Below are 51,028 nucleotides of genomic sequence, written 5' to 3'. Positions count from 1 at the left end.
GCGGCCCCCCGCCCATGGGGCGCCCCCCCCCCCCCCCGCGGCCCCCGCGGTGATCCGCGGGGCCGGCTGCTGGTGTCGTGCGCGCTCAGGCGTCCTTGTCGCTCTGCCAGGAGTAGAACTGCGTGGCCATCGCGTCCTTCGGACTCCGCCAGGTCTGCGGATCGTAGGGACTGACGAAGGCCGCAAGGCGTTCGCTGACGTCCCGGAACGCGGCGTGCTCGGTCACCTTGGCGATCGCCGGCCCGGGCGGCCGGTCGGCCTCGATGAGGTGGAGGTACACGTCGCCGAACTGGAACAGGCTGCGCCGGCGGACGCCGACGAGGTGCGGCAGCTCACCGCTGTCGGAGGCCGCGAACACCTCGGCGATGTCCGGTGCGGACCCGGGTGCCATACGGGCGACGATCAGTGCTTGGTGCATCGGGGGCGTCCCTTCGGAAGCCGTCGGGGGGAGAAGGCCGTCAGTTCGGCGTGACCGGAGCGGTCTCGCGGACGCGGGCACGCTGCTCGATGCGGTCCCGGATCAGGGCCATCTGGGTGCGGGAGTTGCGGTTGATGTTGTCGGTCATCCACGCGTCGTCCACGGGGGCGTCCGGCTTCATCGCGAAGTCCTGCGTCCAGTGCATCCGGACGCCCTGCGGCGTCTCGGCGTACGTCCACAGGATGTTCATGTACTCGAACGGACCGGTCTCCACGCGCCTGGCGCGCACCGTGAGGGCCGCCCGGTCCGCCTCGCGCTCCGAGACCCAGGACCAGACCTTGCCGTTCTCGTCCGGGTACATGGTCAGCCGGAACACCGTCCGGTTGCCCTCCCGTTCGATCACCTCCACGGAGGCGTACTCGGTGAACAGCTGTGGCCAGTGGTCCACGTCGTTGGTCACCTCCCAGACCAGGTCCAGGGGTGCGTCGATGGTGATCTCGTTCTCGGTGTGCCCGGCCATTTCAGGCTCCTGCCATCAGGGTGTCGTTGACGAGGTCGAGGAACTCGCGCGGTGTCTTGCAGCGGTCGGCGTCGACCGGGAGCGCCCGGCCGTACCGGTTCTCCAGCTCGCCGACGATGCCGAGCAGGCCCAGCGAGTCGAGGCCGTACGCCTCGAACGGGATGTCCGGGTTGCTGTCCATCTGGGCCGGGTCGACGGATATGCCGGCGCCCTTCTTCATCAGCGCGGACAGCTCCTGGACGGTCAGTCGTGCGGTCATGCGATCCTCCTTCACGAGAGGTTGTCGGCGTCGCGCCGGAGCACGAGCGCCGCGTTGGAACCCATCAGTCCCCGGCTCAGCACCAGTGCCGTGCGCAGCTCGGCGGGCCGTGCCGTGCCCGTCACCAGAGCGATGTCGTGACAGACGTCGAACACATGAGGGGTGGGCGGGACCAGGCCGTGCTCCAGCGAGAGCACCGCGGCGGCGACGTCGAGCACCGGTGCTCCGCAGTAGGCCCGGCCGGTGCCGGTCTTGGGCGCCGTCACCGGCACCCGGCTGCCGTGCGGGCCGAGGGCGTCGGTGAGGGCCAGCGCCTCGGCGCGGTCCGCGTCCGGCAGCCCCAGCGCGTCCGCGAAGACCACGTCGATCTCCTCGGGCGCGCAGCCCGCCTCGTCGAGCGCCCCGCGGATCGCCCGGGCGAGCCCCTCGCGGGACTCCTCCCACCGTGAGGCGCCGGTGAACGTCGCGCCGTGCCCGGCCACTTCGGCGCGCACGGTGGCGCCGCGCGCGACGGCGGCGGACTCGTCCTCGACGACGAGCATGGCGCCGCCCTCCGCGGGCACGAACCCGCAGGCGTGCGCCGTGAACGGGCGGTACGCCCGATCCGGTTCCTCGGACGTGCTGAGCTCCCGGTAGCCCAGCTGGCAGACGACCGAGTACGGCGCGAGCGGCGCCTCGGCCGCGCCGACGACCACGCTGTCGGTACCGCGCCGTACGGCGCCGGCGGCGTGCGCCAGGGCGTCGAGCCCGCCGGCCTCGTCACTGGCGACGACACCGCACGGCCCCTTGAAGCCGCCGCGGATGGAGATCTGGCCGGTGCTCGCCGCGTAGAACCAGGCGATGGACTGGTAGGGGCCCACATAGGTCGAGCCCTGGCCCCACAGCCGCTGCAGCTCACGCTGGCCGAACTCGCCTCCGCCCGATCCGGCCGCCGTGACGACCCCGACGGCGAAGGGCTCCTCCTGGCTCCCGGGGTTCAGGCGCGCGTCCGCCAGCGCCATGTCGGCGGCCGCCATCGCGAAGTGGGTGAACCGGTCCGTCTGGACCAGGAACCGCTGCTCGACCAGCGCCTGCGGATCGAAATCCCGGACCTCGCCCGCGACGCGCAGCGGCAGGTGCTCGCAGCCCTCGCGGGTGACGCGGTCGAGCGCGCTGATCCCCTCGCGCATGGCCTTCCAGAAGGCGTCGGCGCCCACGCCGCCGGGGGCGACGACTCCGATGCCGCTGATGACGGCGCGACGGCTCTGACGAGGGCTCATGGTGTCCTCCCACCTGGCCTGGTGAGCACCACCGCGGACTGGAATCCGCCGAACCCGCTGCCGACCGACAGCACGGTGCGCAGCTTCTTCTCGCGTGCCGTGCGCGGGACGTAGTCCAGGTCGCACTCGGGGTCGGGCGTCTCGTAGTTCGCCGTGGGCGGCACCGTCTGGTGGACGAGCGCCAGGACGCAGGCGACGACCTCGATCGCGCCGATCGCGCCCAGCGAGTGGCCCACCATGGATTTGATCGAGCTCATCGGCACCTTGTACGCGTGCTGCCCGAGCGACCTCTTGACCGCGGCGGTCTCGTGCCGGTCGTTCTGCTGCGTCCCGGAACCGTGGGCGTTGACATAGTCGACGTCCGACCCGTTCAGCCGGGCGTGGTCCAGGGCATGGTCGATGGCGCGCGCCATCTCCAGGCCCTCGCGGGTGAGACCGGTCATGTGGTGGGCGTTGCCGAAGGTGGCGTAGCCGCCGATCTCGCAGTAGACGTGGGCACCGCGGGCCCGGGCGTGCTCGAGCTCCTCCAGCACGAGGACCGCGCCGCCCTCGCCCATCACGAACCCGTCGCGGTGGGCGTCGAACGGGCGCGAGGCGTGCGCCGGGTCGTCGTTGTTCGGTGAGGTCGCCTTGATCGCGTCGAAGCACGCCACGGTGATCGGGGAGATCGGCGAGTCCGAGGCGCCGGCGACACAGATGTCGACCCGGCCGTCCTCGATGGCGTGGAACGCGTAACCCACCGCGTCCAGCCCCGACGTGCAGCCCGTGGACACGGTCTGCACGGGCCCGTGCGCGCCCGTCAGTTCGGCTATCTCCGAGGCGAGGGCGCTGGGTGAGAACGCCCGGTGGAGATGCGGCCCCGCCTCGCTGTGGTCGACGTCCCAGCGGCGGCCCGAGCTGCTGACCGCCACGTAGTCGTGCTCCAGCCGGGTGGTGCCGCCGACCGCGGTGCCCATGGACACCCCGATCCGCCAGGGATCCTCCCGCGCCATGTCCAGACCGGCGTCGGCGAGCGCCTCACGCGCCGCGACGATGGCGAACTGCACGTACCGGTCGGCCCGTTGCACCTGCTGGGCGTCGAGGCCGTGGACCGCGGGATCGAAGTCGACCTCCGCCGCTATACGGGACCTGAAGCCCGCCGGGTCGAACAGGGTGATGCCCCGCGTCGCGGTCCGGCCGTCCGCGAGCAGGCCCCAGAACGCCGGGGCGCCCACGCCTCCGGGTGCGACGATGCCGACACCGGTCACCGCCACACGTCTGTTCACGAAACCGCTCCCGTGGGCTCGGAGGGCCGGTGCGTCGCGGTGCCCTCCGCGGCGGGGGTCTCCTCCGTGTCGACGTGCCCGAGTTCCGGGCGCGGGGCCAGCGGCCCCAGGTGGAAGACCATGCGGGCCTCGGTGCGGCCCACGTTGCGGAACCGGTGGCGCACGTACGGGGGGATCATCAGACCCTGGTCGGTCCGGATCGGGTGCGTCTCGCCGTCCAGATCGACCTCGAGGTCGCCGGCGACCACGTACACGAACTCCTCGGAGTACGGGTGGTAGTGCTCGCCGATACGGTCTCCGGGTTCGACGATCGCGAGGCCCATGAAGCCGCTCGTCGCCCCCACCACGGTGGGTGTGAGCATGGCGCGCAGGTCACCACCGCGCCGGCGGTTGGGCTGGGTCTCGCTGAGGTCGACGATGCGGTGCGTTGTGCTCATGACTGTTTCCTCCACAGGGCCGGAAGTCGGTCAGCCGCGGTGCGCGGTGCCCGGCTCCGCTCGGACGGGCGCGGTTCAGGAAGCGCGGCGGTCGGTGATCAGACGCATGTCGGCGCTCTCCAGGAGGCGCGCCGCCACCTTCTCGTCGGTGAGCGACCCGTCCACACCGAGAGCTTCGAGATCCAGCAGGCGCGCCAGCACGTCGGCCTTGCGGGGGCCGCGCGCGCCGAGGGCGAGCAGCGGGTCGGTGTCCAGCGGACCGCGCGCGTCGACGAGCCGTACGACGATGTCGTCGCGCTGGAAGACGGTGCTGCTGTCGATGAGCCCCGCGGGAACGTCCGCGGCGGCCTCGTCCTGCTGGGCCAGCAGCTTGGCCAGCGCCATGCCGCAGCCCTTCTTGGCCGGGTAGTACAGACCGTGCCGCACGACGTCCTGGGGCCTGCCGCCGGTCGTGGCCAGATGATGGACGGCCGGAAGAGCCGCGCGCGTGAAGAACACGCGGGCCGACTTCGGGTCGTCGAGGTCACGGTCCTGCTCCAGGTACGGGTTGATGGCCTCTTCGACCGCCCGCACCTCGGGCTGGCGGGCCACGTGCCGCAGTGCCGCCAGCAGGTCGCCCTGCACCTCCACGGTCCGCACGACACGGTTGCCGTGCATGAACAGGGAGGTACGGCGCAGCCGGGTGGTGTCGTCGACCCGGGCCTCGGGGGAGGTGTATCCCGCGAGGATCTCGGCGACCTTGTGCTCGCAGTCCGGCCTGACCGTGAAGGTGAGGGCGTGCCGTACGACGCCGTCACCGACGCGGGGCGCCGGCTGCGTGCCCGTGCGGCGCCTCGCCGAGACCGGGGTGCGTGCCCCGTCCGTCTCGCGCAGCACGCTGTAACGGAAGGACCGGGTGTCGCGCACGCAGTCGTGCAGCGGCTGGACGGTCTCCAGGTGTTCCTCGCTGTTCACCCAGGCGAGGAACGGCGGGGCGCTCTCCCATTCGCTGGTGATCAGCCACTGCGAGGGGTTCTCTATGGACTGGCACAGTTGGTCGGAGATGTGGCCGGGGACGGACGCCACCTGGTGCCGCATGTGCTCGTAGGCGGCGAGGAACTGCTGCTGTGCCCCGTCGTAGAGATCGAGCATCAGTACCACGCGCAGCCGGGAGCCGTCGAAGGCCGACTGGGATATACGTTCGGACAGCGTCGTCATGGTCACGCCTCTCCTTGGACAGTGAGCCCGCCACACCGGCGTACGACACCGGTCCTCGGAAGATCCCGAGCATGAGATCCGGTGCGTACGGTCCGTCGATCGCCGTCAACGGCTGTGGCGGTCCGGTCTCGATCCTCGCCACGTACCACCGGTGGCGCGAGATGTGTGAACCAGGCGGGTGAAGCGGCGACCCGAAGCGCCGTTCCGGGGGCATGGAAACGTCGTCCCCTTCCCGGCGGCCGCAGCAGGAGCTGTTCGATGCAAAAACAGGCTGAAGTACACGTACCTGTCCTCGTCGTGGGCGGCTCCCTGGTGGGCCTGTCCACGTCCCTCTTCCTCGGCCGGCTCGGCATCGAGCACATGCTGGTCGAACGGCATGCGGGCACCTCGATGCACCCGCGCGGCCGCGGCAACAACGTGCGCACCATGGAGCTGTTCCGCACGGCCGGCGTGGAGGACCCCATCCGTGAGGCCGGCCGGGTCCTGGCCGAGAACCACGGCATCCTCCAGACGCCCTCGCTCACCGGCGGCGGCGGCGAATGGCTGATCAAGGAGGTGCAGCACAGCAGCGGCGCGTCCCGCTTCAGCCCGGCCCCCTGGTGCGTGTGCAGTCAGAACGACCTGGAGCCGGTGCTCCTGGAGTACGCCACGAAGTACGGCGGCGATCTGCGGTTCTCCACCGAGCTGCGCTCTTTCGAACAGGACGGCGCGGGCGTCACGGCGCTCGTCGAGGACCGGATGACGGGCCGGATCGGCACCGTACGCGCGGACTACCTCGTCGCCGCCGACGGGCCGCGCAGCCCGGTGCGCGAACGGCTCGGCATCGGCCGGTCGGGGCCGGGCGACCTGTTCCACAACGTGAGCATCACCTTCCGCTCGCGCGGCCTCGCGGCCGTGGTCGGGGACCGCCGCTTCATCGTCTGCTACCTCACCGACCCGGCCGCCGACGGCGCCCTGCTGCCGGTGGACAATGCCGAGAACTGGGTGTTCCACGCGCCGTGGCAGCCCCAGACCGGCGAGACGCTCGACGACTTCACCGACGAGCGCTGCATCGAGCACATCCGCCGCGCGACCGGCGCCCTCGACCTCGACGTCGAGATCACCGGCAAGGCGCCCTGGCACGCCGCCGAGCGGGTCGCCGAACGGTACGCCGACGGCCGTGTCTTCCTCGCGGGCGACTCCGCGCACGAGATGTCCCCGACGGGCGCGTTCGGCTCCAACACCGGTATCCAGGACGCCCACAACCTCGCCTGGAAGCTCGCCGCCGTCCTGCAGGGCCACGCGGGCCCCGGCCTGCTGGACACCTACGACGCCGAGCGCCGGCCGGTCGCGGTGGCCACCAGCAAGCGGGCCTCCGTCCGATCCGAGGAGCACAGCCACCCCGGCTACGCGCCCGCCCCCAGCGGCGGCGGGAGGCAGAGCGGGATGCTGACCGTCGCCCTCGGCTACCGCTACCGCAGCGGTGCGGTCCTGGGCGCCGACCCCGCACTGCCCGTCGTCCCCCAGGGGCTGCAGCTCACGGGTGAACCGGGCAGCCGCGCCCCGCACCTGTGGGTGCGCCGCGGCGGCGAGAGCGGCATGGTGTCCACCCTCGACCTCTACGAGCGCTCCTTCGTCCTGCTGACGGACGCGGGCCCCGGCGGCGGCGCCTGGCACGCGGCCGGCGTGGACGCCGCCGCCCGGATGCGCGTCCCGCTCGACGTGTACCGCATCGGCGAAGGCCCCGGCGCCGACCTGGTGCCCGAGACCGGCGTCGACTGGCGGGCCGCGCACGGTACGACCGGCGAAGGGGCCCTGCTGGTACGGCCGGACGGCTTCGTCGCCTGGCGCTCGCCGGGCTCCGTACCCGACCCCGAAGCCGTGCTGTCCGACGTGCTGGAGTCGGTGCTCCACCGTTCACCGACGAGCCGCGGCCGAGCCGCGGGCGCCTGATAGCGTCCGAGGGGAGACGGCTCGCCGTCTCCCCTTTCCCGTGCCGGAGCCCGGCCGGAAGGGCACTCCCGGGGAGGAGCCGGGGCTGTTGCGCGGGTCCCGCCCGCGTGAACACCCGGGGCCGTACGGCCGTACTCCTCGCCGGCAACGACACCGGACCACCGTCCCGGCCGGGCACCGACCGCGTCGGCCGGGCAGGAAGGGACACGCTGTGACAGCTTCACCCGCGAAGGACCGGCAGACCGCCCTCCGCACCGAACTGGAGCGCCGCAACCCGGGCGAGCCCGAGTTCCACCAGGCGGCCCGGGAGGTCCTGGAGAGCCTGGGCCCCGTGTTCGCCGCGCGTCCCGAGTACGCGGAGCCGGGGCTCGTCGAGCGGCTCTGCGAGCCCGAGCGGCAGATCATGTTCCGGGTGCCCTGGCAGGACGACCACGGCGCGGTCCACGTGAACCGGGGATTCCGGGTGGAGTTCAACAGCGCGCTCGGCCCCTACAAGGGCGGGCTGCGCTTCCACCCCTCGGTCAACCTCGGTGTCGTGAAGTTCCTCGGCTTCGAGCAGATCTTCAAGAACGCCCTCACCGGACTCGGCATCGGCGGCGGCAAGGGCGGCAGCGACTTCGACCCGCACGGCCGCTCGGACGCCGAAGTCATGCGTTTCTGCCAGTCGTTCATGACCGAACTCCACCGGCACATCGGGGAGCACACCGATGTGCCGGCGGGTGACATCGGGGTGGGCACCCGCGAGATCGGCTACCTCTTCGGCCAGTACCGGCGCATCACCAACCGCTGGGAGGCCGGGGTGCTCACCGGCAAGGGGCTCGCCTGGGGCGGCTCCGCGTTCCGCACCGAGGCGACCGGCTACGGCAGCGTGCTGTTCGCCGCCGAGATGCTGAGCCTGCGCGGCGAGGAGCTCGCGGGCCTGACGGCCGTCGTCTCCGGTTCGGGCAACGTCGCGGTCCACACGATCGAGAAGCTGACGAACAGCGGCGCGCACCCGGTCACCTGCTCCGACTCCCAGGGCTGCGTCGTCGACGAGAAGGGCATCGACGTCGAACTCCTCAAGCAGGTCAAGGAGGTCGAACGCGGACGCGTCAGCGACTACGCGGACCGCCGGGGGTCCTCGGCCCGCTATGTGCCGGGCGGCAGTGTGTGGGACGTCCCCGCCGACATCGCCTTCCCCTCGGCCACCCAGAACGAACTGGACGCGCAGCACGCCCTCACGCTCGTCCGCAACGGCGTGCGCGCGGTCTCCGAAGGCGCCAACATGCCCTGCACGCCCGAGGCGGTGCGCATCCTCCAGGACGCGGGCGTCGCCCTCGGCCCCGGCAAGGCGGCCAACGCCGGCGGCGTCGCGGTCAGCGCCCTGGAGATGCGCCAGAACGCCTCCCGCGACTCCTGGACGCCCGCTCGGGTGGAGAAGGAGCTCGAACTGATCATGGGCGACATCCACCGGATCTGCTACGAGACGTCCGAGCGCTACGGCGTCCCCGGCGACTACGTGACCGGCGCGAACATCGCGGGCTTCGAGCGCGTCGCGGACGCTATGCTGGCCCAGGGCCTCGTCTGATCCGTCCGGGGCTCGGCCCCCGCCGCCAGGGCCCTACGCGGCGGGCACGGGGCCGAGCGCCCGGTTCGGTCAGGCCGGCGGTCAGCAGGTCGCGCGGACGTGACCCGGCTCGCCCGCGGGGCGCACGTCGCGGTCGCGCAGCACGACGGACAGGCGCGGCCACGTGCGGCACGCGGCGGCGAAGTCCTCCTTCTCGTACTCGACGTCGAAGACGCGGCCGTCGTACGCGCGCGTGAAGCCGGAGCACTCGTCGTAGCGCGCGCACTCCTCCACGACCGCGAAGTCGAAGCCGATGTCCCCGTGTCTGTCGAGCAGTTGGGTGGTGTTCTTCTGGGCGATCGCGAGCCCCCGGGCGTGGGCCCGGTCCGCCAGCAGCCGGGCGAAGGCGACGGCGTCGGCCTCGGTGAGCAGGCCGTCCGACCGGGTGTACGAGTCGAGGTTGTCGGGCTCGACCGCGTGGAATCCACGCTCCGCGCAACCGTCGATCCACGGGCCCACGACACCGAGCAGCGAGCGGCGTTTGCCGTCCGACGAGAGGTCGAACAGCGGCTCGTCCCAGTCCTCGTCGACGACCAGCTCGCCGTCGTGCCCGCGCAACAGCAGGTCCGGGTGCTTCGTCCGCCACCAGGCGACGGCATCCCCGGGCTGTGCCTGGAAGGCGTTGACGTAGCAGATGTTGTACAGACCCGGCACGGGCTCTGCGCCCCGGTCGCGGGAGACGGCCTCGACGTCGCCGGCCGGCCGATAGGCGCCGCCCAGCTGGTAGTCGAACACCGCACCCGCCGCCGGGCGCCGGACGCCGTCCCCGTCGGGACCGGGCGCCGTGGGACGCGGACGGGCGTCCGTGGGCGTGGAGCACGCGCTCAGCAGCATCAGCAGGACAGCGGCGGTGGCGGTGGCCGCGACGCGGGTCCTGGGGGTGGGGCGCCTCATGCTCCTGCTCCGGTGCCCGCGGCGGGACCGGCGGGCACGGCCCCCGGCTGCGCGACGAGCGCGAGCACCTCCGCCTTTGCCCGTCCGGCGGGCACTCCCGCCGCGACGAGCGTCGCGACGGCGGTCGCCCGCCCGTCGTCCTTCCAGGCACCGGTGTTGACGCTCTCCAGCAGCGAGAGCGTCAGGGACTCGAGGGCCGCGCTCAGCGCGGGTGCCGGGACGGGGGTGGGGAACGCCCCGGCCGCCCGGCCCCGTTCCAGGATCGCGTTCACCGTCGCACGTGTGGGGGAGAGGATCTCGGTGACACGCTCGACGCCCAGGTCGCGCCGGGCCAGGGCGATCAGCATGCGGTAGCGGTCGCCGACCGGCCACATCGTCAGCACGAAACGGGCGAGTGAGCGCTCGGCGGGCTCGTCCGGGGCACTCGTCGCCGCGTACGCGCCGACCGCGTCCCGCAGTGCAGCGGCGGCCTCGTCGGCGAGCGCCTCGAGCAGCGCCTGACGGCCCGGGAAGTGACCGTAGACGGTGCGGCGTACGACGCCCGCGGCCCGCGCGATCTCCTCCAGGGTGGTGTCCGGGCTGAAGCCCAGTTCGCTCCGTGCGACGGCGAGGATGCGGGCGCGGTTGGAGCGGGAGTTGCGCCTCTGCGGCTCGCGGGCTGGGGGCTTGGTCACGGCGGTACCTCGGGGCCGGGGTCGCGCGGCTCTCCCGCGGACGGATCTTCATGGTGGCACGCGGGCGGCCGCCCAAGAAGCCGACCGCGGCCCGCAGCAGGCCGATTCCGGTGCATGCGGAGGCCGGCGCGGTCGTCTCCGGCGGGAGACGCTCCGTGGGCGGCACGACGTCGCGCCGGGCGGCCCGGTGCACGGGGCATCCCCGGCCCGCCGGGCCGAGGGGATGCATGCCGGCGCGTCCGTGCGGCTGCCGGCGTGTGCCCGTGCCGTGTGGGTCCGTACCCGCCCGGCCGCGGCGACGGCGTGCTCGACTGTGTGGCGCGTGGATTCCCGGACTCCGGGGGCGGCGCGTCCTCGCCGGCTGCCGGCGAGCGCCCGTGCCGTGGGGCGGTGCGTGTCCGAGGGCCGTGACGGCGTGGCGCGGCGGTTCCCGGACGCCTGGGGGATCGGTTGATCAGCCGCGCTCCCGGCCGTGTCACCGGTCCGAGCCGGACCTCTTCGTTCCGGACGCCGTCGAGCCGCGGACCACCAGCTCCGGCATGAACACGAACTCGCTGTGGGGCGCCGGCGTGCCGCCGACCTCCTCCAGCAGCGCACGGACCGCCGCCTGGCCCATGGCCTGCACGGGCTGGCGGATCGTGGTCAGCGGGGGATCGGTGAAGGCTATGAGCGGCGAGTCGTCGAAGCCGACCACCGAGATGTCCTTCGGCACGTGCAGCCCCTGCTGCCGCGCCGCCCGGATCGCGCCGAGCGCCATCATGTCGCTGGCGCACACGATGGCCGTGCAGCCGCGCGCGATGAGTCCGGAGGCGGCGGCCTGGCCGCCCTCCAGCGTGTAGAGCGAGTGCTGGATCAGCTCCTGCGACTCCTCGGCGGACAGGCCCAGCCGCTCCTTCATCGCCGCCTGGAAGCCCTCTATCTTGCGCAGCACGGGCACGAACCGCCGGGGACCGAGGGCCAGGCCGATCCGGGTGTGGCCGAGCGAGACCAGGTGGGTTACCGCCAGCTGCATGGCGGCCCGGTCGTCGGGGGAGACGAAGGGCGCCTGCACCTTGGGGGAGAAGCCGTTGACCAGGACGTACGGCACACCCTGGGCGCGCAGCCGGTCGTAGCGCTCCATGTCGGCCGTGGTGTCGGCGTGCAGGCCGGAGACGAAGATGATCCCGGCGACGCCCCGGTCGACCAGCATCTCGGTCAGCTCGTCCTCGGTGGATCCGCCGGGCGTCTGGGTGGCGAGGACGGGGGTGTACCCCTGGCGGGTCAGCGCCTGGCCGATCACCTGCGCCAGGGCGGGGAAGATGGGGTTGTCCAGCTCGGGGGTTATCAGGCCGACGAGGCCCGCGCTGCGCTGGCGCAGCCGCACGGGCCGTTCGTAGCCGAGCACGTCGAGCGCGGCCAGGACGGATTCACGGGTGGCCGCCGCCACACCGGGCTTGCCGTTGAGCACGCGGCTGACTGTGGCTTCACTGACCCCCGCCTGGGCTGCGATGTCGGCGAGCCGCGCGGTCATGTCAGTGGACTGTACCGGGCGTACGGAAAATTGCCCACCACGCTCCGGATTCAGTCGGTTCCGGTGCGAGGCCGGAAGCGCCCGATCACATGCCTGCAAAGGCTTGCGGGCCGCTTGCGGATGCCTTGCAGCTCGGGCCACCCTGTGTCGGGACCGGTGTCAAGCGATGTGACGGCAACTCTCCGGACACGCGAATGTAACGATCATCGGTCCTTGCAGAAATTTGCCGCAAGGTCTTTCCGATGCTTTTCAGCCCTGTTACGTTCCTGGCAACCCGGCGCCGCGAGGGAGCGGTCGGCGGGAGGCACGTCTTCGCCTCCGCCCTTCCGGGCACAGTTGAAGGAGTTCACATGCGGCGTGGCATAGCGGCCACCGCGCTGGTAGCGGCACTGGCCCTCTCGGCGACGGCGTGCGGTGGGGGCAGCGAAGAGAGCAAGGCTGACGGCCCGGTCACCATCACGTGGTGGGACACCTCGAACGCGACCAACGAGGCGCCCAACTACAAGGCCCTCATCAAGGAGTTCGAGGCGGCCAACAAGGACATCACGGTGAAGTACGTGAATGTCCCCTTCGACCAGGCCCAGAACAAGTTCCAGACCGCCGCCGGCAGCAAGGGCGCCCCCGACATCATCCGTGCCGACGTCGGCTGGACCGGGGCGTGGGCGAAGCAGCAGTTCCTCGCCCCGCTCGACGGCACCGATGCCCTGAAGAACTCCGAGGACATCACGCCCGCCCTGCTGAAGCAGGCGCAGTACGAGGGCAAGACCTACGGTGCGCCGATCGTCACCGACACCCTCGCGCTGATGTGGAACAAGGACCTCCTGAAGAAGGCCGGCTTCGACGCGCCGCCCACCACCTGGGACGAGCTGAAGAAGGTCTCCAAGGCGGTCGCCGACAAGACCGACGCCGACGGGTTCTGGCTGAACAAGGCCGGTTACTACCAGATGCCGTTCCTCTACGGCGAGGGCACCGACCTGATCGACTCCGACGGCAAGAAGATCACCGTCAACTCGGACGAGGCCGTCAAGGCGATCGAGACCAGCAAGAGCCTGCTGGCCGCCGACGGTGTCGCGAAGCTCGACGTGTCCGCCGACGCCTACGCGCACATGCAGGACGCCTTCACGACCGGCAAGGTCGCCATGATCGTCCAGGGCCCGTGGGAGCTCACCAACATCTACAAGGGCGCCGCGTTCAAGGACGCCAAGAACCTCGGCATCTCCAAGGTGCCGGGCGGCCCGGCCGGCGTCGGCGCCCCGATCGGCGGCCACAACCTGTCGGTCTACGCGGGGGCGGACGCCGCGCACCAGAAGGCGGCCCAGAAGTTCATCGGCTTCATGACCTCCGGTGAGACCCAGGCGAAGATCGCCATGAAGAACAGCACCCTGCCGACCCGTACCTCCGCCTACACCGCCGAGGTCAAGGCACTGCCCGGCTTCGCCGACATGCAGACCGTGCTGGCCGAGAGCGGCAAGGCGCGCGGCTCGGACCCGAGCTACAGCTCCCTGTACACCGACTTCGAGACCAACGTCACCAAGATCCTCCAGGACAAGGTGAGCGTGCAGAAGGGCCTGGACGACACCGCCGCGGCCTACAAGAAGCTGCTCCAGGACTACTCCTGAGCCCAGCGGCCGGTCCGCCCTCCTGACGGGGCGGGCCGGCCGCACAGCCGCGTCCCGACCGACTCCCGCAGTCAACTGCCGAGAAGAACGCCGAGAAGGTGCCGAAGATGACCGTCGCCGCCGAGGGTGCAACCGCCGCAGAGCGCGGGCGCGCCCCGCGCCCCGGGCGCCCCGGGCTCTTTGCCCGTATGAAGCTGTCGTACGAGAAGAACTGGTACGCCTGGGCCATGGTGGCCCCGGTCGTCCTCGTGCTCGGCGTGCTGGTGCTGTATCCGCTCGTCCGCGGCATCTACCTGTCGATGACGAACGCCGACAGCACGAACATCGGCCGCACCATCGGCGTCAACAAGATCCCGGACTCGTTCTCGTGGGTCGGCCCGGACAACTACACGGAGATCCTCTCGGGCGCCGACGGCCAGTTCTGGCCGCACTTCGTCTGGACGATCGTGTGGACCGTCGTCTGCGTCGCCTTCCACTACGGCATCGGACTCGGCCTCGCGCTGCTGCTCAACCGCAAGCTGCGCGGCCGCACCTTCTACCGCCTCGTCCTGATCCTGCCGTGGGCCGTGCCCACCTTCGTCACCGTCTTCTCCTGGCGGCTGATCCTCGCCGACGAGGGCGGCATCCTGAACACCGCTCTCGGCTGGCTCCAGTTGCCGCAGCCGGGCTGGCTCAGCGACGTCTTCTGGCAGCGGACCTCCGCCGTCATGGTCAACGTCTGGGTCGGCGTGCCCTTCATGATGGTCTCGCTGCTCGGCGGGCTCCAGTCCATCAACGGCGACCTGTACGAGGCGGCCGAGATGGACGGCGCGAGCGCCTGGCAGCGCTTCCGCCACGTCACGCTGCCCGGTCTGCGGTCGGTCAGCTCCACCGTGATCCTGCTCGGCGTGATCTGGACCTTCAACCAGTTCGTCGTGATCTTCCTGCTCTTCGGCGCGACCGGCGCCCCCGAGGCGCAGATCCTCGTCACCTGGGCGTACCGCCTCGGCTTCGGCCAGGACCCGCGCGACTACGCCGGCTCGGCCGCGTACGGCGTGATCATCCTGTCGATGCTCATCGTCTTCGCCTCCTTCTACCGGCGCTGGCTCGCTCGCAACGAGCAGTCCGCCGCCTGATGCCGACAAGGACACCACCGACATGAGCACCCTCACCGAACGCCCCGCCGCAGCCCCGTCGAAGCGCCCCGCCCGCCCCGCCGACCGGACGGGCGCCCGCCGCCGCGGCGAGCGCAGCCGCGGCGCCTCGATCGCCATCCACGCCACGCTGATCGTCGCGAGCTTCATCGCCTTCTTCCCGGTCGGCTGGATCGCCTGGATCTCGCTCGGCCCGGACAAGACCGACTTCCTCCACCCCGACAGGATCGCCGGGAAGATCAGCTTCGAGAACTACTCGGCCGTTCTCGCCGACACCCAGTTCCTCACCTGGTTCGGCAACTCGATGATCGTGGCCCTCGGGACCTGCCTGCTGGGCGTGTTCATCGCCGCCAGTTCCGGATACGCCGTGTCCCGCATGCGCTTCCCCGGCTACCGCCAGCTGATGTGGACCTTCCTGGTCACCCAGATGTTCCCCGTCGCCATCCTGATGGTGCCGCTCTACAAGATCGTGGCCGACCTGGGCCTGCTGGACACCTACGGGGCGCTCATCCTCGTCTACTGCACCACGGCCGTCCCGTACTGCGCCTGGCTGCTCAAGGGATACTTCGACACGATCCCGCACGAGATCGACGAGGCGGGCCGCGTCGACGGACTCACCCCGTTCGGCACCTTCTACCGGCTGGTCCTGCCGCTCGCCCGGCCGGGCCTGGCGGTGGCCGCCTTCTACACCTTCCTCACCGCGTGGGGCGAGGTCGCGTACGCCTCCGTCTTCATGCTCAGCGAGGGCAAGTACACCCTGTCGATCGGCCTGACCACCTTCGTCAGCCAGTACGACACCCAGTGGGACCTGATGGCCGCCACCGCGGTCCTCATCGCCCTGCCCGCGTCGCTCGTCTTCTACCTCGTCCAGCGCCATCTGGTCACCGGCCTCACCGCCGGCGCGGCGAAGTCCTGACGCGCCGCCGACCTTTCCCGTCCGCCATCTCTTACTCAGGGAAGACATGACCCAGCACCTCACTGCCCCCGCGCACACCCTCGACAGCACCCGTCCGGGCTGGTGGCGCGACGCGGTGATCTACCAGGTCTATCCGCGCAGCTTCGCCGACGGGAACGGCGACGGCATGGGCGACCTCGAAGGCGTGCGCAGCCGGCTGCCGTACCTGAAGGACCTCGGCGTCGACGCCGTCTGGCTCAGCCCCTTCTACGCCTCCCCGCAGGCCGACGCCGGGTACGACGTCGCCGACTACCGTGCCATCGACCCCATGTTCGGCTCGCTCCTCGACGCCGACGGGCTCATCCGCGACGCCCACGCCCTGGGCCTGCGCATCATCGTGGACCTCGTCCCGAACCACTCCTCCGACCAGCACGAGTGGTTCAAGCGCGCGCTGCGCGAGGGGCCCGGGTCGCCGCTGCGGGCCCGCTACCACTTCCGCCCCGGCAAGGGGAAGAACGGCGAACTGCCGCCCAACGACTGGGAGTCCATCTTCGGCGGACCGGCGTGGACGCGCACCGAGGACGGCGAGTGGTACCTCCACCTGTTCGCGCCCGAGCAGCCCGACTTCAACTGGGAACACCCCGCCGTCGCCGACGAGTTCCGCTCCATCCTGCGCTTCTGGCTCGACATGGGCGTCGACGGCTTCCGCGTCGACGTCGCCCACGGCCTGGTCAAGGCCGACGGCCTGCCCGACCTGGGCAGCCACGACCAGCTCAAGCTGCTCGGCAACGACGTCATGCCCTTCTTCGACCAGGACGGCGTGCACGCGATCTACCGCAGCTGGCGCAAGATCCTCGACGAGTACCCCGGTGAGCGGATCGCCGTCGCCGAGGCGTGGACGCCGACCGTGGAGCGCACCGCGAACTACGTGCGCCCCGACGAGCTGCACCAGGCGTTCAACTTCCAGTACCTCGGCACCCCGTGGGACGCCGACGAGCTGCGTGCCGTGATCGACCTCTCGCTGGCGGCCATGCGGCCCGTCGGTGCCCCCGCCACCTGGGTGCTGTCCAACCACGACGTCACCCGGCACACCACCCGCTTCGCCAACCCGGCGGGCCTCGGCACCCAGATCCGCACGGCCGGCGACCGCGAGCTGGGCCTGCGCAGGGCCCGCGCGGCGACGCTGCTGATGCTCGCGCTGCCCGGCTCCGCGTACATCTACCAGGGCGAGGAACTGGGTCTGCCCGACGTCACCGACCTGCCCGACGAGGTCCGCCAGGACCCGTCGTTCTTCCGCGCGGCGGGCCAGGACGGGTTCCGCGACGGCTGCCGCGTGCCGATCCCGTGGACGGTCGAGGGCTCCTCGTACGGCTTCGGCAGCGGCGGCAGCTGGCTGCCGCAGCCCGACAGCTGGGCCGCGCTCAGCGTCGAGGCGCAGACCGGCGACCCCGACTCCACGCTGGAGCTGTACCGCAGCGCCCTCGCGGTGCGCCGCGCACGGCCCGAGCTCGGCGCGGGCGACGCGGTGGAGTGGCTGGACGCCCCCGACGGCGTGCTCGTCCTGCGCCGCGGCGGCTTCGTCTGCGTCGCCAACACCACGTCCGAGGCCGTCACCCTGCCTGCCTACGGCCGGCTGCTGCTGGCCAGTTCGCCGGTGAAGGTCACCGGCGAGGCTGCCGAGGTGCCCGCCGACACCACCGCCTGGTGGGCGGTGTGACGGTCCCTCCGCCTCGGGGCGACGCCGCGCACGCCGTCCCGAGGCTCGCCGACCTCGCCCTCCAGGCAGGGGTCAGCGAAGCCACCGTCAGCCGGGTGCTCAACGGCAAGGCAGGTGTCGCCGCCACGACCAGGCACCGGGTGCTGGCCGCGCTCGACGTGCTCGGCTACGAGCGGCCCGTGCGGCTCAAGCGGCGCAGCGCCGGTCTGGTCGGGCTGGTCATCCCCGAGCTGACCAACCCGATCTTCCCGGCGTTCGCCCAGGTCATCGAGCAGGTGCTGGCCGGGCACGGGTACACGCCCGTGCTGTGCACGCAGATGCCGGGCGGCGCCACCGAGGACGAGCTCGTGGAGCAGCTGGAGGAACGTGGCGTCACGGGCATCGTGTTCCTGTCCGGGCTGCACGCCGACACCTCGGCCGACCCCTCGCGCTATGTGCACCTCGCGTCCCGAGGAGTGCCGTTCGTCCTCATCAACGGCTTCAACGAGCGGGTCGACGCGCACTTCGTCTCACCCGACGACCGCTCGGCGGCGCGCATGGCGGTGCGCCATCTCGTGGAGCTGGGGCACGAACGCATCGGCCTCGCCGTGGGCCCCACCCGGTATGTGCCCTCCCGCCGCAAGGCCGAGGGATTCACGGCGGCCCTGCACTCGCTGCTGGGCGTTCCCCACGAGGAGGCCCAGCGCCTCATCCGGCGCACGCTGTTCTCGGTGGAGGGCGGACAAGTGGCCGCCGGGGCACTGCTCGACGCGGGCTGCACGGGCATCGTGTGCGGCAGCGACCTGATGGCGCTCGGCGCGATCCGCGCCGTGCGCGGGCGCGGCCTCGACGTGCCGCGCGACGTCTCGGTGGTCGGCTTCGACGACTCGCCGCTGATCGCGTTCACGGATCCGCCGCTCACGACGGTGCGTCAGCCCGTGCAGGCGATGGCGACGGCCGCGGTGGACGCGCTGATCGAGGAGATCGACGGAAACCCCGTGCAGCGCACGGAGTTCGTCTTCCAGCCGGAACTCGTGGTGCGCGGCTCCACGGGGGCTCCCGCCGCCTGACGGGGACGGTCCGGCCGGCCGGGCGCGTGGGGCCCGGCACGGACCGGGACCCCCGGCCGGCGCGGACCCCGCGGCGGCCACCCACTCGGGACGACCGCCGACGGCCCCTGCCCCGGTTCCATCACGGCCCCGGTGGGGGCCGGACCGGAGTCGTGGTTGAACGTAACACCGCTGCAATGACTTGCGAAAGAGCTTGCGGACACGGATCGGCCACGTTTCCCCGTTGTCACCCACCCCGTCATGAACCCTTGTCCGGAGGGTTGACCGGGTCGCGCGGGGGGTCGTACGGTCTCGACCGCAACGAGTTTCAGACTTCTTGCACAAGAATTCTCAAAGGCCTTGCGGGCACGGCGCGTTGACCGTACGAGGCTGCCCCCTCGCATCCGCACCTCCCTGAAGAGCAGGAGGAATCATGGCCCGCAGAACCGTGGCCGCTGCACTCGCCGTCCTGGCGGGAGCCGCTGCGGCCGTCACGGCCCCCTCACCGGCCCAGGCCGCGCCGCCCGGCGACAAGGACGTCACCGCCGTGATGTTCGAGTGGAAGTTCGCCTCCGTCGCCAAGGCCTGTACGGACCAGCTCGGTCCCGCAGGGTACGGCTACGTCCAGGTCTCGCCGCCCCAGGAACACATCCAGGGCTCGCAGTGGTGGACCTCGTACCAGCCCGTCAGCTACCGGATCGCAGGCCGCCTCGGCGACCGCACCGCCTTCAAGAACATGGTCGACACCTGCCACGCCGCGGGCGTGAAGGTCGTCGCCGACACCGTCATCAACCACATGGCCGCGGGCTCCGGGACGGGCACAGGCGGCTCCTCGTACGGGAAGTACGACTACCCGGGGCTGTACTCCTGGTACGACCTGAACAACTGCACCGCGCAGATCAGCAACTACCAGGACCGCTGGAACGTGCAGGAGTGCGAGCTCGTCGGGCTCGCCGACCTGGACACCGGCGAGGAGTACGTCCGCACGAAGATCGCCGGCTACATGAACGACCTCCTGTCGCTCGGCGTCGACGGCTTCCGCATCGACGCCGCCAAGCACATGGCGGCCGCCGACCTCGCCGCCGTCAAGTCCAAGCTGACGAACCCGTCCGTGTACTGGAAGCAGGAGGCCATCTACGGCGCGGGCGAGGCCGTCTCGCCGAGCGAGTACCTCGGCAACGGCGACGTGCAGGAGTTCCGCTACGCACGCGACCTCAAGCGCGTCTTCCAGAACGAGAACCTCGCCTACCTGAAGAACTACGGCGAGGGCTGGGGCTACATGGAGTCCGCCAAGTCCTCCGTCTTCGTCGACAACCACGACACCGAGCGCGGCGGCGACACGCTCAACTACAAGAACGGCGCCGACTACACCCTGGCGAACGTCTTCATGCTGGCCTGGCCGTACGGGTCGCCCGACGTGCACTCCGGCTACGAGTGGTCGGACAAGGACGCCGGGCCGCCCAACGGCGGGCACGTCAACGCCTGCTGGAGCGACGGCTGGAAGTGCCAGCACGCCTGGCGTGAGATCTCCTCCATGGTCGCCTTCCGCAACGTCTCCCGCGGCCAGTCCGTCACCAACTGGTGGGACAACGGCGGCGACCAGATCGCCTTCGGCCGCGGCTCCAAGGCGTACGTGGCCATCAACCACGAGACCTGGTCGCTCACCCGCACCTTCCAGACCTCGCTCCCGTCGGGCACCTACTGCGACGTACAGAACAACAGGCCGGTCACGGTGAACGGCTCCGGCCAGTTCACCGCGACCCTCGGCCCCAACACCGCGGTCGCGCTGCACGCCGGCGCACGCTCCTGCGGCTGACGTCCACCGCACTCCCGCCGCCCCGCTCCTCCTCCCCGGAGCGGGGCGGCACTCCGTACCCGTTCACCACCCTCATCCAGGAGATCCGCTGTGATACGCCCCCGTATCCGCCTGCGCCCGGGCGCGGCCGCGGTCGCCGCCGCGGCGACGGTCGCGGCGCTCGTCCCCGCCCTGCCGGCGGTGGCCGCGCCCGAGCCGCCCCCGCCGCCCTCGGACAGAGCCCTGGCCGCGCAGCCGGCCCGCCACGACCTGACCCGCGAGCAGTTCTACTTCGTCCTGCCCGACCGTTTCGCCAACGGCGACACGGGCAACGACCGCGGCGGGCTCACCGGCACCCGGACGACCACCGGGTACGACCCCACCGACAAGGGCTTCTACCAGGGCGGTGACCTCAAGGGGCTCACCGAGAGGCTCGACTACATCAAGGGCCTCGGCACCACCGCCATCTGGATGGCGCCGATCTTCAAGAACCAGCCGGTGCAGGGCGAGGGCAAGGACGCGAGCGCCGCCTACCACGGCTACTGGATCACCGACTTCACCCAGGTCGACCCCCACTTCGGGACCAACGCCGATCTGGAGAGGCTGATCGACAAGGCCCACGACAAGGGCATGAAGGTCTTCTTCGACGTCATCACCAACCACACGGCCGATGTCGTCGACTACCAGGAGAAGTCGTACGGCTACCTCTCCAAGGGCGCCTTCCCGTACCTGACGAAGGACGGGAAGCCGTTCGACGACAGCGACTACGCCGACGGGACCCGCCGTTTCCCCGCGACCGACCGGGACTCCTTCCCGCGCGTCCCCGTCGTGCCGGCCGCCAAGAAGGACATCAAGGTCCCCGCCTGGCTCAACGACCCGGAGATGTACCACAACCGGGGCGACTCGACCTTCGCCGGCGAGTCCTCCGAGCACGGCGACTTCTCGGGCCTCGACGACCTGTGGACCGAGCGGCCCGAGGTCGTCGAGGGCATGGCGAAGATCTACCAGCGCTGGGTGCGCGACTTCGGCATCGACGGCTTCCGCATCGACACGGTCAAGCACGTCAACATGGACTTCTGGACCCAGTGGGCGACCGCGCTCGACGCGTACGCGGCCAAGCAGGGACGGGACGACTTCTTCATGTTCGGCGAGGTCTACTCGGGCGACCCGGCGATCACCGCGCCGTACGTCACCCGCGGCCGCCTCGACGCGACCCTGGACTTCCCGTTCCAGGACGCCGCCCGCGCCTACGCCTCGCAGGGCGCCTCCGCGGACAAGCTCGCGAACCTCTTCGCCCAGGACTACCGCTACACCACGGACAAGGCCAACGCCTACGAGTCGGTGCCCTTCCTCGGCAACCACGACATGGGCCGCTTCGGCACCTTCCTGCGCCAGGACAACCCGCGGGCCGGCGACGCCGAGCTGCTGCAGCGCTACCGCCTCGCCAACGAGCTGATGTTCCTCAGCCGCGGCAACCCGGTGATCTACTACGGCGACGAGCAGGGCTACACCGGCGCGGGCGGTGACAAGGACGCGCGCCAGACCCTGTTCGCCTCGCGCACGGCCGACTACCTCGACGACGACCAGCTCGGCACCGACCGCACGCACGCCGAGGACGCGTACGACACCACCCACCCGCTGTACCGTTCCGTCGCCGCGCTGTCGAAGCTCACCAAGGCGCACCCCGCGCTCCGCGACGGCGTGCAGCAGCAGCGCTACGCGGAGGGCTCCGTGTACGCCTTCTCCCGTACGGACGCCAAGGCGAAGACCGAGTACGTCGTGGCCCTGAACAACGCGGGCACGGCCAAGACGGTCCGCATCCCGACCGGTTCGGCCGGCACGGACTTCACCGCGATCCACGGCGGCGACACCACGGTCCGCAGCGGAGACGACCGGACCGTCGAGGTCACCGTCCCGGCGCTCTCGTCGCTCGTGCTCAAGGCCGCCAAGCCGCTCGCCGCGCCCGGCACGAAGCCCTCCGTCGTCCTGAAGGCACCCGAGGCGGGCGCCACCGGCACCGTCGAGGTCTCGGCCGACGCCGACGGCGGGCAGCTCGGCCGGGTCGTGTTCGCCGCGCAGGTGGGCAACGGCCCCTGGCAGGTCCTCGGATCCGCCGACCACGCCCCCTACAAGGTCACCCAGCACATCACCGCACCCGCGGGGACGGCCCTGCGCTACAAGGCCGTCGTCGTCGACTCCGAGGGCCGCACCGCGAGCGCCACGGCCGCCACGACCAGCGGCGCGCCCGCCGTCGAACAGCCCCCGACCGCGACCCAGCGGGACTACGCGATCGTCCACTACAAGCGCGCCGACGGGGACTACGCCGACTGGAACCTGTACACCTGGGGCGACATCGCCGACGGCGAGGGAACGACCTGGCCCGCGGGCAAGCCCTTCACCGGCCGGGACGCGTACGGCGCCTTCGCCTACGTGAAGCTGAAGCCCGGAGCCTCCTCCGTCGGCTTCATCGCCGTGAACAAGGACGGCGTGAAGGACACCGACGCCGACCGCACCATCGACCTGTCGAAGACCGGTGAGGTGTGGATCGAGCAGGGCAGGCCCGGCCTGTCGAACACCGCGCCCGAGGGCGCCTACCCGCCCCAGGACACGTCCAAGGCCGTCCTGCACTACAAGCGCGCGGACGGCGACTACGCGGGCTGGGGCCTGCACACCTGGACCGGGGCGGCGAACCCGACCGACTGGTCCAAGCCCCTGGAGCCGGTGCGGACGGACCCGTACGGCGCCGTCTTCGAGGTGCCGCTCGCACCGGGAGCCACCTCGCTCAGTTACATCCTGCACAAGGGAGACCAGAAGGACCTGCCCTCCGACCAGTCCCTCGACCTCAAGGCCAACGGCCACGAGGTGTGGCTCCTGGCCGGCCAGGAGAAGTACCTGCTGCCGCAGCCCAAGGGCGGCGGCGCGGCCCTGGACCTCACCAAGGCGCACGCCGTCTGGATCGACGAGGACACCGTGGCCTGGAACGGCAGCGACGCCGCCGCGTCGGGGGCGCTGCTCTACTCCCGGGAGGGCTCCATAGCCGTCGAGAACGGCGCGCTGACGGGTGACGCGCGCGTGCTGCGGCTGACCAGGACGTCGCTGACCGACGCGCAGAAGGCGAAGTACCCGCACCTGAAGACGTACACGGCCCACCGCGTCGACGCACGCGACCGCGACCGGGTGCGCGAGGCACTGCGCGGCCAGGTCGTGGCCGCCCAGTACGCGGCCAACGGCGCCGTCGTCGCGGCGACCGGGGTCCAGATCGCCGGGGTCCTCGACGATCTGTACGCGCCGGAGGCCACCAAGGCGTCGCTCGGCGCGACGTTCGACCGCAAGGGTGTGCCCACGCTGCGGCTGTGGGCGCCGACCGCGCAGAACGTCGCGCTGGAGCTCGGCGGGAAGACCGTCGCCATGCGCCGCGACGACGCGAGCGGCGTCTGGTCGGTGCGCGGAAGCAAGGGCTGGAAGGGGGACACGTACCGCTACGCCGTGCGCGTGTGGGCCCCGAGCGTGCAGAAGGTCGTCACCAACAAGGTCACCGACCCCTACTCCCTCGCACTGACGGCGAACTCCGAGCGGAGCGTCGTCACCGACCTCTCCGACCCGTCCCTGGCGCCCGCCGGCTGGTCCGCACTGAAGAAGCCCGCCGCCGTGCCGCTCAAGGACGCCCAGATCCAGGAGCTGCACATCCGCGACTTCTCCGTCGCGGACCCGACGGCCGACCACCGGGGCACGTACCTCGCCTTCACCGACAAGGACAGCAAGGGCTCGCAGCACCTGCGCGCCCTCGCCGGCGCCGGCACCTCCTACGTCCATCTGCTGCCCGCCTTCGACATCGGCACGATCCCGGAGAGGAAGGCCGACCAGCAGCAGCCCGAGTGCGACCTGAAGATCTACGCACCCGACTCCGAGGAGCAGCAGGCCTGCGTCGCGAGGGCCGCCGCCAAGGACGCCTACAACTGGGGCTACGACCCCCTGCACTACACGGTCCCCGAGGGCTCGTACGCCACCGACCCGGACGGCACGCGGCGCACGGTCGAATTCCGGCAGATGGTGAAGGCCCTCAACGACGACGGCCTGCGCACCGTCATGGACGTGGTCTACAACCACACCGTCGCGAGCGGCCAGGCCGACAAGTCCGTCCTGGACAGGATCGTGCCCGGCTACTACCAGCGGCTCCTCGCCGACGGCTCCGTGGCGACCTCCACCTGCTGCGCCAACACCGCGCCCGAGAACGCCATGATGGGCAAGCTCGTCGTGGACTCGATCGTCACCTGGGCGCGCGACTACAAGGTGGACGGCTTCCGCTTCGACCTGATGGGCCACCACCCGAAGGCCAACATCCTGGCGGTGCGCGAGGCGCTCGACCGACTCACCGTCGAGCGCGACGGTGTCGACGGGAAGAAGATCGTGCTGTACGGGGAGGGGTGGAACTTCGGCGAGATCGCCGACGACGCCCGCTTCGTCCAGGCCACCCAGAAGAACATGGCCGGCACCGGCATCGCGACCTTCTCCGACCGTGCGCGCGACGCGGTGCGCGGCGGCGGTCCGTTCGACGACGACCCGGGCGTGCAGGGCTTCGCCTCGGGCCTGTACACCGACCCGAACTCCTCGAAGGCCAACGGCACCGAGGCGGAGCAGAGGGCGCGGCTGCTGCACTACCAGGACCTGATCAAGGTCGGTCTCTCGGGCAACCTCGCCTCGTACTCCTTCACGGACACCCGCGGCCGCGCGGTCAAGGGCTCCGAGGTCGACTACAACGGCGCCCCGGCAGGCTACGCCGCGGCACCCGGCGACGCGCTCGCCTACGCGGACGCCCACGACAACGAGACGCTGTACGACACACTCGCCTTCAAGCTGCCGGCCGGTACCTCCCCGTCCGACCGGTCGCGGATGCAGGTGCTCGCGATGGCGACCTCGGCCCTGTCACAGGGGCCCGCGCTCTCCCAGGCGGGCACCGATCTGCTGCGCTCCAAGTCGTTGGACCGCAACTCGTACGACAGCGGCGACTGGTTCAACGCCATCCACTGGGACTGCCGCGACGGCAACGGCTTCGGCCGCGGCCTGCCGCCCGCCGCGGACAACAAGCCCAAATGGGGGTACGCGAAGCCGCTGCTGACCAACGCGTCGCTCACCGTCGGCTGCGCGCAGATCGACGGCGCCTCGGCCGCCTACCGTGACCTGCTGCGGATCCGGACCACCGAGCCCGTGTTCGGCCTCGCGACCGCCGAGGACGTCCAGTCCGCGCTGTCCTTCCCGCTGTCGGGCACGGACGAGACGCCGGGCGTGATCACCATGCGCCTCGGTGACCTCGTCGTGGTGTTCAACGCCACGCCCGAGCGGCAGACCCAGCGGGTCTCGGACCTCGCGGGCAGTGGCTACGCCCTGCACCCGGTACAGCGGTCGGGTGCCGACGAGGCGGTCAAGGCCTCGTCGTACGAGCGGAGTTCGGGAACCTTCACGGTCCCGGCCCGTACGGTCGCGGTCTTCGAGCGCGGCTGACCCACCGGATCCCTCCCGCTCCTCACCCGTGTCGCTGTTGGGCCGAAAGGGTGAGGGGCGGGAGGATGGTCCCATGAGTAGGTACGAGAGGTACGACGTCACCGACGAGCAGTGGGAGGGCCTGGCACAGGTGGTGCCGCTGCGCGGCCGTAACGAGTGGCCGTCGCGGGTGGACCACCGGACGGTGCCGCGGGACTACGCGGCCGCCGAGCAGCGCCGTTTCGTCGTGCTGCGGGTGCAGGTCTTCGCCGACGCGCGTGAAGTCGCCGAGTACCTCGTCAACCGCACGCCCGTCCTGCTGGACCTGACCGCGGCCGACACCGAAGTGGCCAAGCGCATCCTGGACTTCAGCAGCGGTGTCGTCTTCGGGCTCGGCAGCGCGATGCACCGGGTCGACCGCAACGTGTTCCTCCTCGCGCCGGTGGGCACCGAGGTGGAAGGAGCCGAGCCGGCCGCCGTACCTCATTCGTAGGACGGCCGCCCCGACGGAACGGTTCGGCGGTGATCAGGGTGCGTACCGTCCCACACATGGACGCGAACGCACTGGTCACCGGCCCGAGGAAGACGCTGCCCGGCCCGAGGACGCCGCCCGCAGAGGCGGGCGCTGCCCGGCCCGCGGTCACCGAATTACGGCTCTCCGCCTTCAGGAGGCACCGAGGGGCGGTGCTCCCCCTCGGCCCCATGACACTTCTCACGGGTGTCAGCGGCAGCGGCAAGTCCAGTGCCCTCGAGGCGTACGAGGCGCTCGCCCTGCTCGGCGCCGGACACGATCTGAGGGCCGCGTTCCCGCAGGCGGCCGAGTGCGTTCCGGAAGAGGCCCGGGCCGACCGGCGGGGGCGCCGCGGTTTCCGGATCGGGTGCACGGTGGACGGCCCCGCGGGCCCGGTGCTCCTCGATGTCGCGGTGGAGGCACAGCCGTGCCTGCGCGTCGTCGGGGAACGGCTGACGAGCGGCGGGCGGACCTTGCTCGCCACGGCCCTGCGCGATCCCGGCCGCGCGGAGGTCGAGGCCTCCTGGCACACCTCCGGTGCGGCCGGTGTCACCCGGGGCCGGCTGCCCTGCGACCGGCTCGGCACCGCCCTGCTTCCCCTGCACGTCGCCGGCAGGACGCAGGCCCAGCTGCGTGTGCTGGCCGCGGCCGAGCAGGTGGTCGTCGCCCTGAGGTCGGTCTTCACCTGCGACCCGCGGCCCCACCGGATGCGCGAGCCCGTCGCCGCGGGGCCCGGCAGGCTGAGGCGCGGGTGCGACAACCTCGCCGAGGTCCTGCACCGCACGCGCAGTGAATGCGGCAAGCGGCACGCGCGGCTCGCGGCGGCGGCGCGCGTGGGGTGCGCGGGCCCGGTGACGGACCTGTGCGTGGAGGAGCTCGGGGACGGCACGGTGCGGGCACTGCTCGCCCGTGGCGGCGGCCGTGCCGGAACGCCCCTCGGACGGCTGGGGGAGGGCGAGTTGAGGTATCTGGCCCTGGCCCTGGTGCTGCTCACCGGGCCGGGCGTGCTCTCCGTTGACCAGGTGGCCGAGGTGCCGGCCGCGTACCAGTCGCTCACGGTGCTCGCGGACGGGTTCGACCGGTGCCTGGATCCGGCTCAGTCGCGCGAACTGGTGGGGCTCGCCGCCGAGATGTGCGCCCGGGGGCACATCCGGCTGGTGGGGGCCGTGTCCGACCCGTCGTGCGCGCGCGGGACCGAGGGCGTGTCGGTGGTAGACCTGGTGCCGTGACGAGAGACGACGGGCTGGACGTGGCGGGACTGCAGCGCAGACTGGCGGAGTTCGCGGCGGCACGCGACTGGCAGCCCTACCACACCCCGAAGAACCTGGCCGTGGCGCTGAGCGTCGAGGCCGCCGAACTGGTCGAGATCTTCCAGTGGCTGACGCCCGAGCAGTCGGCCCGGGTGATGCAGGACGAGGACACGGCGCACCGCGTCCGCGACGAGGTCGCGGACGTGCTCGCCTATCTGCTCCAGTTCTGCGAGGTGCTCGGGATCGACGTGTTGCGGGCCCTGTCCGACAAGATCGACCGCAACGAGCGGCGTTTCCCGGCGGAGTAGAGCCGTCGCCGGGGCGTCGCGGACGGGTGCGCCGGGTGGCCGAGGGCCGTTTCGACACCTCTTCGTCACTCTTCGGAGTTGTCGAGTTATCCACAACAGCCTTGGTGTCCACAGATTTCCGAATTCCCCTGGCTTTTCTGGTCGAAGACCTTCACTCTGGGTAATGAACTGAGTGGGCAGACAGTCGTGCGAACGGGGGCGCGGTCATGGACGCGTTACGACTCATCGAGATCAGCCGCCACGCGCTGGCACAGAGCCGGTCCGTGCCGCAGACCGTGGCCGAGGCATGGCAGGCCCAGGCGCTGGCCCAGGCGATCGGCAGCCTGCTCGCCGCGAGCGGGCCCGCCGAGCTGAGGGGCGAGGCCCGGGGGCTCGGCGAGATCGGCGGACGGGGGTGCGGGGTGCTCGACCACCCGATGGTGCGCAGCGGCGGGGTCCGGGCCGCCCAGCTCACCGAAGTCGCCGATGCCATAGCCGTGTTGACCGGCCTGAACATACTGCTCGGCGAGGTCGGCATCGCCCTCGTCGCGGTCGCCTGCGCCACGGACGACGAAGGGCTCTACTGGCAGTGCATCGAGACGATAGACGCCGCGGACGAGTCGAGCGACCGCGTGCGCGGCATGCTGCGCCGCCTGGCGGAACACGAGCCCGAGCGCCCGCCCGACTCGGTCCGCGGCCGGGCGGGCCCGAAGCGGCCCGTCGCCGAGATGGACCCGGCGGCCGGCGCGCCGTGACGGGGCTCCACGGGTCGCCTCGTGCGGCCTGTCCGGGGAGGCCGCTCCCCGGCTGATGTCCCGGGCGGTCGGTCCATGCGGCCGGTCTCCCGCACCCGGCCCGGACGCGGCGGTCCGTTCCGTGCGCAGCGGAGCCGCGGAAATCCATGTGGGAAACGGCTCCCGCGAGGCACGTCCCTTGCTGCGGACAGGCGCGGCCGTCCCGCTGCGACGATCCGGCGCACGGTTCCGCGCGCGACCGCGTCATCCGCACCCACGCGACCGGATCGCGCGGCGGCGACGGGTGCAGGATGGATGCATGGATCTTCGAATCTTCACCGAGCCCCAGCAAGGGGCGAGCTACGAGACGCTTCTGAGCGTCGCCAAGGCCACCGAGGAGCTCGGCTTCGACGCCTTCTTCCGATCCGACCACTACCTGAGCATGGGCTCCGCCGATGGACTGCCCGGCCCGACCGACGCCTGGATCACCCTGGCCGGTCTCGCCCGCGAGACCAGGCGGATCCGTCTCGGCACCCTGATGACGGCCGGCACCTTCCGGCTCCCCGGCGTGCTCGCCATCCAGGTCGCCCAGGTCGACCAGATGTCGGGCGGCCGCGTCGAACTGGGGCTGGGCGCCGGCTGGTTCGAGGAGGAGCACCGGGCGTACGGCATCCCCTTCCCCAAGGAGAAGTTCGCCCGCCTCGAGGAGCAGCTGGAGATCATCACCGGCCTGTGGGCCACCGAGGTCGGCGAGACCTACACCTTCGAGGGCCACCACTACCGGCTGACGGACTCCCCGGCCCTGCCCAAGCCCGCCCAGGCCAAGGTCCCCGTGCTGATCGGCGGCCACGGCACAACCCGCACCCCCCGCCTCGCCGCTCAGTACGCCGACGAGTTCAACCTGCCGTTCGCCTCCCTCGAGGACACCGAGCGCCAGTTCGGCCGCGTCCGTGCCGCCGCGGAGAAGACCGGCCGCTCCCCGGACGACCTCGTCTACTCGAACGCGCTGGTCGTGTGCGTCGGCAAGGACGACGCGGAGGTGGCCCGCCGCGCCGCGGTGATCGGACGGGAGGTCGACGAACTCAGGGTGAACGGCCTGGCCGGGTCCCCGGCCGAGGTCGTCGACAAGATCGGCCGCTACGCGGCGGCCGGCTCGTCGAGGATCTACCTCCAGGTGCTCGACCTGGACGACCTCGAACACCTGGAGCTCATCTCCTCCCAGGTCCAGTCCCAGCTGAGCTGATCCCCGGGAGCCGCTGTGAGACCCGCCCGCACACTCGCCGAAGCGCTCGCCCGTCACGTCCTCGTCCTCGACGGCGGCCTGTCCAACCAGCTGGAGGCGCAGGGCTGCGATCTGTCCGACGCCCTCTGGTCGGCGCGGCTGCTCGCCGACGATCCGCGGCAGATCGAGGCGGCGCACGCGGCGTATGTACGGGCGGGCGCGCAGGTGCTCATCACGTCGAGCTACCAGGCCACGTTCGAGGGGTTCGCCCGCAGGGGCTTCCGGCAGGAGGCGACCGCCCGCCTGCTCGGCCGCAGCGTCGCGCTGGCCCGCGCCGCCGCCGACGCGGCGCCCCACGAGGTGTGGGTCGCCGCCTCGGTCGGCCCGTACGGGGCGATGCTCGCCGACGGCAGCGAGTACCGCGGCCGCTACGGGCTGACCGCTGCCGAGCTGGAGCGTTTCCACCGGCCGCGCATCGAGGCCCTTGTGGCCGCGGGGCCCGACGTGCTGGCCCTGGAGACCGTGCCGGACGCCGACGAGGCGGAGGCGCTGCTGCGCGCGAGCGAGGGCTGCGGCGTGCCGGTGTGGCTGTTGTACACCGTCGCGGGCGGGCGGACCCGGGCCGGCCAGGACCTGGCGGAGGCGTTCGCCCTGGCCGCTGGCCGGGACGACGTGGTCGCGGTGGGAGTGAACTGCTGCGACCCGAGGGAGGTGACCGCGGCGGTCGAGACCGCCGCCGCGGCGACCGGCACGCCCGTCGTCGCGTACCCCAACAGCGGGGAGGGATGGGACGCCGCCGAGCGGCGCTGGCAGGGCGGGAGCGCGTACGACCCCGCCGCGGCACGCGCCTGGCGCGCCGGGGGAGCACGCCTCGTCGGCGGCTGCTGCCGCGTGGGGCCGCGGGAGATCGGAGCCCTCGCCCGGCTGCTGGGCACCCGCTGACCCTGCGGTGCCAAGAAGGTGTTCTGGGGCCCGGTTGTGACAAAAACCGCTGGTCGGGGCGGACCGACCGGACGATACTCAAACGCGTGTTCCTGACGATCAGTACGACCGGCACCCCTGAGCGTCCCGCGACCGACCTCGGCTTCCTGCTGCACAAGCACCCCGACAAGGCGCAGACGTTCTCCACCTCGCACGGCACCGCGCACGTCTTCTACCCCGAGGCGTCGGCGGAACGGTGCACGGCCGCACTGCTGCTGGAGGTGGATCCGGTGGCGCTCGTGCGGCGAGGCAAGGGCAAGGGCCGCGGCGGCGCGCCCGATGCCGCACTCGCCCAGTACGTCAACGACCGCCCCTACGCGGCCTCGTCGCTGCTGGCAGTGGCGCTCAGCACCGTGTTCAAGAGCGCCCTGCGCGGTGTGTGCGCGGCGCTGCCGGGACGGGCCGAGGCCCCGCTGCCGCTGCGCGTCGAAGTGCCCGCCGTCGCCGCCCGCGGCGGCGCCGAACTGGTCCGTAAGCTCTTCGGACCGCTCGGCTGGACCTCGGTCGAAGCCGAACCGATCGCCCTGGACGAGCAGTTCCCCGAATGGGGCGCGTCGCGCTATGTACGGCTCGTGCTCGAAGGGGAGCTGCGGCTCGCCGAGGCGCTGCGCCAGCTCTACGTCCTGCTCCCCGTCCTCGACGACGCCAAGCACTACTGGGTCGCTCCCGACGAGGTCGACAAACTGCTGCGCGCGGGCGAGGGCTGGCTCGCCGAGCACCCCGAGCACAGGCTCATCACCAGCCGCTACCTGTCCCGCCGCTGGGGACTGACCCGGCAGGCCATGGAGCGCCTGGAGCTGGTGCGCCTCGCCGAGACCGACGACCTCGCGGTCGAGGACGTGGACAACGCCGTGGACGAGACCACGGACACCGAGGAGCGCCCCGTGCCGCTCGCCGAGCAGCGCAGGGACGCCGTCCTCGAAGCGCTGCGCGCCGCCGGTGCGAGCCGTGTGCTAGACCTGGGCTGCGGGCAGGGCCAGTTGGTGCAGGCGTTGCTCAAGGACGTCCGGTTCACCGAGATCGTCGGCGTCGACGTGTCGGTGCGTGCCCTGACCATCGCGGAGCGCCGGCTCAAGCTCGACCGCCTCGGCGAGCGGCAGGCCGCCCGCGTCCGGCTGATCCAGGGCTCGCTCACGTACACCGACAAGCGCCTCACGGGCTACGACGCCGCGGTGCTCAGCGAGGTGATCGAGCACCTCGACCTGCCGAGGCTGCCCGCCCTGGAGTACGCGGTGTTCGGCTCGGCGCGCCCCCGCACCGTGCTCGTGACGACGCCCAACGTCGAGTACAACGTGCGCTGGGAGACGCTTCCCGCCGGGCACGTGCGCCACGGCGACCACCGGTTCGAATGGACCCGGCAGGAGTTCCGGACATGGGCCGAAGGCGTCGCCGGACGCCACGGCTACACGGTGCGCTTCGTGGCCGTCGGCCCCGAGGACCCCGAGGTGGGCCCGCCGACCCAGATGGCGGTGTTCGAGACGACGACCGACACGACCACGAAGCAGGCGACCGCCGCATGACCAGCACCACGGAAACCACCGTCACCGCCCCGGGCCGCCGGCTGCCGGTGACCGACCTGTCCCTCGTGGTCCTCGTCGGCGCCACCGGGTCGGGCAAGTCCACCTTCGCCCGCAAGCACTTCAAGCCCACCGAGGTCGTCTCCTCCGACTTCTGCCGGGGCCTCGTCGCCGACGACGAGAACGACCAGAGCGCCAGCGGCGACGCGTTCGACGTCCTGCACTACATCGTGGGCAAGCGGCTCGCCGCCGGCCGGCTGACCGTCGTCGACGCCACCAACGTGCAGACCGAGAGCCGCCGGCAGCTCGTACGCCTCGCACGCGAGCACGACGTCCTGCCCATCGCCATCGTCCTGGACCTCCCCGAGGACGTCTGCGCCGCCCGCAACGCGACCCGCCCCGACCGCGCCGGCATGCCCCGCCACGTCATCGCCCGCCACCGCCGCGAGCTGCGCCGCTCGCTGCGCGGGCTGGAACGCGAGGGTTTCCGCAAGGTCCACGTCCTGCGCGGCGTGGCGGAGGTGGACAGCGCTCAGATCGTTCTCGAGCGCCGCTACAACGACCTGCGCCACCTCACCGGACCGTTCGACATCATCGGCGACATCCACGGCTGCAGCTCCGAGCTGGAGACCCTGCTCGCCAAGCTCGGCTACGAGGACGGCGCCCACCCCGAGGGCCGTACCGCCGTCTTCGTCGGCGACCTCGTCGACCGGGGTCCCGACAGCCCCGGGGTGCTGCGCCGCGTCATGGGCATGGTCGCCGCGGGCAACGCCCTGTGCGTCCCGGGCAACCACGAGAACAAGCTCGGCCGCTACCTCAGGGGCCGAGGCGTCCAGCACACGCACGGCCTCGCCGAGACCGTCGCGCAGCTGGAGAAGGAGGACGCCGAGGACCCCGAATTCCGCGAGCGGGTACGGGAGTTCATCGACGGCCTCGTCAGTCACTACGTGCTCGACGAGGGCAGGCTCGTCGTCTGCCACGCCGGCCTGCCCGAGAAGTACCACGGCCGCACCTCCGGCCGGGTCCGCTCGCACGCGCTGTACGGCGAGACGACCGGCGAGACCGACGAGTTCGGGCTGCCCGTCCGCTACCCGTGGGCCGAGGACTACCGGGGCCGCGCAGCCGTCGTGTACGGACACACGCCCGTGCCCAGCACCTCGTGGATCAACAACACCATCTGCCTGGACACCGGAGCCGTCTTCGGCGGCAGGATGACGGCGCTGCGCTGGCCGGAGCGCGAACTGGTCGACGTTCCGGCCGAGAAGGTCTGGTACGAGCCGGTCAGGCCGCTCCTGACGGAGGCGCCCGGCGGACGCGAGGGGCGCCCGCTGGACCTCGCCGACGTGGCGGGCCGCCGGGTCGTCGAGACGCGGCACATGGCGCGCGTGGCCGTCCGCGAGGAGAACGCGGCCGCCGCGCTGGAGGTCATGAGCCGCTTCGCCGTCGACCCCCGGCTGCTGGTCTACCTGCCGCCGACGATGGCGCCCACCGCGACGTCACGGGAGGAGGCCGGCGGCGCCGACGGACTCTTCCTGGAGCACCCGGCCGAGGCGTTCGCGCAGTACCGGGCCGACGGCATCGGCAAGGTCGTGTGCGAGGAGAAGCACATGGGCTCGCGCGCGGTGGCGCTCGTGTGCCGGGACGCGGAGGCGGCGCGGGAGCGCTTCGGCGTGGAGGGCGCCACGGGCGCGCTGCACACCCGCACCGGGCGGCCGTTCTTCGACGACGGGGCGGTCACCGAGGAGATCCTCCAGCGGCTGCGCACCGCCGTCACCGCGGCCGGCCTGTGGGACGAGCTGGACACCGACTGGCTGCTGCTGGACGCCGAGTTGATGCCCTGGTCGCTCAAGGCGTCCGGGCTGCTGCGCACCCAGTACGCGGCGGTCGGCGCGGCGTCCGGCGCCGTGCTGCCCAGGGCCGGCGCGGCGCTGGAGGCGGCCGCGGCGCGGGGCGTCGACGTGGACGGACTGCTCGGCCGGCAGCGGGAACGGGCCGCTGACGCGGCCGCCTTCACCGAGGCCTATCGCCGTTACTGCTGGACGACGGACGGGCTCGACGGCGTGCGCCTCGCGCCGTTCCAGATCCTCGCCTCCCGGGGCCGCTCGCTGGCCGCGGTCCCGCACGACGAGCAGCTCGCCTGGCTGGACCGGCTCGTGGAGCACGACCCGACCGGCCTGTTGCAGGTCACGCGGCGGCTGGTCGTCGACACCGGCGACGAGGCGTCCGTGCGCGCGGGCGTGGACTGGTGGCTGGAGATGACGGGCCGCGGCGGCGAGGGCATGGTCGTCAAGCCGCTGCAGGCGCTCGCCAGGGACGAGAAGGGCCGGCTGGTCCAGCCGGGCATCAAGGTCCGCGGCCGCGAGTACCTGCGCATCGTCTACGGCCCGGAGTACACCCGTCCGCACAACCTGGAGCGGCTGCGCCAGAGGTTCGTGAACCACAAGCGCTCGCTCGCTCTGCGCGAGTACGCCCTGGGGCTGGAGGCCCTGGACCGGCTCGCCGGCGGGGAACCGCTGTGGCGGGTGCACGAGGCGGTCTTCGCGGTGCTGGCCCTGGAGTCGGAGCCGGTCGACCCCCGGCTGTGACCCGGTCCGGTGCGGCTGCGGGGAGGGCACTGTCGGTGCCCTCCCCGCACTCCGTGATCACCCGCTCGCACGGGCGGTGATCAGCATGTGACACGGGCGGCGATCAGCACATGATCGGGGACGCCCCACATCCCGCGCCCTGCCGGAGCCGTTCGCCGCGCCGGCTGGGAGGCGCTGACCCGGTGTCGCTCACGACGGTGCCCACGCAGGTGCTGTCCGGCGCCGGCCGGGACACGGCCGCCGACGCCCGCGCCCGCCGGGACGGGGCCGCCGTCCACCCCGCGAGGAAGGCGCTGCACGTGGCGTTCGTCTGCGACGTCCGGCAGGAGTGCCGCGCCCGCCCGGGCGGGCGCGGCGAACGGCTCCTGTGGCGGTCGAGCACCTGGGTCATCGACGACTCGACAAGGTCGGCCGTTCGCCGGGTGAACGGCCGTCCGCGCGGCGAGGATGGAGACATGGGATTCCATGTCGACTCCGAGACCGGGCGACTGCGCCAGGTCATCCTCCACCGGCCCGATCTGGAGCTGAAGCGGCTCACGCCGAGCAACAAGGACGCGTTGCTCTTCGACGACGTGCTCTGGGTCCGCCGGGCCCGTCAGGAGCACGACGGCTTCGCGGACGTACTGCGTGACCGAGGGGTGGAGGTGCATCTCTTCGGCGACCTGCTGCGCGAGTCGCTGGAGATCCCCGAGGCCAGGAAGCTGGTGCTGGACCGCGTCTTCGACGAGAAGGAGTACGGGCCGCTCGCGACCGACCACCTGCGGGTCGCCTTCGACGCGCTGCCCACGTCCGATCTCGTCGAGGCGCTGGTGGGAGGGATGACCAAGCGGGAGTTCCTGGCGGGGCACTCCGAGCCGACGTCCGTCCGCTTCCATGTGATGGACCTGGACGACTTTCTGCTCCAGCCGCTGCCCAACCACCTCTTCACCCGGGACACTTCGGCCTGGATATACGACGGCGTCGCCATCAACGCGATGCGCTGGCCGGCCCGGCAGCGTGAGACCGTGCACTTCGAGGCCATCTACAAGCACCATCCCCACTTCGTGGGTGCGGACGCGGACGCGTTCCACCACTGGTCGGAGGGGCAGGACGACTACCCGTCCACCATCGAGGGCGGCGATGTGCTGGTGATCGGAAACGGCGCGGTGCTGATCGGGATGAGCGAGCGCACCACACCGCAGGCCGTGGAGATGCTGGCGCGCGGACTGTTCGCCGCCGGCTCCGCCCGGACGATCGTGGCCCTGGACATGCCCAAGCGCCGGGCCTTCATGCACCTGGACACCGTGATGACCATGGTCGACAGGGACACGTTCACCCAGTACGCGGGGCTCGGCATGCTCCGCTCGTACACCATCGAACCGGCCGACGGCTTCGGCGGGCTCAAGGTCAGCGACCATCCGCCGGAGCACATGCACGACGCGATCGCGGCGGCGCTCGGGCTGAAGGACATCCGGGTGCTGACCGCGACCCAGGACGTGCACGCGGCCGAGCGCGAGCAGTGGGACGACGGCTGCAACGTGCTCGCCGTCGAACCGGGTGTCGTCGTGGCCTACGAGCGCAACGTCACGACCAACACACATCTGCGCAAACAGGGCATCGAGGTGATCGAGATCCCCGGCAGCGAACTGGGCCGGGGCAGGGGCGGGCCGCGCTGTATGAGCTGTCCGGTGGAACGCGACTCCGTATAGCGATGCAGACAGTCGTATAGACTTCCATCGTCACCGCCTTCCGCGACCCAGGAGCAGCCACCATGGCGATACATCTCGAAGGCCGCCACTGCCTCAAGGAGCTGGACTTCACGGCCGAGGAGTTCCGTGGCCTGATCGGTCTGGCCGCCGACCTCAAGGCCGCCAAGCGGGCGGGGACCGAGGTCCAGCGGCTGCGCGGCAAGAACATCGCGCTGATCTTCGAGAAGTCGTCGACCCGTACGCGTTGCTCCTTCGAGGTCGCCGCCGCCGACCAGGGCGCGTCCACGACCTACATCGACCCGGCCGGCTCCCACATCGGCAGCAAGGAGTCGGCCAGGGACACCGCGCGGGTGCTGGGCCGCCTGTTCGACGCGATCGAGTTCCGCGGTGACGCGCAGGACACCGTCGAGCAGCTGGCCGCGCACGCCGGCGTGCCCGTCTACAACGGGCTCACCGACGACTGGCACCCCACCCAGATGCTCGCCGACGTGCTGACCATGACCGAGCACACCGACAAGCCGCTGGAGAGCGTCTCCTTCGCCTACCTCGGTGACGCACGCTTCAACATGGGCAACTCCTACCTGGTCACCGGCGCGCTGCTGGGCATGGACGTGCGCATCGTCGCGCCCCAGGCGTACTGGCCGGCCGAGGAGATCGTCGCCACGGCGCGCCGGCTGGCCGAGGAGAGCGGTGCGCGGATCACGCTCACCGAGGACATCGCCGAGGGCGTGCACGGCGCCGACTTCGTCGCCACCGACGTCTGGGTCTCGATGGGCGAGCCCAAGGAGGTCTGGGACGAGCGGATCAAGGCGCTCGCTCCCTATGCGGTGACCATGGACGTGCTGCGCGCGACGGGCAATGCGGACGTCAAGTTCCTGCACTGCCTGCCGGCCTTCCACGATCTCGGCACCTCCGTGGCGCGCGAGATCCACGAGCGCCACGGCCTCACCGAGCTGGAGGTGACCGACGAGGTCTTCGAGTCGGCCCACTCCGTCGTCTTCGACGAGGCGGAGAACCGTATGCACACGATCAAGGCGGTCCTTGTGGCCACCCTGGCTGCCGTCGGTTAGTCATCCGCCGCATGCGGTGGACATGCGCAACGGCGGACAGTGTGCCGCCATCGGTGGGGTCCCGGCCACGAGCCCGGACCCCGCTTCCCGACCTGGCCGACGCCGCCTCCGCGGCGTGAGACCCGGCGGCGCCGGTCGGTGGCGGGCGGGCAGCCGGGCATGAGGCCCGGCCGCGCCGGTCAGTGGTGGGCGGGCAGGGTGAACCAGACAGCCTTGCCCCGGTCCGTCGGCCGGTGCCCGCAGTCCGAGCTCAGTGCGCGGACGAGCAGCAGCCCGCGCCCGTGCTCCTGCCAGGGGTCGGGCGCATGAGCCGGCGCCGCCGGTGAGAGATCGCCGGGCGGCGCCGGATCGGCGTCGTGCACCTCCACATGACAGACCGTGGGCAGCAGCTCGATCACCAGCTGTATGGGCACCCCGCACGGGGTGTGCTCCACCGCGTTGGCCACCAGCTCCGCCGTGAGCAGCTCCGCCGTGTCGCTGTCCGCGGACGCCTCGATGTCCGCCAGCGCGGCGCGGACAAGTGCGCGCGCCATGGGCACGGCCGCCGTGGTGTGCGGCAGCGCGATGTGCCAGGAGGCGGGCTCGGCTGAGTCGGCGGTTGCGGGCAAGGCGTATGTCCGTTCGGTGGCGGTGGTGCGTTCACCCTACGAACAGCCGAAGGCCGGACCAGGGCCCGGGAGGGCCGCCGCGGGGACCTGTGTCAGAACCGGGACGGGACCCCAGCACTGTCACAACAGGGATATGGCGCGATCGTGACGGCGGTCACGAATGAGTGATAACTTCAGGAGGCAGGCAGCAGGCCGACCGCCCGCCTAAGGAGGCCCCACTCCATGAGCCCCTTTTCCGGTTCCGCGACGCGCACCGAGCGCTGGCACCATCTGCGGCTGACGATCCAGGACGGCGTGGGCTGCGTCACGCTCGACCGGGCCGAGAAGCTGAACGCCCTCACCTTCGGCGCGTACGCCGACCTGCGCGACCTGCTCGCCGAGCTCTCCCGGGAGCGGTCCGTGCGGGCCCTCGTGCTCGGCGGCGAGGGCCGCGGCTTCTGCTCGGGCGGCGACGTCGACGAGATCATCGGCGCGACCCTGTCCATGGACACCGCGCAGCTCCTCGACTTCAACCGGATGACGGGACAGGTCGTCCGCGCGATCCGTGAGTGCCCCTTCCCCGTGATCGCCGCGGTCCACGGCGTGGCCGCCGGAGCGGGTGCGGTGCTGGCACTGGCCGCCGACTTCCGGATCGCCGACGCGTCGGCGAAGTTCGCCTTCCTGTTCACCAAGGTGGGGCTGTCCGGCGGCGACATGGGAGCGGCGTACCTCCTGCCCCGGGTGGTCGGGCTGGGCCACGCGACGCGGCTCCTCATGCTCGGCGAGCCGGTGCGCGCCCCCGAGGCCGAACGCATCGGCCTCCTGAGCGAGCTCGTCGACGAGGGCCTGGCGAACCAGCGCGCCGCCGAGCTGGCCCGGCGTCTCGCCGACGGCCCGGCCCTGGCGTACGCCCAGACCAAGGCGCTGCTCACCGCGGAACTGGACATGCCGCTGGCCGCGGCGGTCGAGATGGACGCGGCCACGCAGGCGCTCCTGATGAACGGCGAGGACTACACGGAGTTCCACGCGGCCTTCACGGAGAAGCGCCCGCCGAAGTGGCAGGGCCGCTGACATGCCCTCCTTCCCCGCCCCGCCCCCACGCCCGGCCGCCGCCGGGGCGTTCCCCGGCCCGGCCCTCGGCCCCGTCGGCCCGGTCCTCGCCGGGGCGGCCCGCCCGGTCGATGGCGTCGCCGCTGTGCCGCCGTGGGCATCGGCATCCGGTCCGGCTTCCGTCGGGACACGGCCCGGCCGTGCCCGCGCCGAGACGTTCCCCGGCCCGGCCCTCGGCCCCGTCGGCCCGGTCCTCGCCGGGGCGGCCCGCCCGGTCGATGCCGTCGCCGCTGTGCCGCCGTCGGCAGCGGGCCCCCGCCCGGCCCCCGCCGACGTACCCGGCACGCCCGCGTCCATCGCTCCGCACTCCGACGCGTCCCACGGGCACCCCGCCCCGTCGGGCGGGCGCCCCCTGCGCGTCGCCGTCATCGGCGGGGGGCCCGGGGGGCTCTACGCCGCCGCGCTGCTCAAGCGGCTCGACCCGGCCCGCGACATCACCGTCTACGAACGCAACGCGCCCGACGACACCTTCGGCTTCGGCGTCGTCCTCTCCGACGAGACGCTCGGCGGCATCGAGCACGCCGATCCCGTGGTCTACGGCGCCCTGCGGGAGGAGTTCGTCCGCTGGGACGACATCGACATCGTCCACCGCGGCCACACCCTCACCTCCGGCGGTCACGGCTTCGCCGCTCTCGGCCGGCGCCGCCTGCTGGAGATCCTCCACGAGCGCTGCGCGTCCCTCGGCGTGCGCCTCCGCTTCCGCACCCCCGCGCCCCCCGCCGCCGAACTCGCCGCCGGCCACGACCTCGTCATCGCCGCCGACGGTGTCCACAGCGCGACCCGCGATGCCCACGCCGACGTCTTCGGGCCCCGGATCACCACCCACCGCTGCCGCTACATCTGGCTCGCCGCCGACTTCGCCTTCCCCTCCTTCCGGTTCGAGGTCGCCGAGACCGAGTACGGCGTCATGCAGCTGCACGGCTACCCGTTCTCCGCCGACGCCTCCACCGTCATCGTCGAGATGCGCGAGGAGGTCTGGCGTGCCGCCGGCTTCGGCGAGCTCGACGAGCAGGAATCAGCCGCCCGCTGCGCCAAGGTCTTCGCCGAGGCGCTCGACGGCCGCCCGCTGCGCGGCAACTCCTCCGCCTGGATCGCCTTCCGCACCGTCGTCAACGACCGCTGGTCGCACGGCAACACCGTGCTCCTCGGCGACGCGGCCCACACCGCGCACTTCTCCATCGGCTCGGGCACCAAGCTCGCCGTCGAGGACGCTCTCGCACTCGCCGCCTGCGTCCAGGAGCAGCCGGACCTGCCGGCGGCCCTCGCCGCGTACGAGAGCGAGCGCCGCCCCGTCGTCGAGTCCGTCCAGCGGGCGGCGGCCGCGAGCCTGCGCTGGTTCGAGGAGCTCGCGACCTACCTCGACCAGCCACCCCGGCAGTTCGCCTTCAACCTCCTCACCCGCAGCCGCCGCGTGACCCACGACAACCTGCGGCTGCGCGACCCCGCCTTCACCGGGGCCGTCGAACGGGACTTCGGCTGCCCGCCGGGCACACCGCCCATGTTCACCCCCTTCCGCCTGCGCGGACTGACTCTGCGCAACCGCGTCGTCGTCTCGCCCATGGACCTCTACGTCGCCGAGGACGGACTCCCCGGCGACTTCCACCTCGTCCACCTCGGCGCCCGCGCACTGGGCGGCGCGGGCCTGGTGATGACCGAGATGGTGTGCGTGAGCCCGGAGGGCCGGATCACTCCGGGCTGCACCGGGCTCTACACCCCCGAACAGGCCGCCGCCTGGCGTCGCGTGACCGACTTCGTCCACCAACGGGCCCCGGGCGCCGCGATCGGCGTCCAGCTCGGCCACTCGGGCCGCAAGGGCTCCACCAAGCTCATGTGGGAAGGCATCGACCAGCCTCTGGACCAGGGCAACTGGCCCGTGTCCGCCGCCTCCCCGATCCCGTACCGGCACGGCGTCAACCAGATCCCCCACGCGCTCGACCGCGCCGGACTCGCCGCGATCCGGGACCAGTTCGCCGCGGCGGCCCGCCGCGCCGTCAGCAGCGGCTTCGACCTGCTCGAACTCCACTGCGCGCACGGCTATCTGCTCTCCGGCTTCCTCTCGCCGCTGACCAACCACCGCACGGACGCCTACGGCGGCTCACTGGAGAACCGGCTGCGCTTCCCCCTAGAAGTCTTCGACGCCGTGCGGGAGATCTGGCCCGATGAGCGGCCCATGACCGTCCGCATCTCCGCCACCGACTGGGCGGACGGCGGCACCACCGCCGAGGACTCCGTGGCCGTCGCCCGCGCCTTCGCCGCCCATGGAGCCGACGCCGTCGACGTCTCCACCGGCCAGGTCGTGCCCGACGAACGCCCCGAGTACGGCCGCTCCTACCAGACCCCGTACGCGGATCGCATCCGCAACGAGGCGGGCGTGCCGGTCATCGCGGTGGGCGCCATCTCCTCGTGGGACGACGTCAACTCGATCCTGCTCGCGGGCCGGGCCGACCTCTGCGCCCTCGCCAGACCCCACCTCTACGACCCCCACTGGACCCTGCACGCGGCGGCCGACCAGGACTACCAGGGCGACGCGGCCCCCTGGCCGCTCCCGTACCGTGCCGGCAGCCGCAAGCCCCCGACGGGCCGCACCGACGCCCCCAGGCCCCGGCTCACGCTCGGCTGATCAGGCCCCGCCGCCGAGCACGAACGCCGCCCCGGCGTCCCGCAGCCGCGCGTGCAGCCGGGCGAACACGTCCGCCGAGCGTCCGCCGGGCCAGCCCTGGGGCAGCAGCTCGGCGGGCAGGCCCGGGTCGACGTACGGCAGTCGGCGCCAGGAGTCCAGGGCCGGCAGGTAGTCCCGGTAGGCGTCCTCGGCCGGGGTGTCCTCCCGGGCCTCCCAGGAGCGCAGTACCGGCTCGTGCAGATCGAGGAACTCCTCGTGCTGCTTGGCGATCGCCGCCAGGTCCCACCAGCGCGAGACCGCCTCCGCCGTCGGGGTGAAGCCGAGATGCTCCCCCCGGAACAGGTCCACGTACGTGTCGAGCTGGAGGCGGCGCAGGGTGTGCTGCGTCTCGTCGAACAGGCGGGCAGGAGCGATCCACACCCCTGGAGCCGCCGCGCCGAAGCCCAGCCTGACCAGCCGGGAGCGCAGCAGATGGCGCTTGTGGCGCTCGGCCTCGGGCACCGAGAACACGGCGATGACCCAGCCGTCGGCGAGGTCGGCCGACGAGCCGGCGAAGATCCGCCGGTCGCCGTCGTCGAGGAGTTCACGGGCGTCGGCGGACAGGGCGTAGCCGGCCGCGCCGTCCTCCGTGCGCTCGGGCACCAGCAGCCCGCGGCGTTTGAGCCGGGAGACCGAGGAGCGTACCGACGGCGCGTCCACGCCCAGGACGCCCAGCAGCCGGATGAGCTCGGCCACGGCGAGGGAGCCCGTGTGCTCGCGCCCGTAGGCGCCGTACAGGGTGACGATCAGGGATCGGGGGGTGTGCTGCTCGGCCACGCGATCACTCTAGAGCGCGCAGGCGGAAGCGCTGCAGCTTGCCGGTCGGTGTACGAGGCAGGGCGTCGAGAAAGACGATCTCGCGCGGGCACTTGAACGGCGCGAGGCGCTGCTTGACCGACGCGGTCAGCTCCTCGGCCGTGCCGTCGCCCGGCACCGCGCCTTCGCGCAGGACCACGTAGGCGACCACGATCTGGCCGCGCAGCTCGTCCGGGCGTCCGACGACCGCCGCCTCGGCCACGTCCGGGTGGTGCAGCAGGGCGTCCTCGACCTCGGGTCCCGCGATGTTGTAACCGGCCGAGATGATCATGTCGTCGGCGCGGGCGACGTAGCGGAACCAGCCGTCCGGCTCACGCACGTAGGTGTCGCCCGTGATGTTCCAGCCGCCCCGGACGTACTCGGCCTGCCGCGGGTCGGACAGGTAGCGGCAGCCGACCGGGCCGCGCACGGCCAGCAGCCCCGGCTCGCCGTCGGGCAGCGGGTCGCCCTGTGCGTCCACCACGCGCGCCTGCCAGCCCGGCACGGGGACCCCGGTGGTGCCCGGCCGGATCGCCTCGTCGGCCGCGGAGATGAAGATGTGCAGCAGCTCGGTGGCGCCGATGCCGTTGATGAGGCGCACACCGGTCCGCTCGTGCCACGAGCGCCAGGTGGCCGCGGGCAGGTTCTCACCGGCCGACACACAGCGCCGCAGTGAGCGGATGTCGTGCCCGTCGAGGTGGTCCAGCATCACGCGGTAGGCGGTGGGCGCCGTGAACAGGACCGACACCCGGTGCTCGCGGATGGCCGGCAGCAGCTGCAGAGGACCGGCTTGTTCCAGCAGCAGCGTGGAGGCCCCGGCCCGCATAGGGAACACCAGCAGCCCGCCGAGGCCGAAGGTGAATCCCAGCGGGGGACTGCCCGCGAACACGTCGTCCGCCTGGGGCCGCAGCACGTGGGCCGAGAAGGTGTCGGCGATCGCGAGGACGTCCCGGTGGAAGTGCATGCACCCCTTGGGGCGGCCCGTGGTCCCGGAGGTGAAGGCGATCAGCGCCACGTCGTCGGCCGCCGTCGCGACCGCCTCGTACGGCTCAGGGGGCCGCGCCGCGGCCAGTCGCAGCAGGTCGTCGGGCGCGTCACCGCCGTACGCGGTGATCCGCAGCCCCGGCACCTCGGCCTTGACCAGGTCGTCGACCGACCGGATGTCGCACAGGGCGTGGCAGGCCCGCGCGATCTCGCACACCGTGGCCAGCTCCTTAGACCGCTGCTGTGCCAGGACGGTGACGGCGACGGCGCCCGCCTTGAGGACGGCGAGCCAGCAGGCCGCGAGATACGGGGTGGTCGGCCCGCGCAGCAGAACCCGGTTGCCGGGGACCACGCCGAGGTCGCGGGTGAGGACGTGCGCGATGCGGTCGACCTGGTCGCGCAGCTCACCGTACGTCCAGACCACGCCCTCGCCGGTACGGAAGACGGGCCGGTCCGCGCCGTGGCGTCCGATCGTGCCGTCCAGCAGCTCCACCGCGCAGTTGAGACGTCGCGGGTACCGGAGCGAGGGCAGGTCGAAGAGGATGTCCGGCCACTCCCCGCCGGGCGGCAGATGGTCGCGCGCGAAGGTGTCCAGGTGGGCCGAGGGTGTCAGCTCCATGAGTTCGCCCCTCTTCCGGTGGTGGGGTCGCGAAACGAGCGTATCGTGATGGTGACGACAGTCAACGGTGCGCGATACTGTGCTTTTCGCCGGGGAACACCCCGCACCTCCGGCCGTCCGAAGTGGGGAGCGAATGCCCGTATTCTCACTCGATCCGGTACAGACCGCCTGGTGCGCCGAGCTGCGCACCACGGCCATGACCCGATTGGCCCCGCTCGCCGAGAAGGGCGAACCGGGCCGAGTCAACCGCCCCTTGGTGGCCGCTCTCGGCGAACTCGGCCTGCTGGAGCGCCTCTTCAGCGCAGGCGCGCTCGAACTGTGCCTGCTGCGCGAGTCCCTGGCGTACGGCTGCACGGAGGCCGAGACCGCTCTCGCGCTCCAGGGCCTCGGCACCTTCCCCCTCGTCCAGGCGGGTACCGAGGAGCAGCGCGGGCGCTGGCTGCCCGAGGTCGTCGCCGGACGGGTCGTCGCGGCCTTCGCGCTGAGCGAGCCCGACGCCGGTTCGGACGCCGCCGCGCTCACGCTGAAGGCGGTGCCCGACGGCCGCGGCTGGCGCCTGAACGGCGAGAAGTGCTGGATCTCCAACGCGCCGGAGGCCGACTTCTACTCCGTCTTCGCCCGGACCACCGAAGGCGCGGGAGCCCGCGGTGTCACCGCGTTCCTCGTCCCCGCCGACCGTCCGGGACTGAGCGGCACGCCGCTCGACATGCTCTCCCCGCACCCGATCGGCGCCCTGGCCTTCGACGACGTCCCGGTGACCGCCGACGACCTGCTCGGCGAGCCGGACCGCGGCTTCCGCGTCGCGATGAACACGCTCAACCTCTTCCGGCCCAGTGTCGGAGCGTTCGCGGTGGGCATGGCGTGCGCCGCCCTGGACGCGACCCTCACGCACACCGCGCACCGCAGGACCTTCGGCGGCACGCTGGGCGACCTGCAGTCGGTGGCCCACACGGTCGCCGAGATGGCCACCCGCACCGAGGCCGCCCGCCTGATGGTGTACGCGGCGGCCGGTGCGTACGACGAGGGGGCGGCCGACGTGCCGAAGCGGTCCGCGATGGCGAAACTGCTCGCGACCGAGACCGCCCAGTACGTCGTCGACTCGGCCGTCCAACTGCACGGCGCCCGCGCCCTCCAGCGCGGCCACCTGCTCGAACACCTCTACCGCGAGGTCCGCGCACCCCGGATCTACGAGGGTGCGACCGAGGTCCAGCGCACGATCATCGCCAAGGCGCTGTACGCGGAGGAGGCCGCCCGATGAGCCTGCAACGGCACAACCCGGCCGAACTGTCGCCCCCCACCGGCTTCTCCCACGCCGTCACCGCGTCCGGTACACGGCTGGTGTTCCTGGCCGGGCAGACCGCTCTGGACAGCGACGGCAAGGTCGTGGGGACCACGCTGCCCGAGCAGTTCGAGACGGCGCTGACCAACCTGCTCGCCGCCCTCGCCTCGGCCGGCGGCACCCCGCACGACCTCGCCCGCGTCACCGTCTACGCCACCGACGTGGCCGACTACCGGGCGCACGCCGTCGAACTGGGCCGCATCTGGCGCCGTCTGGCGGGCCGTGACTACCCGGCGATGGCCGTGATCGGCGTGGTCAGGCTGTGGGACGACGCCTGCCTGGTCGAGGTGGACGGGACGGCCGTACTGCCCTGACGGCGGCCCCGCCCGACACCCCGCGCACACGGCCGCTCGCCGGCCGAACCGCCGGCGCACGGAAGGCTGTTGGAGATCGCGGACGGCGGCACGCCCATGGGCCGAGGCCGGCCGGGACACCGGCCTTTGCGCCGCGGTCCTCCGTCTCCGGGAAGGGCCGGCGAACGCCCATGATCGAGTGGTGACCCCCAGGGGGCGGGCTTAACGTCGAAACAGTGGACGGAAAGACTTTAAACCTGCCGAACGGGTGATATCCGTACAGGATTCCCCACCACAGAGGCACGATGCGCCATGACGACCCCGCAGCCGACGCCGGCCCTGTCGGACGGCACCCCCGCAAAGGGCGGCGGCGGAAACGGGGTGGCGCTCGTGGTCATCGCCTCCTGCCAGCTGATGGTGGTCCTCGACATCACCATCGTGAACATCGCCCTGCCGCACATCCAGACCTCGCTGGGCTTCTCCACCACCACCCTGTCGTGGGTGCTCAACGCCTACACGCTCACCTTCGGCGGGCTGCTGCTGCTCGGCGGGCGCGCCGGTGACATCCTCGGCCGTCGCCGCGTCTTCGTCTCCGGCATCCTGCTGTTCGTCCTCGCCTCGCTGCTCGGCGGGCTGGCGCAGAACGCCGGACAACTCCTCGCCGCCCGCGCCCTCCAGGGCGTCGGCGGAGCGATCGCCTCTCCCACCTCGCTGGCGCTGATCAGCACCACGTTCAAGGAGGGCCCGGAACGCAACCGGGCCTTCGGCGTCTTCGCGGCCGTCTCGGCGGGCGGCGGCGCGATCGGTCTGCTGGCGGGCGGCATGCTCGTCGAATGGCTCGACTGGCGCTGGGTGCTGTTCGTCAACGTGCCGATCGGTCTGCTGATCGCGATCGCCACACCGCGCTGGATCAAGGAGTCCGAGCGGCACCCCGGTCACTTCGACCTTCTCGGCGCCCTGAGCTCCACCCTCGGCATGGCGGCGCTCGTGTACGGGTTCATACGCGCGGCGCAGGAGGGCTGGCGCGACCCGCTCACCCTTGCGTCCTTCGGCGGGGCCGTGGTGATGCTCGCCGCCTTCGTCACCGTCGAGCGGCGCTCGAAACAGCCGATCACCCCGCCCCACATGTTCGCCGACCGCAACCGGGCGGCCACGTACGGCATCATGCTCTGCCTCGCGGCGGCGATGTTCGGGATGTTCTTCTTCCTCACCCTCTTCGTCCAGGGCGTGCTGGACTTCAGCCCTCTTCAGGCGGGGCTCGCCTTCCTGCCGGTCAGTGCGCTGATCGCGGCCGGCGCCGGACTCGCCTCGCACCTGCTGCCGAAGTACGGCCCGAAGCCGTTCATGGTGACCGGTGCGCTCCTGGCCGCGACCGGGCTGGCGTGGCTGACCCTGACCGACGTCCACTCCACGTACGCCGGCAGCGTCCTCGGGCCGATGCTGGTCTTCAGCCTCGGCATGGGCATGCAGTTCGTCTCGATCACCCTGATGGCGCTCTCCCGGGTCCCGGCGCACGAGTCCGGCGCTGCCTCCGGCCTGCTGAACACCACACGCCAGGTGGGCGGTTCCCTCGGACTGTCCATCCTCGTCACCGTCTTCGGCACGGCGAGCGGCATCGAGGCCGAGGATCAGATCCCGCGCTTCATGGCCCAGGCGACCCCGGCGGAACGGATCCGCTTCGAGCGCACCGGTCAGCTGCCGGCTCCGTGGAGCGACGAGATCCTTACCTCCGGTGTGTCCGCCGCCTTCGTCGTGGCCGCCGTCTTCACCGCCGTCGCCGCGGTGCTCGCGCTGCTCGTCATCCAGGTCCGCCCCGACGACCTGGAACGCCTCAAGGGCGGCGTGACGCCCGGGCCGTGAGCCGCCGCGGCCGCCCGGGCGATCGAGGGCGAAGCCCCTGGTACGGGCCCGTGCGAAGGCCCCGGCACATCCACGTGCCGGGGCCTTCGGTCCGAGCGGTCGCGACAGGCTCAGCTCACATCGCAGAGGGACCAAGGCCGCGTCCGCGTCCCCGCTCGCCCCGGGCTCCGGCTGCCATGGCCAGGGCGCAGAGCAGGGCGACGACGCCGACGATCACGTTGTTGACGACGGTCCGCGTGGTGTCGACGTTTCCGGCGACGACCCAGGGCGCGATGATCGTGAAGGCACCTATGGCGCATCCTGCCCATGCCATGGAGTGGGTGCGTTCGTACGCCGACCCCAGGCCGCCCATACAGGCCGCATAGGCGATACCGAGGAGCAGGTTGGTCACCGCCAGGGCGGTGAGGCCGCTGAATCCGGCTATCCACGGCGATGCCGCCAGGTAGACACCGGTCAGCAGTGCCAGCGCTTCGACGGCCTGGGCCGCGGGATTCGTCGTCGCCCGCTCGAAGCGGGAACGCATCTCGGCCAGGTCCGGGTGTTGTGAGATGTCTGAACGGGTGGTCATGGTGGGCCGCCTCCTGTCAGCAGCCTTATCTGTCCTTTATGTCCATGGAACGCCTGTCGGACCGCGAGGTCAATGGGGAATTTCCCGGCGCCCCGACCCATGGGCACCGCATCGGAGCTGCTCAGGCCGGAGGTCTGCCCCCGGCCCCGCCGGAGCCCGGGCCGGCGTCGACATCGTTGCCCTGCGGGCTCTCGTGGGCAGCCCGCCCGTCCGTACCCGCGGCTTCGCCGTCGGCCTGAGGGGGTGCGGTGCCCATGTCGCCGAGCAGGCCGGAGGTCGCCAGCATGAAGCCCAGCTGGGCACGGCTGCTGCTGTCGAAGCGCTCGGAGACCTTGCGGATGTGGGCGACGACGGTGCGGCGGCTCAACCCGATCCTGCGGGCGATGCGTTCGTCCGTCTCGCCGGAGACCATGGCTCGCAGGATCACGCGCTGGATGTCGTCCGTCACGGGGGTGTCCCGTGGGGCGGCAGCCGACGGGTCGACCGGTGTGGCCCGGGCCCAGTGCCGCTCGAACATGACGGTGAGGTACCGGATCAGGGCGGGATGCCGTACCGCCATCGCCGCGTCCGCGGTCTCCTCCCCGATGGGGATGAAGGCGACGTCCTGGTCGCAGATGATCAGGCGGTCGAAGAACTCGGCCAGCGTGCGGACTTCGGCGCCCTCGGCGGTGATCTGCTCGATGTACGCCAGGGTCGGCTTGTGGGTCCGCACCGAGTGCTGGTACAGCGTCCGCTGCCGTACGCCGCGGGCCAGCAGCGGCAGGCTCCGGCCCAGTGCCTCGTGCAGCAGCTCGACCGAACGCCCGCCCCCCGGCTGGGCGGTGATGAGCTCTTCGCGGCAGGCGTTCACGGCGGCCTCCAGCGCGGCACTGATGGCGCGCATGCCGCGGATGACGGTGAGCGACTGTTCTTCCCGGCCTCTGGCCTCGGCATAGACGGCGTCGTACGCGCCCACGGCGGCGCGGATCTCCGCCGCTTCCCTCTGCAGGCGGGTCATCGCCTCCTCGAGGGGGCGCAGGGCGGCCTCGGCGGCGACGGACGGCGGTACCGGGAAGGCCAGGCCGTTGGAGTTCTGCGACTCGATGACGAGGTGAAGTCTCTTCAGACAATCCGGCACGGCCTCGAAAAAGATATCTCCTTCAACTACCGCTCGGCGGTAGTGCTCCTTTGCCCAGTCGCATGGCTCCGCCGCGTCAACTATGCCGCACTTGGGCGCCCTTGAGCAGATTTGATGTCGCTTCACAGATGTGAAATGTAACATCACGCAGCCGGTCCAATCCGACTTTTCGCTCCCGGTTCGGTAAGGATCAATGGTGAGGATCGCTGCTGGGGGGAAGCGGTCACGCTCTGCCCTCGGTCCGGTCCGTGCAGTCTCACATCACATCAGCACGGTAAGGAATTCCCATGCGCAGTCTTTGTCAGACCATGTTCGGCGCCGCGGTGATCGCCGCGGTGCTCGCGGTCTTCATCGGGGGGCCGGCGGCCTCCGTCGGGGCGTCCGCACCGCACCCGGCCGGCCCCACGGCCGTCGACGGCGACCCTGCCTGGGGCTGAGAAGCGACCATGCGCCGGGAGCGATCCCGGCGCATGCCCGTGCCCGCGGTTCATCACAAGGTTTCGAACGGGGGAGTGACGTGGACGGTGCTCTCGAACTTCATGTAGGTACACATGTGGACATTCCTGTATCGATAGAGCTGCTGCCGGGGCTGTCGGTGCTCTCGGCGCTGGCGGACGCACTCGGCATCCCGCAGGGCGTGCCCGTGAGCCGGCGCAGAGTTGTGCGCAAGGACTGCCCGGAGCAACTGATGGAGACGATGGGCCCCCTCACCGCTTCGGGGTCCCTTCACGTCCCCGCCGTGCTCTCGATGGGGGGCGCCACAGGGAGCGACGGCATACGGGACGAGATCCGAAGAGTCGCCGACATCCCGTCGGACTCTTTGCTCGCCGACCTCGAGCGGACCTTCGGCGGGGAAGTGCCGCCCGCATGGCGTAAAGTCGCCGATAATCCGGCTGATTTCCTTGCCGCTTACCGTCGTGCGGCGGAAACGGTATGGGACTCGGTCGCTCCGGTGTGGCGGAGCGGGAAGCCCTTGCTGGAACGGGAAATCGAGCGGGTCGGTGTGGCATCGGTCACGGGGACCATGAGTGCTCTTCTCGCCAATCTGAGCCCGAGGATCAGATTTGTCGACGGAAATGTACTGCTTCCCGGCGACGCACCGAGAACCAATGGCGTCGCGGTCCGGAAAATGACACTCATGCCCCTGGTATCGGGCACGCGCGCGTGTGTCCATCGCGTCGACAGGGACGGCCACGCGTACATCGGCTATCCCGTCGCCGGGCTCGCCCCGCTCCTCCAGGGAGAGACGTCGAGGACGGGACGGGGGGCCGACGCGCTCGCCATGACACTCGGCGAGTTGCGGGCCGTCATCCTGCGCAAGGGCAACCAGCCTGTCTCCATGGGGACGTTGGCCGACCTGCTGCACTGCACCGCCGGCACCGTGACCTACCACTGCCGCCAGCTGGAACAGGCCGGCCTGCTGTCCCGCGAGCGGCAGGGGCGCGAGGTCCGGATACTGCGCACCCTCAGAGGAGACGCACTGGTGGACGCCCTGTCATGACGGCCCACAAGAAGGCGGATCTCGTCGTCCTGGTCTCCGGATCGGGGACGAATCTCCAGGCCCTGCTCGATGCCATTGCCGCCGATCCGGACGGGTTCGGGGCGCGGGTGGTGGC

40 protein-coding genes and 2 pseudogenes are annotated in these 51,028 nt (G+C 71.7%); 27 read left to right on the top strand and 15 right to left on the bottom strand.

Going from position 1 to position 51,028, the window contains the following annotated elements:
* Nucleotides 1-85 precede the first annotated feature (85 nt).
* From AB0K02_RS30235 to AB0K02_RS30205, 7 genes are all read right to left on the bottom strand, one after another.
* Nucleotides 86-418, bottom strand: a complete 333-nt coding sequence (locus tag AB0K02_RS30235) for a TcmI family type II polyketide cyclase (RefSeq protein ID WP_365995758.1) — start codon at nucleotides 416-418, stop codon at nucleotides 86-88.
* 40 nt (nucleotides 419-458) lie between these two features.
* Nucleotides 459-938: an SRPBCC family protein gene (locus AB0K02_RS30230; RefSeq protein WP_365995757.1), complete on the bottom strand. Its 480-nt coding sequence runs from the start codon at nucleotides 936-938 to the stop codon at nucleotides 459-461.
* 1 nt (nucleotide 939) lies between these two features.
* A complete protein-coding gene (locus tag AB0K02_RS30225; RefSeq protein ID WP_365995756.1) occupies nucleotides 940-1,197 on the bottom strand; it encodes an acyl carrier protein in 258 nt (85 codons plus the stop codon).
* 11 nt (nucleotides 1,198-1,208) lie between these two features.
* Nucleotides 1,209-2,456 (bottom strand): ketosynthase chain-length factor, encoded by a 1,248-nt coding sequence (locus AB0K02_RS30220; protein WP_365995755.1) that lies wholly within the window; start codon nucleotides 2,454-2,456, stop codon nucleotides 1,209-1,211.
* Nucleotides 2,453-3,721, bottom strand: coding sequence for a beta-ketoacyl-[acyl-carrier-protein] synthase family protein (locus tag AB0K02_RS30215; RefSeq protein ID WP_365995754.1), 1,269 nt, complete (start codon nucleotides 3,719-3,721; stop codon nucleotides 2,453-2,455). Before AB0K02_RS30215 ends, AB0K02_RS30220 begins: the two co-directional genes overlap by 4 nt.
* Nucleotides 3,718-4,158 (bottom strand): cupin domain-containing protein, encoded by a 441-nt coding sequence (locus AB0K02_RS30210; RefSeq protein WP_307712967.1) that lies wholly within the window; start codon nucleotides 4,156-4,158, stop codon nucleotides 3,718-3,720. Before AB0K02_RS30210 ends, AB0K02_RS30215 begins: the two co-directional genes overlap by 4 nt.
* A gap of 75 nt (nucleotides 4,159-4,233) precedes the next feature.
* Nucleotides 4,234-5,355: a SchA/CurD-like domain-containing protein gene (locus tag AB0K02_RS30205; RefSeq protein WP_365995753.1), complete on the bottom strand. Its 1,122-nt coding sequence runs from the start codon at nucleotides 5,353-5,355 to the stop codon at nucleotides 4,234-4,236.
* Between the two features lie 258 nt (nucleotides 5,356-5,613).
* Here AB0K02_RS30205 and AB0K02_RS30200 point away from each other — a divergent pair, with 258 nt between their 5' ends.
* A complete protein-coding gene (locus AB0K02_RS30200; RefSeq protein ID WP_365995751.1) occupies nucleotides 5,614-7,287 on the top strand; it encodes an FAD-dependent monooxygenase in 1,674 nt (557 codons plus the stop codon).
* A gap of 211 nt (nucleotides 7,288-7,498) precedes the next feature.
* The gene (gene gdhA, locus AB0K02_RS30195; protein ID WP_365995750.1) at nucleotides 7,499-8,854 is read left to right on the top strand and encodes an NADP-specific glutamate dehydrogenase; all 1,356 of its coding nucleotides are present in this window, start codon (nucleotides 7,499-7,501) and stop codon (nucleotides 8,852-8,854) included.
* Between the two features lie 81 nt (nucleotides 8,855-8,935).
* On the opposite strand, the gene AB0K02_RS30190 is transcribed toward gdhA, so the two are convergent.
* The 3 genes from AB0K02_RS30190 to AB0K02_RS30180 all read right to left on the bottom strand — a co-directional run bounded on the left by AB0K02_RS30190 (nucleotide 8,936) and on the right by AB0K02_RS30180 (nucleotide 11,971).
* Nucleotides 8,936-9,787 carry an endo alpha-1,4 polygalactosaminidase gene (locus AB0K02_RS30190; protein ID WP_365995749.1) on the bottom strand — a complete coding sequence of 284 codons (852 nt, stop codon included), beginning with the start codon at nucleotides 9,785-9,787 and terminating at the stop codon, nucleotides 8,936-8,938.
* Nucleotides 9,784-10,461, bottom strand: a complete 678-nt coding sequence (locus AB0K02_RS30185) for a helix-turn-helix domain-containing protein (RefSeq protein WP_365995748.1) — start codon at nucleotides 10,459-10,461, stop codon at nucleotides 9,784-9,786. The genes AB0K02_RS30190 and AB0K02_RS30185 overlap by 4 nt, the downstream gene beginning before the upstream one ends.
* 475 nt (nucleotides 10,462-10,936) lie before the next feature.
* A complete protein-coding gene (locus AB0K02_RS30180; protein ID WP_365995746.1) occupies nucleotides 10,937-11,971 on the bottom strand; it encodes a LacI family DNA-binding transcriptional regulator in 1,035 nt (344 codons plus the stop codon).
* Nucleotides 11,972-12,321: 350 nt separating this feature from the next.
* Between AB0K02_RS30180 and AB0K02_RS30175 the strand changes: the two genes are divergently transcribed.
* The 17 genes and pseudogenes from AB0K02_RS30175 to argF all read left to right on the top strand — a co-directional run bounded on the left by AB0K02_RS30175 (nucleotide 12,322) and on the right by argF (nucleotide 37,481).
* Nucleotides 12,322-13,590 carry an extracellular solute-binding protein gene (locus tag AB0K02_RS30175; RefSeq protein ID WP_365995744.1) on the top strand — a complete coding sequence of 423 codons (1,269 nt, stop codon included), beginning with the start codon at nucleotides 12,322-12,324 and terminating at the stop codon, nucleotides 13,588-13,590.
* Nucleotides 13,591-13,697: 107 nt separating this feature from the next.
* Entirely contained in the window at nucleotides 13,698-14,705 is a 1,008-nt protein-coding gene (locus tag AB0K02_RS30170) for a sugar ABC transporter permease (RefSeq protein ID WP_365995743.1), read from the top strand.
* Between the two features lie 22 nt (nucleotides 14,706-14,727).
* Complete coding sequence (locus AB0K02_RS30165) at nucleotides 14,728-15,639, top strand: carbohydrate ABC transporter permease (protein ID WP_365995741.1); 912 nt, start codon at nucleotides 14,728-14,730, stop codon at nucleotides 15,637-15,639.
* Between the two features lie 46 nt (nucleotides 15,640-15,685).
* Nucleotides 15,686-17,335, top strand: coding sequence for a glycoside hydrolase family 13 protein (locus AB0K02_RS30160; protein WP_365995740.1), 1,650 nt, complete (start codon nucleotides 15,686-15,688; stop codon nucleotides 17,333-17,335).
* A complete protein-coding gene (locus tag AB0K02_RS30155) occupies nucleotides 17,323-18,384 on the top strand; it encodes a LacI family DNA-binding transcriptional regulator (protein WP_365995739.1) in 1,062 nt (353 codons plus the stop codon). Before AB0K02_RS30160 ends, AB0K02_RS30155 begins: the two co-directional genes overlap by 13 nt.
* A 412-nt stretch (nucleotides 18,385-18,796) precedes the next feature.
* Nucleotides 18,797-20,173: pseudogene (locus tag AB0K02_RS30150) on the top strand (alpha-amylase family protein); the annotation flags it as partial.
* A 99-nt stretch (nucleotides 20,174-20,272) separates the two neighbouring features.
* On the top strand, nucleotides 20,273-25,657 hold the full coding sequence (gene pulA / locus AB0K02_RS30145) for a pullulanase-type alpha-1,6-glucosidase (protein WP_365995760.1): 5,385 nt from the start codon (nucleotides 20,273-20,275) through the stop codon (nucleotides 25,655-25,657).
* A gap of 73 nt (nucleotides 25,658-25,730) precedes the next feature.
* Complete coding sequence (locus tag AB0K02_RS30140; protein WP_365995738.1) at nucleotides 25,731-26,129, top strand: cell division protein SepF; 399 nt, start codon at nucleotides 25,731-25,733, stop codon at nucleotides 26,127-26,129.
* Between the two features lie 56 nt (nucleotides 26,130-26,185).
* Nucleotides 26,186-27,376 carry an ATP-binding protein gene (locus AB0K02_RS30135; RefSeq protein ID WP_365995737.1) on the top strand — a complete coding sequence of 397 codons (1,191 nt, stop codon included), beginning with the start codon at nucleotides 26,186-26,188 and terminating at the stop codon, nucleotides 27,374-27,376.
* The gene (locus tag AB0K02_RS30130; RefSeq protein ID WP_365995736.1) at nucleotides 27,373-27,705 is read left to right on the top strand and encodes a nucleotide pyrophosphohydrolase; all 333 of its coding nucleotides are present in this window, start codon (nucleotides 27,373-27,375) and stop codon (nucleotides 27,703-27,705) included. The genes AB0K02_RS30135 and AB0K02_RS30130 overlap by 4 nt, the downstream gene beginning before the upstream one ends.
* Nucleotides 27,706-27,911: 206 nt before the next feature.
* Nucleotides 27,912-28,439: a DUF6099 family protein gene (locus AB0K02_RS30125; RefSeq protein WP_365995735.1), complete on the top strand. Its 528-nt coding sequence runs from the start codon at nucleotides 27,912-27,914 to the stop codon at nucleotides 28,437-28,439.
* Between the two features lie 298 nt (nucleotides 28,440-28,737).
* Nucleotides 28,738-29,661: an LLM class F420-dependent oxidoreductase gene (locus AB0K02_RS30120; protein ID WP_365995734.1), complete on the top strand. Its 924-nt coding sequence runs from the start codon at nucleotides 28,738-28,740 to the stop codon at nucleotides 29,659-29,661.
* 15 nt (nucleotides 29,662-29,676) lie between these two features.
* Nucleotides 29,677-30,582: a homocysteine S-methyltransferase gene (gene mmuM, locus AB0K02_RS30115; RefSeq protein ID WP_365995733.1), complete on the top strand. Its 906-nt coding sequence runs from the start codon at nucleotides 29,677-29,679 to the stop codon at nucleotides 30,580-30,582.
* An 86-nt stretch (nucleotides 30,583-30,668) separates the two neighbouring features.
* Nucleotides 30,669-32,141 carry a 3' terminal RNA ribose 2'-O-methyltransferase Hen1 gene (locus AB0K02_RS30110; RefSeq protein WP_365995732.1) on the top strand — a complete coding sequence of 491 codons (1,473 nt, stop codon included), beginning with the start codon at nucleotides 30,669-30,671 and terminating at the stop codon, nucleotides 32,139-32,141.
* Nucleotides 32,138-34,723 carry a polynucleotide kinase-phosphatase gene (locus tag AB0K02_RS30105; RefSeq protein WP_365995731.1) on the top strand — a complete coding sequence of 862 codons (2,586 nt, stop codon included), beginning with the start codon at nucleotides 32,138-32,140 and terminating at the stop codon, nucleotides 34,721-34,723. The genes AB0K02_RS30110 and AB0K02_RS30105 overlap by 4 nt, the downstream gene beginning before the upstream one ends.
* 455 nt (nucleotides 34,724-35,178) lie before the next feature.
* Complete coding sequence (locus tag AB0K02_RS30100) at nucleotides 35,179-36,411, top strand: arginine deiminase (RefSeq protein WP_365995759.1); 1,233 nt, start codon at nucleotides 35,179-35,181, stop codon at nucleotides 36,409-36,411.
* A gap of 62 nt (nucleotides 36,412-36,473) precedes the next feature.
* Nucleotides 36,474-37,481, top strand: a complete 1,008-nt coding sequence (argF, locus tag AB0K02_RS30095; protein WP_365995730.1) for an ornithine carbamoyltransferase — start codon at nucleotides 36,474-36,476, stop codon at nucleotides 37,479-37,481.
* Between the two features lie 179 nt (nucleotides 37,482-37,660).
* Here the strand turns inward: argF and AB0K02_RS30090 are convergent, their stop codons facing one another.
* Complete coding sequence (locus AB0K02_RS30090) at nucleotides 37,661-38,089, bottom strand: ATP-binding protein (RefSeq protein ID WP_365995729.1); 429 nt, start codon at nucleotides 38,087-38,089, stop codon at nucleotides 37,661-37,663.
* Nucleotides 38,090-38,311: 222 nt separating this feature from the next.
* On the opposite strand from AB0K02_RS30090, the gene AB0K02_RS30085 reads away from it, so the two are divergent.
* Together AB0K02_RS30085 and AB0K02_RS30080 are read left to right on the top strand one after the other, a co-directional pair.
* Nucleotides 38,312-39,139, top strand: coding sequence for an enoyl-CoA hydratase family protein (locus tag AB0K02_RS30085; RefSeq protein WP_365995728.1), 828 nt, complete (start codon nucleotides 38,312-38,314; stop codon nucleotides 39,137-39,139).
* 1 nt (nucleotide 39,140) lies between these two features.
* Nucleotides 39,141-41,798, top strand: a complete 2,658-nt coding sequence (locus AB0K02_RS30080; protein WP_365995727.1) for a bifunctional salicylyl-CoA 5-hydroxylase/oxidoreductase — start codon at nucleotides 39,141-39,143, stop codon at nucleotides 41,796-41,798.
* Here the strand turns inward: AB0K02_RS30080 and AB0K02_RS30075 are convergent, their stop codons facing one another.
* Both AB0K02_RS30075 and AB0K02_RS30070 read right to left on the bottom strand, forming a co-directional pair.
* Nucleotides 41,799-42,614, bottom strand: coding sequence for a PaaX family transcriptional regulator C-terminal domain-containing protein (locus AB0K02_RS30075; RefSeq protein WP_365995726.1), 816 nt, complete (start codon nucleotides 42,612-42,614; stop codon nucleotides 41,799-41,801).
* Nucleotides 42,615-42,618: 4 nt separating this feature from the next.
* Nucleotides 42,619-44,235, bottom strand: coding sequence for an AMP-binding protein (locus AB0K02_RS30070; RefSeq protein WP_365995725.1), 1,617 nt, complete (start codon nucleotides 44,233-44,235; stop codon nucleotides 42,619-42,621).
* A 133-nt stretch (nucleotides 44,236-44,368) separates the two neighbouring features.
* Between AB0K02_RS30070 and AB0K02_RS30065 the strand changes: the two genes are divergently transcribed.
* From AB0K02_RS30065 to AB0K02_RS30055, 3 genes are all read left to right on the top strand, one after another.
* Nucleotides 44,369-45,493 carry an acyl-CoA dehydrogenase gene (locus tag AB0K02_RS30065; protein WP_365995724.1) on the top strand — a complete coding sequence of 375 codons (1,125 nt, stop codon included), beginning with the start codon at nucleotides 44,369-44,371 and terminating at the stop codon, nucleotides 45,491-45,493.
* The gene (locus AB0K02_RS30060; protein WP_365995723.1) at nucleotides 45,490-45,888 is read left to right on the top strand and encodes a RidA family protein; all 399 of its coding nucleotides are present in this window, start codon (nucleotides 45,490-45,492) and stop codon (nucleotides 45,886-45,888) included. Before AB0K02_RS30065 ends, AB0K02_RS30060 begins: the two co-directional genes overlap by 4 nt.
* Before the next feature lie 291 nt (nucleotides 45,889-46,179).
* The gene (locus tag AB0K02_RS30055; protein ID WP_365995722.1) at nucleotides 46,180-47,727 is read left to right on the top strand and encodes an MFS transporter; all 1,548 of its coding nucleotides are present in this window, start codon (nucleotides 46,180-46,182) and stop codon (nucleotides 47,725-47,727) included.
* 115 nt (nucleotides 47,728-47,842) lie between these two features.
* On the opposite strand, the gene AB0K02_RS30050 is transcribed toward AB0K02_RS30055, so the two are convergent.
* Nucleotides 47,843-48,295, bottom strand: a complete 453-nt coding sequence (locus AB0K02_RS30050) for an SPW repeat protein (RefSeq protein WP_365995721.1) — start codon at nucleotides 48,293-48,295, stop codon at nucleotides 47,843-47,845.
* 121 nt (nucleotides 48,296-48,416) lie between these two features.
* Nucleotides 48,417-49,412: a LuxR C-terminal-related transcriptional regulator gene (locus AB0K02_RS30045; RefSeq protein WP_365995720.1), complete on the bottom strand. Its 996-nt coding sequence runs from the start codon at nucleotides 49,410-49,412 to the stop codon at nucleotides 48,417-48,419.
* A gap of 287 nt (nucleotides 49,413-49,699) precedes the next feature.
* Between AB0K02_RS30045 and AB0K02_RS30040 the strand changes: the two genes are divergently transcribed.
* The 3 genes and pseudogenes from AB0K02_RS30040 to AB0K02_RS30030 all read left to right on the top strand — a co-directional run.
* Entirely contained in the window at nucleotides 49,700-49,849 is a 150-nt protein-coding gene (locus AB0K02_RS30040) for a hypothetical protein (RefSeq protein WP_365995719.1), read from the top strand.
* Nucleotides 49,850-49,929: 80 nt separating this feature from the next.
* Nucleotides 49,930-50,913, top strand: coding sequence for a helix-turn-helix domain-containing protein (locus AB0K02_RS30035; RefSeq protein WP_365995718.1), 984 nt, complete (start codon nucleotides 49,930-49,932; stop codon nucleotides 50,911-50,913).
* Nucleotides 50,910-51,028 (top strand): annotated as a pseudogene (locus tag AB0K02_RS30030) (phosphoribosylglycinamide formyltransferase); the annotation flags it as partial. The gene AB0K02_RS30035 and the pseudogene AB0K02_RS30030, both read left to right, overlap by 4 nt.

Origin of the sequence: Streptomyces sp. NPDC049597 (genome assembly GCF_040675505.1) — a bacterium.
Taxonomy (GTDB): domain Bacteria; phylum Actinomycetota; class Actinomycetes; order Streptomycetales; family Streptomycetaceae; genus Streptomyces.
The sequence above is the reverse complement of the archived record's forward strand: the minus strand, read 5'-3'. Positions and strand labels throughout refer to the sequence as shown.

Bases quoted from the DNA above. Each gene is read 5' to 3' on its own strand.
- AB0K02_RS30235 (WP_365995758.1), bottom strand. From the start codon at position 418: ATGCACCAAGCACTGATCGTCGCCCGTATGGCACCCGGGTCCGCACCG.
- AB0K02_RS30230 (WP_365995757.1), bottom strand. From the start codon at position 938: ATGGCCGGGCACACCGAGAACGAGATCACCATCGACGCACCCCTGGAC.
- AB0K02_RS30225 (WP_365995756.1), bottom strand. From the start codon at position 1,197: ATGACCGCACGACTGACCGTCCAGGAGCTGTCCGCGCTGATGAAGAAG.
- AB0K02_RS30220 (WP_365995755.1), bottom strand. From the start codon at position 2,456: ATGAGCCCTCGTCAGAGCCGTCGCGCCGTCATCAGCGGCATCGGAGTC.
- AB0K02_RS30210 (WP_307712967.1), bottom strand. From the start codon at position 4,158: ATGAGCACAACGCACCGCATCGTCGACCTCAGCGAGACCCAGCCCAAC.
- AB0K02_RS30205 (WP_365995753.1), bottom strand. From the start codon at position 5,355: ATGACGACGCTGTCCGAACGTATATCCCAGTCGGCCTTCGACGGCTCC.
- AB0K02_RS30200 (WP_365995751.1), top strand. From the start codon at position 5,614: ATGCAAAAACAGGCTGAAGTACACGTACCTGTCCTCGTCGTGGGCGGC.
- AB0K02_RS30190 (WP_365995749.1), bottom strand. From the start codon at position 9,787: ATGAGGCGCCCCACCCCCAGGACCCGCGTCGCGGCCACCGCCACCGCC.
- AB0K02_RS30180 (WP_365995746.1), bottom strand. From the start codon at position 11,971: ATGACCGCGCGGCTCGCCGACATCGCAGCCCAGGCGGGGGTCAGTGAA.
- AB0K02_RS30175 (WP_365995744.1), top strand. From the start codon at position 12,322: ATGCGGCGTGGCATAGCGGCCACCGCGCTGGTAGCGGCACTGGCCCTC.
- AB0K02_RS30170 (WP_365995743.1), top strand. From the start codon at position 13,698: ATGACCGTCGCCGCCGAGGGTGCAACCGCCGCAGAGCGCGGGCGCGCC.
- AB0K02_RS30165 (WP_365995741.1), top strand. From the start codon at position 14,728: ATGAGCACCCTCACCGAACGCCCCGCCGCAGCCCCGTCGAAGCGCCCC.
- AB0K02_RS30160 (WP_365995740.1), top strand. From the start codon at position 15,686: ATGACCCAGCACCTCACTGCCCCCGCGCACACCCTCGACAGCACCCGT.
- AB0K02_RS30140 (WP_365995738.1), top strand. From the start codon at position 25,731: ATGAGTAGGTACGAGAGGTACGACGTCACCGACGAGCAGTGGGAGGGC.
- AB0K02_RS30135 (WP_365995737.1), top strand. From the start codon at position 26,186: ATGGACGCGAACGCACTGGTCACCGGCCCGAGGAAGACGCTGCCCGGC.
- AB0K02_RS30125 (WP_365995735.1), top strand. From the start codon at position 27,912: ATGGACGCGTTACGACTCATCGAGATCAGCCGCCACGCGCTGGCACAG.
- AB0K02_RS30120 (WP_365995734.1), top strand. From the start codon at position 28,738: ATGGATCTTCGAATCTTCACCGAGCCCCAGCAAGGGGCGAGCTACGAG.
- AB0K02_RS30105 (WP_365995731.1), top strand. From the start codon at position 32,138: ATGACCAGCACCACGGAAACCACCGTCACCGCCCCGGGCCGCCGGCTG.
- AB0K02_RS30100 (WP_365995759.1), top strand. From the start codon at position 35,179: ATGGGATTCCATGTCGACTCCGAGACCGGGCGACTGCGCCAGGTCATC.
- argF (WP_365995730.1), top strand. From the start codon at position 36,474: ATGGCGATACATCTCGAAGGCCGCCACTGCCTCAAGGAGCTGGACTTC.
- AB0K02_RS30085 (WP_365995728.1), top strand. From the start codon at position 38,312: ATGAGCCCCTTTTCCGGTTCCGCGACGCGCACCGAGCGCTGGCACCAT.
- AB0K02_RS30080 (WP_365995727.1), top strand. From the start codon at position 39,141: ATGCCCTCCTTCCCCGCCCCGCCCCCACGCCCGGCCGCCGCCGGGGCG.
- AB0K02_RS30070 (WP_365995725.1), bottom strand. From the start codon at position 44,235: ATGGAGCTGACACCCTCGGCCCACCTGGACACCTTCGCGCGCGACCAT.
- AB0K02_RS30065 (WP_365995724.1), top strand. From the start codon at position 44,369: ATGCCCGTATTCTCACTCGATCCGGTACAGACCGCCTGGTGCGCCGAG.
- AB0K02_RS30060 (WP_365995723.1), top strand. From the start codon at position 45,490: ATGAGCCTGCAACGGCACAACCCGGCCGAACTGTCGCCCCCCACCGGC.
- AB0K02_RS30055 (WP_365995722.1), top strand. From the start codon at position 46,180: ATGACGACCCCGCAGCCGACGCCGGCCCTGTCGGACGGCACCCCCGCA.
- AB0K02_RS30050 (WP_365995721.1), bottom strand. From the start codon at position 48,295: ATGACCACCCGTTCAGACATCTCACAACACCCGGACCTGGCCGAGATG.
- AB0K02_RS30040 (WP_365995719.1), top strand. From the start codon at position 49,700: ATGCGCAGTCTTTGTCAGACCATGTTCGGCGCCGCGGTGATCGCCGCG.